The following is a 56,599-nucleotide window of genomic DNA, read 5'->3' as shown; positions in this document are numbered from 1 at the left end:
CTGGGCCGGCCGCATGCCGAGTGGGGCGAGGAGGTGGTGGCCTTCGTGGTGCCGCGCTCCGGGCAAAAGCTTGGCCCCGAAGCGCTCGATCGCCACTGTCTGGAACGGATCGCGCGATTCAAGCGGCCCAAAGCCTACCGGTTCACCGACGAACTGCCCAAGAACAATTACGGCAAGGTGCTTAAGACCGCGCTGCGCGAACGCCTCGCCGCCGAGCGGGAGAACAATCATGCAATCTAGCGAACTCGCCGGACGCCGTGTCCTGGTGACGGGCTCGGTGCAAGGTATCGGCCTTGCCGTCGCGCGGGCTTTCGCCGCCGAAGGTGCGCGCATCGGCCTTCACGGCCTGGCGGATGCGGCGCAGGTCGATCATGCAACCGGGCTGCTCGATCAGGGTGGCGCGGCGGAAGTCCGCTTCTTCGATGCCAATCTGCGCGATCCGGACGCTATAGATAGGATGATGGACGAAGCCGAGGCCTGGGGCGGGATCGACGTCCTCGTCAACAATGCGGGCATCCAGAAGACGGCGAGCCTGGCGGAGCTCGACCGGACCACCTGGGACGCGATCCTCGCGGTCAATCTTTCCGCTGCCTTCCATACCATGCGCCGCGCGCTGCCGAAGATGGGCGAGCGCGCATATGGGCGGGTCATCAACATCGCCTCGGTGCACGGCCTGGTCGGCTCGCAGAACAAGGGCCCCTATTGCGCGGCCAAGCACGGCCTCGTTGGATTGTCCAAGGTCGCCGCGCTCGAATATGCGCGTGTGGGCTCGGCAGCGACCGGCGGCGTCACGGTCAACTGCATCTGCCCGGGATGGACCGATACGCCGATCCTCGGCCCCCAGATCACCGAGCGCGCCCGTCAGCTCGGCAGCGACGAGCCGACGGCGATTGCCAGCCTGCTCGCGGAGAAGCAGCCGAGCGCCCGCATGGCCGACCCCGGCGAGATCGGCGCCCTCGCGCTCTGGCTCTGCGCGCGCCAGGCGCATAATGTCACCGGCTCCGCGATACCGGTCGACGGAGGGTGGACGACGCAATGAGCATGAGTTCGTCTGGTCGAACGGCGGACGATCGCTTCATCGCCCAGCTAGTATCGATCGTCGGACGCGCTCATGTCTTGACCGATCCGCGCAGTACGGCACGCTTCCGCACAGGTTTTCGCTGCGGCGGCGGGCCAGCCCTGGCGGTGGTCCAGCCGCACTCGCTGGTCGCCCTGTGGCGCGTTCTGCAGGCCTGCGTGGCTGCCGGCAAGATCGTGATCATGCAGGCCGCGAACACGGGCCTTACCGGCGGCTCTACGCCCGATGGCGACGATTACGACCGCGATGTTGTCATCGTCAGCCCGATGGCGGTCGATGCTATCCACGTGATCGACGAGGGGCGGCAGGTGATCTGCCTGCCGGGCGCCACCCTCTACGCTCTTGAGGCGAAGCTGCGGCCCTATGGCCGGGAGCCGCATTCAGTGATCGGTTCGTCCTGCATCGGCGCATCGGTCATGGGCGGCATCTGCAACAATTCCGGCGGCGCGCTCGTCCAGCGCGGCCCGGCCTATACTGAACTAGCACTCTACGCACAGGTGGGAGCGGACGGTAGGCTGCGCCTGGTCAACCATCTCGGCATAAAGCTCGATGGCGACCCCGAGGCCGTGCTGGACCGGATCGAGCGCGGTGCGTTCGCCAAGGCAGACGTTGTGCATGATCTTTCTCGCTGCGCATCCGACCAGGACTATGAGCGCCGGGTGCGGGACATCGAGTCACCGGTACCAGCCCGCTTCAACGCCGACCCTGACCGTCTGTTCGAGGCATCAGGCTGCGCGGGCAAACTTGCGTTGTTCGCGGTCCGGCTCGACACTTTTCCACGCGATGAGCGGACGGCGGTCTTCTACATCGGGACCAACCGGCCCGCCGAATTGACGCAGCTGCGGCGTCATATCCTCAGCAACTTCGATCACTTGCCGATCGCCGGCGAATATCTCCACCGCGACTGCTTCAATATCGCCGCAGCCTATGGCAAGGATACCTATCTTGCGATCCGCTGGCTAGGGACCGATCGCCTGCCGGCGCTCTATCGCCTCAAGGCCAGGACCGATGCGGTCGCTGAGAAGCTCGGCTTCACAGCTGGCTTTACCGATCGATGGCTGCAGCGGCTAACCGGATTGCTACCCGAACACCTGCCGAAGCGGATGAAGATGTTTCGTGCGCGGTACGAGCATCATCTGATCCTAAGGATGGCGGACACCGGCATCGACCAAGCTGCATGCCTACTGCAAAACCTATTTCCGTCAGACGCAGGCGACTTCTTCCAGTGCAGCGAACAGGAAGCCTCTGCGGCGTTCCTCCATCGCTTTGCCGCTGCGGGCGCGGCGGTTCGCTATCGCCAGATGCATCCGGCCGAAGTCGAGGACATCGTCGCACTCGACATCGCGTTGCCGCGCAATACCGAAGACTGGTTCGAGATCCTGCCGGACGAGGTCGCCGAGCCAATCATCCACAAGCTCTACTACGGCCACTTTTTCTGCCACGTATTCCATCAGGACTATATCGTGCGCAAAGGCACCGATCCGGTCGCACTGGAACACCGGATGTGGGCGCTGCTCGATGCACAAGGCGCCGAATATCCCGCTGAGCACAATGTGGGACACCTGTATCGCGCCAAGCCGGCGCTCGCCGATTTCTATCGCAGCCTGGACCCAACCAACAGCTTCAATCCGGGAATCGGGCACACTTCAAGACTGTTAGACTGGAACTGAAGGTATTTTGTGCAGAATTGTCTGTGTCTCGCAGCTGGGATCGGGAAGCCGAGTTTGAGTAGCGGTTCTTTGATCCCTCTGGTCACGTCCCATCCATCCAGCTTTCCTGTCCACCTAGCGGCCGCCGTTGTCTCGTACAGCCGGTCAATCTCCGCTGCTGCGCAACAGGACCCCGGACTTGGCATTGACTAGTGTACACAATAATTGATAGATACAGTCATTGTTTGATCCATAGGGGAGACATGGTGGATGTTGGTGAAGAAGCGCCTGGGACGGCGCAGCTTCTTGGGGAGCATTATCGCCAGCATGGCGGCGGGAACGGCTGGCCTCGCCCATGGACAGGCAAGCCAGCACAGCAGCGGCCCCTCTTTGCCAAGATGGAAGAACAAGCCGCCTGGATCGACTTGGGGAGAGTTTGGAGCTGACGATCAGCTGGGCCGCATCAACTTGCTGACGCCGGCCAAGGTGCGCCAGGGCGCCGCTGAGATCAGGGCCGGCCGCTCCTTTTGCTTGAGCTTGCCACTCGACTATCCAGGCGAGAATGTGGCCAATCCCGACCGATTGCCGCCGCGACTATTCGCCGTTGTCGGCAAGGACGGCCAGCCGATCTTCAACCGCGTCTATCGCGACGCGGCCGGCCAGCCTACGGGCGTCGTCAGCGACGATGCCGCGCTCCTCTACACGCAGTATTCGACCCAATGGGACGGGTTCCCGCATTTCGGGGCGGTCTACGACGCTGACGGTACCGGGGAGAAAGTCACCTACTATAATGGCTGGAATGCAAGTTCGATGGTGCCACCAGCCAATCGGTCCGGGACCGAACCTTGGGCTCGCTATGAAGGCAGTCACGCTGATGCACTTGGGATCGAGACCATGGCAGCGACTGGGGTTCAGGGTCGCGGCGTTCTCGTCGACCTACACGCACACTTCGGCCGAACGCCGCATCCGGTGACCTGCGCCGACTTGCTTGGCATCATGGAAAAGGATCGCGTCCAGGTGGAGCGAGGCGACATCCTGTGCCTCTATACCGGCTTCGACCGCGTGCTGCTTGAAATGGGCAAACACCCGGATCGCGATCGCATGTTCAACAGCTGTGCGGCTCTCGACGGCACTGATCCGCAGCTGCTACAATGGCTCACTGATAGCGGCGTTGCTGCTCTCGCGTCCGACAATCGCGCGATCGAGATGTTGCCGATTAAACCGCCGCGCAAGTCTCAGGTCTTCGCTCCGCTTCACGAGCATTGCCTATTCAAGATCGGGGTTCATCTTGGCGAAATGTGGTATCTGGCGGAACTCGCGGATTGGCTTCGCGGCCATCATCGCAACCGCTTCTTTCTGACCGCGCCGCCGCTTCGATTGACAGGAGCCGTCGGGTCGCCGGTTACACCGGTTGCGACTGTCTAACGTCGAGGCCGCTTCGATCTTGCTCGCACGCTCCTATCTGTATTGTCCCGGCAACCGAGCGGACCTGCTCGCGAAGCTCGGTCGGACGGGCGCCGACGCCATCATCCTTGATCTCGAGGATGCGGTTCCACTCGCCGCCAAACAGGACGCTCGCCGGGTTGTCAGAGATTTTCTGCGGAACGGCGCAGGTGGCCTGGCGCTCCCGATCTTCGTGCGGATCAATCCCGGGGACCTCGGTCTCGAGGATATCGCTGCCATCGGCAGCACTGGGCTAACCGGCGTCGTTGCGGCGAAAGCAGAAGACGCAGCTGACCTCGCGAAGCTCGATCGGGCACTTGCTGCTGAGATGTCGAATGCCGCTGAAGGCTGGGAGCTTATGATCTATCCGCTAATCGAGTCGGCCAAAGGCCTCTATAGCCTCGACGGATTGGCCGCCGTGTCACCGCGCGTCCGCCGCTTCTTCTTCGGTGCGGTCGATTATGTGCGCGATCTCGGTGGCCGCCCCACAGCCGACCGGCTAGAAACGTTGTTCGCGCGTTCTCGGCTCGTCGCCAAGTCTCGCCAGCTCAAGCTAGATGCGCCAGTTGCCCATGTCTACCTGCCGTTGAGCGATACGAATGGCTTGGCCGTCGCCTGCGCTGAAGATCGCGCGCTCGGATTTTTCGGGCGTTCCTGCATCCATCCGAGCCAAGTCAACGCCGTCAATTCTGCTTTCACACCCAGCGCCGCGGAGCTCCAGCAGGCAAAGGCGATTGTAGCCGCCCATCGAAAAGCCCGCGAGCACGGCAGCGGCGCGCTCATTCTCGAAGATGGCACATTTGTGGATGAGGCGACTGCCCGGCAGGCAAGCCACCTTTTGAGCCTGTTCGGCACTTAAGCTTATACTTGATTTAGTCTATCAACGTTTGATATCATTAAGCATGTATCATGGGCGGGGAGAGCATCTCGCAGCCGTGGCAGGTGGAGGTTCAGCGCCAGCAACCGGAGATCGGTTGATTGCGGACCACTTCTGGACGGCAGCGTCGCACTTCCTGCTAGACATGTGGGAGAGAGCGTTTGAGCGGGTTTCGTTTCGAGGCAGCATTGACGGCGACCGTACCCCTAAACCCCTTCTGGGGGTCTGTTCCGATCACCGCCCAATTACAGCACGCTTTTGCTGGCGGATTTACGACTGCGCGCGCCGACAAAGAGGAGAGCGCTGATCCTCCCGGGCACGGAGGAGATTGCCTAAGAAGATATAGTCACTGGATCTCGCGTTGCGCACGCGGGTTTCCAGGCCCCACTACCGCTGACAGTCGTTGGCAAGGGGGTCCTCAACGAACGAACCCCGTTGGCGCTGATCGACGCGATCGTCCTGTTTTCTGTCTCGCACAGTACAATATCGGGCCCTCTGCCAGGAGCACTGGCGCCGGCGCCTTCCTCAACATGCAGGCAATGATCGCGCCAGCCACATCGCGATACGAGTCCGGCGGCCGCTTGCGCCGGGCGCTCCTCTCACAGCAGTCTGGAGTGCAGGCGTGAGCGATCAACCATTGCATGGATTGAGGGTGCTTGATGCCGCGACACTGTTCGCAGGGCCGGTCGCAGCCATGCTGCTTGGCGATTTCGGCGCCGAGGTCATTAAGATCGAGCATCCCAAAGGCGATGCTGCCCGGACCCATGGCGGCTCAAAGGACGGAGTCTCGCTATGGTGGAAGATGTTCGGCCGCAACAAGCGAACGGTGAGCCTCAACCTCAGCCGTGCAGAAGGACAGGACATCTTCCGGCGGTTGGCCCGGACCGCCGACATCGTGATCGAGAATTTCAGGCCCGGCACGTTTGAGCGCTGGGGACTGAGCTATGAAGAGCTTTCGCGCGACAATCCGGGACTGATCCTCGTACGCGTGACCGGATTCGGCCAGTTCGGTCCCTATGCGGCGCGTCCCGGCTTTGGCACACTCGCCGAAGCCATGAGCGGCTTTGCGGCCATCACCGGCTCCCCGGATGGTCCGCCCACGCTGCCTCCGTTCGGGCTGGCGGACGGCGTCACCGGCATCTCGGCGGCCTTCGCGGCGATGACGGCAGTCCATGCCCGGCAGCGCACCGGGCTCGGCCAAGAGATCGACATCGCCCTGATCGAACCGCTGATGATGGTGCTTGGCCCCCAGGCGATCATGTACGATCAGTTGGGCGTCGTTCAGCAACGCACCGGCAACCGCTCGAGCGTCAACGCGCCGCGCAACGCCTATCGAACCTCAGACGGCAGATGGCTAGCCATCTCGACCTCGTCGCATTCGATCGCGGTGCGGCTCATGCGGCTGGTCGGCGCCGGGCACGTCGTCGATGAGCCGTGGTTCGCCTCGGCGCATGGCCGGGTCGCCCATGTCGAATTGCTCGATGGGCTCGTCGCCAAGTGGGTGGCCGCGCGCCCGGCCGCCGAGGTGATTGCGGCCATGGAAGCAGCCGAAGCTGCGGTGGCTCCAGTCTATTCGATCGCCGACATCTTCGAGGATTCCCAGTACAAGGCACTCGACACGATCACGGAGGTCGAGGATCCTGAGCTCGGCCGCATCCGCATGCAGAACGTCCTTTTCCGGCTTTCACGCCAGCAAGGCCGTATCCGCTACGCCGGCCGCAGTCTCGGCGCGGACAACGAAGCCATTTTCGGCAAGGAACTGGGCATGCCCGACGACGAACTCGAGACGTTGCGTGCGCAAGGCGTCATCTAGCGGCGCTGTCCGGCAGCGGGCCGGCATAGAACACCTCGGGGCGCGGCAGGTTCTGGTCGTAGGCCTCAATAGCATGCGCGATCCAGCCGATCATCCGGCCCAGCCGGGCGAGCACGCGATCCTCGGTGCGCATATGAAGCATGCGGCACACGAACACCGTGACGAAGGCGAAGTCGGGATGGCGATTGAGAATCTCGCGCGCGACATCGCAGGCATAGCGAAGGCGCCGCACCTGGCGGTCGTGCCCTACGCGCTCTTCCAGAGCGCCGAGCAGTTCGGTCGCGCGGGGATCTTCGCGCGGCCCATAAACACCTGTCCCGAAGCCTGGAATCGCCTGGCCTTCGCGGATGCGGGCCATGAGCGCGTCTGCGGGTTCGCCATCACCGAGGAGTTCGTCGAGCAGGCGCGAGCTCGCGTTGAGCTGGCCGAAGGGCAGGCGGCGCCCGCCCGAGGCCGCGAGACCCGCAATGACGATGCGATAGGGGGTGACGCCGGTGCTCGCCAGGCTGCGCACCGCCCAGGTACTCGCGTTCATGCCATGATCGGCGTCGAGGATGAGAAGCCGCCGCAGGATGTCGGCCATTGCCTCGTCGGCGTTGAGATGGCGCCCCAGAAAGACGTGCAGCGGCTCGTTCGTAGGCATATCGGCGCCGACGAGTTCGGCCGCGAACCACCGCAGCGCCTGCGCGCCCGTGGCGAGGAACCCTTCGCGGGAGAGGTCGAAGGCACGCCGATCCTCATTTTCGAGCGCGGTGAGGAGAATCGAGCAGCGATCGACCGCGGGCAAGTGCGCGATGGAGTGTCGCAAGGCGCGATAACGGTCCGACGCAAGCGCCGGACACGCACCGAATACCGACTGCTCATCCACTTGCCACAGGTGCGCGGCGACGGTTTCGATGCTGGAGCCGCGCGACAGTTCGATCGCGCTCTCACCGCGGTAATAGAGCCCGGCTTCAGTCACAAGCGTGATCGCTGTCGGTACCGTAGTCGCCGCGGCAGGCTCCTGCCCCGGCCGGAGAGCTTCGACGTCGGGTTTCCAATAGCGGCGCTTGCGGCTGCCGGGCATCAGTTCGGACCGCACGGGCCTGCGACTAACATAGGAATAGAGAGTCTGGACCGTGACGCCCAGCATCTGGGCCGCTTCCTCGGCGGTCACGTACAATCCGCCCAGCTCGGGAGGCTGCTCAGGGACACTCGGCTTAGTCAAAGCGCGTTTCTCGGCTTGATCGACATCGGGCCTGTCATGCTTGATTCCATCCGTCCAGTCTAGATCGCTCGCACATACTCGCACATAAGGGGGTTTGCATATGAACTCTTACTTCTTCGCAGATTCAGAGGCGCAGGTGCCCTGCCTCCAACAAAATCTCTTTGATGCAAGAGCCCGACTTGACTGTACTGATCGATATTGTCTCGCGCCGTTTCGTTGATCGGGGTTTGACTGAAAGGATGGAAGTATGAAACGGCAGCTCACATTGGCAGGAGTGATCGCACTCAGCATCGTTGCCGCCGCTCCGCCAGCCGGCGGCCAGGATGCCGAAAGGACGCCGGCCGCCCGGACGATCTCCAAGCAGGCTTGCGCAGCCCTCGAGGATCACGATTTCACCAAAGTGCAGGACGCGCCGACACAGGTGATGCGCGCGGTCGTTTTGCCTGCGCAAGGAATTCGTCCCGCGGCGTGCCATGTGCAAGGTTATGTGGCACCGCAAGTCGGCTTCGAATTCCTGCTTCCAGTGCACAGCTGGAACGGCAAGTTTATCCAGGTCGGCTGCGGCGGCAATTGCGGAACGACACGGTTCAACGGCCAGCTGCTGGACGGCCTGTGCGATGAAATGCTTCGCCGCGGGTATGCGTGCATCGGATCCGACCGTGGCCACCACACCAGCCGGGACGGAATGGGAAATGCGTTCGGCGATAGCCTATGGGCCTACGACAATCTCCAGGCTGAAGTCGATTTCGGCTTTCGTGCAACCCACGTCGTCACTCTTGCGGGCAAGGCGATTGCCGCCCAGCTGTACGGAGAGGCACCGCGCTACTCGTATATGCTCGGCTGTTCCGGCGGCGGTCGCCAGGGGCTGATGGAAGCGCAGCGCTTTCCGTGGGATTTCGACGGGATCGTCGCGCTTGAGCCCAGCGTCAACGGCATGATGGCCAAGCTCACAACCGAATGGATCGCGCGCGTGACGACCGACGCCCAAGGACAACCCTTGTTCTCCGCCGCGGATGTCGACCTCCTGCACAATGCCGTGTTGGCAGCGTGCGACGGCAATGACGGGCTCAAGGATGGCGTCATCAATGATCCGCCGAGCTGCCGTTTTCGCGTCTCGTCGCTCGCGTGCACGCCTGACCGCACATCGGCCTGCTTCACGCCTAATCAGGTAAAGGCCGCTGAGCTCGTCTATGCCGGCCCGCAGACATCCAGCGGGAAGCGCATTTTCTACGGACCCAATCTCGGCGCCGAGAAGGGCCCCCTTAGCTTCGCTGTGACGCCCAAGCTCGCCAACGCTTCGGCGAAGGCCTTCGGATATATGGCATTCATGCCAGATCCTGGGCCGGGCTGGACGCAGGGCAGCTTCGACTTCGACCGCGACTACAAGCGCATGGGCATGATGGAGGCGCTGCTCAGCGCCGACAATCCCGACTTGCGCCGTTTCAAGCGGGCGGGTGGCAAGCTGATCATTGCCCATGGGTGGGACGACAGCGGTACCCCACTCGCGCGCGGCACGATCGACTATTACGAAGCGGTGGCGCGTGCCATGGGGGGACAGGCCAAGACCCAAGACTTCGCTAGGTTGTTCATGATTCCGGGGCGCGGCCATTGTACCGGCGGGCCGGGCGCGAACGCCGTCGATTTCCTCGCCCATCTCGAAGCTTGGGTGGAGCGTGGCGAAGCGCCCGACATGATGATCGCCGGCCATGTTGAGGGCGACAGCCAGGGCGATTTCATCACGCTGCCTCACGACCGCTCGCGTGTCAAGTTCACGCGGCCGCTATATCCCTATCCACTGCAAGCGCGCTACAAGGGACGCGGCGACCCGAACGACTATCGCAGCTTCGTCTCCTATCCTGCGCCGTTGAAGGTCCTACCGTGATGCGTCATCAACAGACAGCGGCTAATCGCCTCGCGAGCCACCCGACCAGTGAAGGGAGGCGCCCTTGGGCATCGCGGTCTGGGCGCTGATCGCCTATGTTGTCACCATCATCGCGTGGAACGGGGTATTCAAACGTAACATCGGCGAAGCGCTGATCGTCGGTTTCCTGCTGATCTGCGTCTTCGGAGGGCGCGATTGCGTCCAGCTGTTTGCGAGCGGACTGGCCGACGCCTTTTCGGAAGACGTCGTGTTCGCAGCCGTCGCGTTCGTGTTCATGGGCTTCTTGCTTACCAAGCTCGGACTGATCGAAGACCAGGTGGCGCTACTCAATCGAGCGTTTGGTCGTTTCCGGGGTGGCGCCGGCTATGTTTCGACCGTCGCTTCCGCACTGCTTGGCAGCGCTGCCGGATCGGGCGCGGGGATCGCGTCGTCAGTCGGATCAGTCACCATTCCCTGGATGATCCGCACGAATTGGCAGCCCGATCTCGCCGCATCCCTCGTCGCCGGCAATGCTGGCCTCGGCATCTCCATTCCGCCGAGCTCGTCGATGTTCCTGCTGTTGGGTTCGGCCGCAGTTGCGCCGGTCCTTTCGGCAAATCAGTTGTTCTCGGCCGCGCTCGTTGGCGGGCTATGGACCGTGCTCTACCGCCTCATGGTCGTGTTCTGTTGGGTAAGGCTCTATGGAATCGGGGCAGTGAACGGCGATCAGCCCGAGGCCGGCGCGGGCCCTCGTCCGCGTTGGAGTTCGCTGTTGGTTTATCTAGGCCTCATCGTCCCCATTTTTCTTACTACCGATTGGGGAGAAGGTTTTCTCAGTCGCCGCGTGGGCGAAGCCGCCGACACCGTGAGCATCATCGTCTGGATTCCCGTGGTCATGATGTTCGCTGCGGTGCTGGTGGGCTGGCGCAGACTGCCGCGTTCGATTGTGGCTTGGGATGCTGTGCTGACTGAAAGCGCGCCGCGATACGCACTGATCGGCACCGCAATCGTCTTCGCCTTTGCGGCGGCGGCGGCGCTGGGTTCGCTGGGCCTAGTCGAGCAACTTCGTGTTCTCATGGACGGGATCAACGCGCCGTTACCCATTCTGGCAACTGGGATCGGCCTTCTCATCGTCCTCATAGCCGCACCGCTCACCGGAACCGCGACGATTGCGGCAGTCGGCGGCGTGGCCTTCAGTGCGCTGACCGCGGCGGGCGTTCCGCCTGCCGTGGCGGCCACCGCAATCCTGGTCTTCGCATCGACCGAGGGCGCCTCACCGCCTGGCGCCGCCCCGATCTATATCGCTACCAGCATCGCGGGCATCGATCCCGCGCGGACTTTCGTGCGTCTGGTCGTCTGGTTCGTCCTGCCAATCGTCGCAATTGGCGTCGCCATCGCCAGCGGGCTGTTGCCGATTTTTGTGAGCTTTTAGGAGAGTTCGTGTGGCACTCCCGGAAACGTCGATGCGATCATCGCTTACGCGTCTAGGTCTTACGGTCTTTAAGTGGCTGCTCGCATTGTCCTTGCTCCTTGGCTGTTGCCTTGTGCTCCTGCAGGCAATCGGCATCGCCTGGGGCAGTCCCACACTCACTCGCACTGCCTATGAATGGCTACATGCTGCAATCATCATCGCCGCAGGGGGTGCTGGCCTCGCAGCCTTCTGTCTCTCCTATCTTCTGGGCTGGAAAAGCGGCGAGGACTGAATTCTCGGCCATTCGCGGTCGAACTCCTCTGAGGCTTCAGAGCAAAAAGTGCCTGAACATGCGTCGACCAAGTCCTGAGACGCCGATTTCACTCAACGTACCTTTCGAGCAAACGCATTGCACGCGTGATCGCCTTTAGCAGTCGGTTCGAAAATCATGTCCATTCACTGCTAAATCCAGGCGATAGTAGGCCGGCGCACCGAAGGCCTGCGACTATCGCGCTGATTTCCTTGGCATTCCCCTGAAACGCAGTTCGAATATCGTCCACGAAGGGGAGGGAGTGGCGTTTCGAGCCCTCGCTCTAATCAGTATGCGCTGAATCGCCAGCGTGAGGCGTCCGAGCCTGTCGGTGCTTCAGGAGGCGGACAAATCCGACCATGTTCTCGATGATCTCGCGCGCATCCTCGTCGGTCAGGCGCTCGCGGTAATATGGCTGCCAAACATCAATTATCTCATTCAGAAGGCCCCGCGAATAGCGGGTTCTTGGTTCGCTCTGCTCAACCTTTCCCGTGTTCTCCAACGGTATCGGATCGGACCAATGACGCTCGGGTTTACTCTTCCTGCGGCGCACGGCCTTTCTCCACCAACTGCTCCCACGCTTAATGCCCTTAGCGTTCTGACGCGTCTCAACGCCCAGCGATCTTTGCCGCTGCATCCGTCCAGCGCAGAAGATTGCGATATCCGTCATGCAGCTTCCAGTCGTAGCTGGCCGTACCTTCGCTGAGCGGCATGACACGGCCATGCGACGGCTTCGGCAGCCATCTCGGCCAACTCGTCATCCGTTGCTGGATCTTGGAATAGTGATACCAACCACCAGCGACATGCTCGTAGATCCGCATGTCCCACCCAAGCGCGAGATAGGCGAGCGGGTTGGCTCCCTGCCGTGAAATTCCGTTTCGCGGGCACGGGCATTTGTCGATGTGGACGGCGAGAAGTCCGTTGCCGCGGAAGAAACTGCGCGCGATCTCATAGCGCACCCACTCGCGTTCCCAGGTCTCGGAGCCGACGAGCACGCACGTCACCGACGTCCCCTGCAGCCGCGCGTCGATCACGCGGCGTAGGTTCGCGGGGTTCGTCCGCTTGACTCTCTCCCAGAGGCTCCGGTCCTGCGGCGTCAGCTGGCGGCCGCGGTCGACTGCACGGATCTTGCCGGCGTTCCGGACATGGTTGACCCGGAAGACGTCATCGTAGTGGAAAGAATAGAAGACGCGCCGAACGGCGGGAGTGGGTGCAAGCGGACGCGGGGCCGGCGGCTGGCTCCCCAGCTTTTGAAGGTCAGCAAACATCCGGTCGAGCGACGTCGGCTGCGGCCTGACATGCGTATCGTGCGCCATCGCCAGCCCGAACAGGCTATTGAGCGAGGGCACCGGTGGGTTCACCGGCGGGAGTGGATTGCTTTGGCGCAGCTGCGGGCTGAGCAGTGCTTCTGCCAGCGACTGGAGATGGTTTTGCGGTTGCCACGGCGGTTCGCCCAGAATTCGCGCGATCTCCGCCAGAAAGTTTCGGTTCGGGTCCATGGCTGGCAATATACAGGAGAAGCAACATCCCGACCAGCAACGCCAAGTAGAATCCCCCGACAGATAGGCTGAAGACTGCACGCGAGAGTCGCCGTGCGTCGAGCGATTGAGCCTTGAGGCTCATGTCTTCGGCCATCGCCACGGGCGCGGCGCTCGCGGTTTCGTACAGGAATCTGAACCGCTTTTCCTGCGCGAGGTAATAAGCATCGAGCAGGGCGAACAAGGCAGGGACCGCGACGCCCGCCCATATCAGCTCCGGGACGGGCTTTTGGAAGGCGACCGCAACCAGCGCTGCCATCACCGTTATGCAGAAGTTTTTCGCATTGGCGCTGAAGCCCGACAGGCGCGAAATGACACCCTGGATCATGGATAGGTGCGCGACGCGCATCTGAACGAGCGAGTCCTCGGATAAGGGCGGCGGCGAGCTCACGGAACCTCCTCGTCTCAGATATAGTGCCGAAACGGCAGGGGTGGCGGATCCAGTTCGGGTGGAATCGCCGTGAGGACGCGGCCGACGCGATCGGCGAAGCGCAGGGTCACGGGCATACCGTCCGCATAGAGGCACGCGTTGAAATTGACCTTGGTGAGCGCGAGGACGTCCGTCATGACCGTGCGCAGATTCGCCGTGCCGCGGCAGATGTCGATCAGCAGCGGATTGGGAACCTCGCGGCCCTGATAGGTCTGCAGGCGCGGCACGAAGCCGAGCGTCCACAACAGCCCGCTGGTTTCCGAGAACGGCAGCGCCAGGCCACGCAACGCGGTATATTTGTCACCGCGATAGAGCTTGCGAAGATTGTTCCGCTTGATCCTTACGCCGACCAGCTTGGTCGTTTCGGGTATCGCCTTTTCGAACCCTTTCCATTCTGCGTCGTTGAAGCGCGCGCGGCCATGGATGAAGACTTCGCGTGGATCGTCCTTGTGCTGAGCGCGGTACGCGTCGATCGCCTTGTGCATCAGCGTCTCGGCCTGTGCCTCGTCGAGATGGTATTCGCGCGATTCTTCGGAATACCAGTTCCCCACCGCTCCCTTGAAGACGAGGCCGTCGCCATCGGTCAGGAACATCTGCGCGCCGCAGCAAGCCTGACTTCCCGAGTGCTCATCCAGCCGCTTGTAGACCATGCCGAGATAGCAGACACCGGAACGGATGCCATCTAGCCGCCATGGCTGACCGCCGGCTTTGTAGAAGGCGCCAGTCGCGAGATTCCAGGCCACATCGACGGGGTCCTGAAGACTGCGCAGCGGTGCGCCGTTCGACTTGGTGAAGGCATGCGGTGCGAGCGTGGTTTCGCGCACGACCTGGACAACGGCGCGCGGCCCCAGCAGCCGGCCCTTCAGCTGATCGCGAAAATCGCGCGCATAGCGGTGCATCTCGGCGCCCCGATTCAGGGCATCGAGAAAGGGAAAGAAGGGAGCCGTCGCGAGCGACTTCGCCTGCTTATGCGAGAGCGCCTCCTCCTTGTGCGTCCTTTCGGCCAGCGGCACCTGCGACTTGGGCCGTCCGCGCTCGTAGACCGCTTCGGGGATGATCACGAACCACAAGGAGACGGGGAAGTCCTCCTCGTTCACATATTTGGCAATCCGGCTCTCATAGAGACTGACGGTGTTGTAAATGCGCTGGTGCCCGTCGGCGTGCCGCAGCGTCTCCTCGATCTCCTTGGGATCGATCTCGATGCTCGCGATCGGCTCTTCGGCCCAGCTGCAGCGAAAGGTCGCAGCGAAGCCCGGAAAGAGCGACTGCTTGGGATCGTCCTTCTTGCTGACCGGAACTGGGCCCTGGATCGATCCGACCCATTGCCTGAAATAGCGCAGCCCATCCGGCGTCCCGATAGCGCCGATGCGCAGCTCCTTCGGCTGGCGCTGATCATGGACGGGACCGAAGGCGGTCAGCCCGTCCTTGGGATGCTCCATCGACTGGCCATAACCGAAGATGCAGCGCGGCTCGGGAATGTACCAGATGTCGCTCATTCGTCACCTTCGGCATCGAAATCGTCCCAGGGATCGATCACGTCGTCCTCGTCGACATCGGGATCGTCCTCGGGCACTTCCTCCTCCTCGGCAGCCGCGGGCGCCGCCGCACCCGCCCTTACCTTGCGCGGCGGAGGTTCGAAGGTGACCGGACTGGAATAGCGCTCCGGGCGTGTGTCGATAACGCAGACCTGGTCGCGCGAGACGGGCAATTCGATGCGCTCCGTGCCGTCCGACAGGAACGAAAAATAGGCCAGGTGGAGCGTACGCCACTGCTCGTTGAACCATTGTTTGCAGAAGCTGCGGCGAATCTTGTGCGCCTTGTCGGGATCACCGAGCAGTTCGCGGCCATTCACGGTGAAAGCGACATGGGCCTCGACATGAACTTCGTCGACGTCGCCCAACGCAAACTGCAGCCGTGGCGCATAATGCCAGTGCATGCCTACCACACGCTCATCCCCGACCTTCTTGGTCTTGACGCCGTAGAGATACCGCTTGCGTGACTTGCCGTCGAAATCGACGAAGCGCACGAACTGGCCCTCGACCATGCCCAAGGGGAGAAACCAGCCGACCCGTCCCGAGGCGAGTTCGAGACGATTTAGTCCTCGCGCTTCGCAGAAATTGTCCCAAGCTTGGCGCAACATGTTGACGACGTGGTTCGAAGCGTCGCGGCGGGAGACATAGGGGCCCCCCTTCTCGACATCGCTGGCAAGAAATTCCTCGATCCCGACGTCCGCGCGCAGGGTCAGCGCGATTTCAGAACCGAGCATCTCGCGAATTTCCTCCTCGCCGGCGAAGGTGACAAGCAGGGCGCCGTTGATGACGCTCGGAACCGAGAGCCGTGCAGGGACGTGCTTCAGAGCGTCGGCTGGGACGCCGACGTTATAAAAGCGGACCCGGTCCGGCAGCGCGGTGATGCCGAGCCCATTGGTCATGAGCTCCGTCTCACGCTCGACGATGCGGTGGCGGCCCTCGAACCAGTTGGCAACCCAGGCACCGACCGCGCTCGGCGAAGCGGCCTTGGGAAAATCGTCGCGGGCGAGCAGCTTGAGCAATCGCGCCAGTCCCTCCGCCCAGGAGGGATGGAACTGGATCGCATTCTGACGACCGAGCTGGATCGGCATGTCGCTCCGTTTGAGCGGCGATACCGCCAGTGGCACGACATAGTGGGCATGGTCGATGCCGAGCCGTTCGGCCGTAGCCACCGCGCGTTCGATCTCATCGAGCACGCCGTTCTTGCTGCGCGTCACGCCCGAGACGACGACGACTGTCTTGCCGATGACGGTATCGAAGGCTTCTTCGATATCCGTCCAGAAACGCTCGCCGCCGATCAGTTGGGTCGCTTCCGACCAGACCCGGTAGCCGGCGTTGGCAAGCTGCATGCCGAGCCACGCGGCGAACTCGGTGTCTTCGGGCATCGCATGGCTGAGGAAGATCACGTCCCTCGCCAGCGATTCGGCCTTATCGTTCACGCACGAGTCCCCTGCCACTCATTAAGACGCTGCCAGCGAGGCGGCGCCCGGATTGCCCCATGATCACCCCTGAATAGTGCGCCAAGTGGCTCCTAGGTAGAACGAAAAGTGAATTTCTCCCCAACCTCCGTGCCTGGCTGTCGGGCTGGCGCTTACGCCTCCCCCTCTGACACCCAACGTCGAACGCCGGACAGCCTGCTCAGGGAAGCGCGCTAAGCGGCGGGAGCGGCAGCAGCGGATCCCAGACGGCATTGTGCCGGCGCAGCAGCTGATCGGCGATATTGGGCATGTCGGCAAAATGCTGCGTCTCGAGCCGGTCGAGATGGACCGCGGCGATCCGGTCGAACAGCGCGTAGCAGATCTGGTCGTTGTTGTGGCGGCTGCGATAGGCGATGCCGTCGAGGCCTTTGTCGTAAAAGGCGAGCGACTCCTATCGCGAAAATCTCGGGGAACGCTGGTCGACGGGGCGGACGAACGCGGACGAGCCTTCTCCGCGCGTCAAATCCGCCTAAGTGGATGGCTGATACCGCGGGCGTCCCGCCATCAAGCTGGAATTGAACGTGCAAACTCTCGGGCAAAGGGCCTATCGGCTCAAGCTTGCGAAATTGATTTCGAAGTCATCGCTTCTCGACATTGTCGGAATGACATGGTGCGCTTGGGCCATCCAGAACGGGCATACTGACGCCGCGCGACGCTATATGCGCTTCGCGCCGGACCATATGAATGGGGATGCCGGCTCGCCTTACGTCCTCTACCCGTGGCAGTTGGAGACCCTCGTAAACGAGGCCTTGGTCCTTCCGCACATTCCGGATCGGCGCGGACGCATTTTGGTGACAGAGAACTTCTCGACGATCCATGCGCTGACGAAGCTGATCCAGCGAATAGAAGAAGCGGATGATCGCCGCTTCCTCGAGAACAACCATGTTCTCTACGAGGTTCACCGCCTGTCGCAGCGGCAATTCGAGTGGCAGCGCGGCTTTACCAACCAACCGAGGTTCTACCGCGCCGTCCAGCTTTTTGGGCAAGGACAGGTAGGTGCCTATTTCGCCGAGCAGGTCGGCTGCTCGGTACCCGAGTTCATCGAGGCGGCCTTTTATATCTTTTGCGGAAGCTGCAATTCCGCCTCAGGGACATGGTCGAACTATGGCGATGTCGGTGGCGTTAGCGCGGCATTGATCGAGACCGTGCTCGATCGGATCTCGCTTGGTCCGGCGAATGCCCGAGCGATGGCGAAGGAGTTGCGTGGTTACGACGAGCATATCGGCTACAAGCCCAGTGTCCTGCGCCGCCATCCAATCCTCCGCTTTGGAATGCCGGATGTGGACGCGATCGCGCCGCTTCCGCCGTTGATCCTTCAGCGGGCGACATCGGGCCTGTTCTTTGACATCGTCGGCGGCGAAGGCGCGATCTGGGATGAGGTGGGCAGCAGATTCGAGCAGTATTGCTCGCGCTATCTCGCGGCGATGCTCGACGATTACGATGTCGGATCCGAATACCGCTACGGGACCAAGAAGCGGCGCTTCGACACCCCCGACATTCTCGTTTCAAAGGGCGAGACCGTGCGCCTCGTGGTGGAATGCAAGGCGAAGCGGATGCCGATAACGGCGCGTTTCTCCGGCGATCCGGTCAGCAGCGCCGCTTCGGCGTATGAAGAGATCGCCAAAGGCGTCTTCCAGGTTTGGCGCTACTTCTCCCATGCCCGGCGAGGGCTCCTTCCCCGGCCGGCGGCCGAGGATTGCCTGGGCATGGTGCTCACCGCCGACCCCTGGCTCATCATGGCTCAGAAGCTGCACCCGGAGGTAATGGCGATAGCCAACCGCATCGCCGACGAAAAGGATCCGGACATCATCGCGACAGACCGACCGCGCGTGCCGGTCGTGCTGATCGACGAGCTCGAATATCTCCTTCAAAATGCGACGGCCGAGACCCTCCTTGCTCGCCTCGCCATGCTTTCGAACGACACCTCGGGTTGGGAATGGTCCCTCGTTCACGGGCTCGATGACAAGGTCTCGCGTCCCTACCCCTTCTCGGGAGAACTGCGCGAGCTGCTTCCCAAAATCTATGGGACGCCATTTCGTCGTTAGGCATTCTCGTGGATCAAGAGTCCAATTGAGGTGATGCGCACGTTCGCAAGGAGCGCAAGCGCCCGTATAAATTTGTGTCGTTACGGGGTGTGGAGCAGCGTCCCATCGCGAGTCACCAACCTGAGACCGTGATACCGCGGGTGCGCAGGTAAATTTGCGACTTCTGCCGCTTCGGCCCCCGAATCGATGCAGCCCGCTTGGCCAGGCATGCCGCGCTTCTCGATCATATCGGCCCAGTCCTGAAGCATCCGCTTGCGCGCGCTGAGATAGAGCGCGCTGTTGTAAGCGCCGCGCACCTCGTCCTCATCCTCATGGGCGAGCGCCATTTCGATCCAGTCCGGCTTGTAGCTTTCGGCTTCGTTCGCCCAGGTCGAGCCGAGTCCACGAAACCCATGCACCGTCTGGCGATGAAGATACCCCATCCGGTAGCAGGCATAGATCATCGTGTTCTCGGAAATGGGCTTTCCGGGCTTGGCGCCGGGGAAGAGGAACACGTCGTTCGTCGCCTTCAGGCGCCGCTGGACGATCGCCGCGGCTTGGCGAGACAGGGGGACAAGATGCTCGCGCTCCATCTTCATGCGCTCCGGCGACAGCCGCCACAGCGGGTTCGGTCCGTAGAGATCTTCGAACTCGTCCCTGGCCGCAAAGCGGGTTTCGCTGGTCCGCACCCAGGTCAGCAACGTGAACAGCAGCGCGTCGCGGGTGATCTCACGCCGGCGAGGCGTGTCGTCGCCATCGTAGGCGAAGATCGCCTGCACCAGCTTTGGAAATTCCGTGAGAGGCACGCGCGCCATATGTTTGACGGGCGGCTTGGGTTTGAGCGCGTCATTCAGCCCCAGCGTCGGATCGACACTCGCCCAGCCGCTCGCGATCGCGAAGCGAAAGACCTGACTGACGCCCTGCTTGAGGCGTCGGGCGATATCGAGCGCCCCACGCGCTTCGACCCCTCGAATCATGTCCAAAATCTCGGGCGCATCGATTTCGACAATCGGACGCGTCCCGATGACGGGGAAGACGTCGCGCTCCAGCCGGTTGATCACGCGCTTGGCATGGGCAGGGTCGAGCCCCTCGACGCGATTTGCATGCCAGGCCCGGGCAATCTCTTCGAACTGCTTGAGGGCGATCCTCTGCTTTTTCGCCTGCTTCTTGACCTCGGCAGGGTCTTTGCCTTGATCGAGCAGCAGCTTGGCCGCGTTCCGCTTCTCGCGCGCGATTGCCAGAGTGACGACAGGGTATTTGCCGAAACTCAGCAGCTTCTCCTTCCCGTCGAAGCGGTATTTCAGGCGCCAGAGTTTCGATCCGCTCGGCTGGACGAGCAGGTGCAGGCCTTCTCCATCGGACAGCTTATAGGGGCGCTTCCGCTTGGTGGCGTATTTGACCTCGAGTTCCTTCAAAGCCATTTGGGGGTATCGCCTGTTTTGGGGACAGCGGAAAAATACCCCCAAAATACCCCCAATCCAAATCGACGTGGGTGGTCGCAGCGGGTCGCAACGGGACGTTGGCGATTGCGGCGAGACGCGAGAAATATTTGATTTATTTGGAAAAATGTCCGCCGGTGGCCGCAATGGGTCGTCGGCGGAAAATGAGGGATGGTAGCGGAGGAGGGACTCGAACCCCCGACACGCGGATTATGATTCCGCTGCTCTAACCGGCTGAGCTACTCCGCCATACCATATGGCCTGTTCCGGCCGCCCCGGTTTGCCCGGGGCAGGCCGCGTCCTTTAGGGGGGAGGTTGGGATCGGTCAACACCTGAAATGCGGAATTATCCGCGAAAAGGAATCGTCCTGATTTCACGCCACAAGCCGTCCTCCCAGGCGTAGAGACCGAAGCCGCGAAAACGGAAGGTGACAGGCTGCAATTGCGGGGCCAGTTCGGCCTGCAGCCCCCTCGCCGCCTCGCCCGTCACCTTGTTCTGGATCGTGATGTGAAGGCGTAGCGGCCTTGCGTCCTGGTTGGTCAGCAGGCCGTGCATCCGCTCGGCAATCACGCCGTGCATTTCGACGACCTCGCGCGATTCGACCGCAAGCGCGGTGCCATGCCCCAATTTCATCAGGCCGGTCATGCGCGCTGGCGGTGGCGGGCTTGCGGCAAGGTCCTTCAGGACCTGCACCAGTTCCTCCTCCACGGAAGCCGGAAGGGCATGAAACAGGGTAACATGGGCGCGCAGGCGGTTGCGTTCGGGAGGATAATGTGCGCGGCGCAGGCCGTCGGCCCAGAACAGGACGTCTGGCGGAAGTTCGGCCGTGACCAGCAATGGCGCCCCGGGCTTGCGCGCGGGGCTCAGGGTCTGTCCGGGCAAGTTTACACCGATGTCTGGCCTCCTTGGATTGCGCGCCTTCAGTGGCGTGCCCGGCAGCCTAGCGCATCAGGCTTCAGAGTTCACCGCGTTGACGACGGATCGCAAACCACTTCTTCACGTTGTCGTTATGCTCGGCGAGCGTCCCGGCAAAGGCATGGCCGCCGGTGCCGTCCGCGACCATGTAGAGGGCATCGGTCCGGGCAGGGTGCAGGACCGCCTCGATCGAGGCGCGGCCGGGATTGGTTATCGGATGCCTGGGCAGGCCGACCATCGTGTATGTATTGTAGTCGTTGACCGCCTGGATCTCGGATTGGAGGATGCGGCGGCCCAGCGGCTTGCCCCTGGTGATCGGGTAGATGATCGTCGGGTCCGCCTGCAACAGCATGCCTTCCTTGAGGCGGTTCGAATAGAGCCCAGCCACCATGCGCCGCTCGGAAGCCTTGCCGGTTTCCTTCTCGACGATCGAAGCGAGGATCAGGGCTTCCTCGGGCGTCTTCACGACGAGGTCCTTGCCACGCTGCGCCCACAGTTCGTCCATCGTACGGGCCATAGCCGCCTGCATCCGGCGCAGCACGTCCTCGCGGCTGTCACCCGACTGGTAGGCATAGCTGTCGGGCAAGACCGAGCCTTCTTCGGGCACCGAGACTTCGCCGGTCAGTTCCGGCGTCGCCATCAAACGCTCCTGCACCATGATCGAGGGCATGCCCTCGGGAATGGTCACGTAGCGGCGGATCACGTCATCGCTTGTGATGATGTCCAGCACCCGCGAGGGGCTTGCGTGGGCGGGAATGGCGAACTCGCCCGCCTTGATCGCACCGCCGCCGCCGAAGATGCGCGCGCGCAGCGCAAAGCCAGAGGCAGAGCGGATGACGCCCTGCTCTTCCAGCCGCTCGGCAACGGCCGTGAGGCTGGCGCCCGCCGGCACGATGAAGTTGCGATCCTTCTCGAGCGGGCCGGAACCGAACCAGCCGCCCAGAAAGCTCCAGAGGGCCAGGAGGACGGCCGCGGCAATCACCGCGGCCAGAACCCATCCGCGCCGGGACATCATCGGCCCGTCCGCTCCATCGGCTATCGCCTCAGTCGATCTTGCGCATCACCAGGCTGGCGTTGGTGCCGCCGAACCCGAAGCTGTTGTTGAGCACGGCGCGCACTTCGCGCTTCTTCGCGGTGTGCGGCACGAGATCGACGCCCTGGCAGCTCTCGCTCGGGTTATCGAGGTTGAGCGTGGGCGGCACGATCTGGTCGCGCAGCGCGAGGATGCAGAAGATCGATTCGACCGCGCCCGCGCCGCCGAGCAAGTGGCCGATCGCCGACTTGGTCGAGCTCATCGAAACATCCGCTATGGCGTCGCCAAAGAGGCGGCGCACCGCGCCCAGCTCGAGCTCGTCGCCAAGTGGCGTCGAAGTGCCGTGGGCGTTGATGTAATCGATGTCCTTGGGCTCGACACCGGCCTTGCGCAGCGCCATCGCCATCGAGCGGTACGCGCCCGAGCCTTCGGGGTGCGGCGCAGTGACGTGGTAGGCGTCGCCCGACAGACCGTAGCCGATCACTTCGCAGTAGATCTTGGCGCCACGAGCCTTCGCGTGCTCGTACTCCTCGAGCACGACGACACCGGCGCCCTCACCCATGACGAAGCCGTCGCGGGCCTGGTCGTAGGGGCGGCTGGCCTTGGTCGGATCGTCATTGAAATTGGTCGACAGCGCACGGGCCTGCGCGAAGCCGGCAATGCCGATCGGGCAGATGGTGCTTTCGGCGCCGCCTGCCAGCATGATGTTGGCATCGCCATCCTTGATCATGCGCGCAGCATCGCCGATCGAGTGGGCGCCGGTCGAACAGGCGGTAACGACCGCGTGGTTCGGACCCATCAGGCCGTACTTGATCGAGACCTGGCCCGAGATCAGGTTGATCAGGCGTCCGTGGACGAAGTGCGGCGAGACACGGCTCGGGCCCTTCTCGGCCAGCACGAGCGATTCGCTTTCGATGCCAGGCAGACCGCCGATACCCGAACCGATCGAGCAGCCGGCCATGAGGCGGGTTTCCTCGTCCATGTCAGTAAGACCGGCGTCTTCGATCGCCTGGCCCGCAGCATCGATACCGAAGACGATGAACGGATCCACCTGACGCTGGACCTTGTGGTCGACGCGCTTGTTGGCGTCGAAGCCATAGTCGTGATCGGCCGGCTTCACTTCGCAGGCGATACGGCATTTCTGGTCCGAGGCATCGAACTTGGTGATCGGCCCCGCGCCGCTCTTGCCGGCGAGGATATTGGCCCAGGTGGTCTCAACATCGGCACCCAGCGGGGTGACAAGACCAAGTCCGGTAACGACGACGCGACGCATTCATGCTCTCCAAAAATGCAGTTGGCCGGTAATGCATCTGGCCAGGGTAATTCAGTTGGCCGAAACGGCAACAGGCCCGCCCCTTAGAGGTCGAGCCTGTCGATATCAATCCGGGTTCCGGTATCCCGCCCCCTGACACGCGTCAGGGAAGCGGCGAAACCGAAGGACTGGCTCAGCCCTTGTTCTCTTCGATGTACTTGATCGCATCGGAAACGGTGCTGATCTTCTCAGCAGCATCGTCCGGGATCTCGACGCCGAATTCTTCTTCGAAGGCCATGACCAGCTCGACAATGTCGAGGCTGTCTGCGCCCAGATCGTCGATGAAGCTTGCTTCTTCGGTCACCTTGTCGGCTTCGACGCCGAGGTGCTCAACGACGATCTTCTTAACCCGATCGGCGGTATCGCTCATTTGAATAGACCCCTTCTCAATCCGGAGGATAAAATCTCGAAAGTCGCCCTAATGAGAACGAGTCGAGCTGGCAAGCCTCCCGCTGAACTTAGGAGGATGTCGGCACGGTGACATACCCCCTGTTATCCACTGTCCAGGCGGGATTCCAGGCAATTTCCCAGGCATGGCCATCGGGATCGGCAACGTAGCCGCGGTAACCGCCGTGGGTTGGACTGTCCGCGGCCCGCAACAGCGAGGCCCCGGCAGCAACCAGCCGGGCGATCGTGGCATCGACCGCCTCGGCGCTTTCCACGTTGTGCGCCAGTGCAAAGCTGCCGGAACCGCCCGCCTCGCGCTGCATGTCCTGAGCCAGATCGTCGCGCCCCCAGATGCCGAACACGAAGCCGTTCATCTGGAAGAAGGCCACGTCGTCCATCTCGAAGGCCGGCTGCCAGCCGAACCCTTCGCGATAAAAAGCCTTGGACCGCCCCATGTCGGCGACGCCCAGCGTGACAAGTGCAATCTGCTGCTTCATCGTGCAAGCTCCGGGCTGTGCCGGAACGACCACCGTTCCGGTTGCAAGGCCATGGGGCTCGCCGACCGGCTGCCTGGTCGCGCACGGCCCGGACCTTCTGCCCGGGCGGATGCGCGGGCCGACTCAACCGGAGCCGGCCTACCCATTTCAGGCTGGAGCCAGTCTATCAGCCCGCGTCGGGAGCGACAACGTGGCCCGGCGTGGAGGCAGCGGGCTTAACCGGATCGACCACGCGCAAGTGCAGTTCGCGAAGCTGCTTGAGTTCGGCCGGCGACGGCGCGCCCATCAGCAGGTCTTCGGCGCGCTGGTTCATCGGGAACAGCGTGATTTCGCGCAAGTTCTGCGCACCGCACAGGAGCATGACGATGCGGTCGACGCCCGCGGCCATGCCGCCGTGCGGCGGGGCGCCGTACTGGAAGGCGCGGTAGAGACCGCCGAAACGATCTTCGACGTCCTGCTTCGACAGGCCGACCTTCTCGAAGGCCGCGACCATCAACTCGGGGCTCTGGTTACGGATCGAGCCGGAAGCGATCTCGTAGCCGTTGCACACGAGGTCGTACTGGAACGCCTTGATCGTGAGCGGGTCCTGCGAGGTGAGCGCGTCCATGCCGCCCTGCGGCATCGAGAACGGGTTGTGCGCAAAGTCGACCTTCTTGTTGTCTTCGTCCCATTCGAAGAACGGAAAGTCGACGATCCAGCACAGCTCGAAACGGTCCCTGTCGATCAGGTCAAGCTGCTCGGCGACGCGGGTACGGGCGAGACCGGCGAGCTTGGCCGCCTGCTCTTCCTTGCCCGCAGCGAAGAACACGCCGTCGTTGGGGCCAAGGCCCAGCGCCTCGATCAGCGCCGCGGTCTTCTCCTCGCCATGGTTCTTGGCGATCGGGCCGCCGGGGACGCCGTCCTTGATGTTGATGTAGCCAAGGCCAGAGAAGCCCTCGCCGCGCGCCCAGTTGTTCATCTCGTCGAAGAACTTGCGGCTGCCCGCACCGGCGCCCGGCGCCGGGATCGCGCGGATCTTGCCGCCGTTCTCGACGATGCCGGCGAAGATGCCGAAGCCCGAGCCCCGGAAGTGATCGGTCACGTCCTTGATGATGATCGGGTTGCGCAGGTCCGGCTTGTCCGAACCGTAGTCCAGCATCGACTGGGCATAGGGAATGCGGCGGAATTCGCCCGAGGGGGTGACCGGTTTGCCCTTGGCGAACTCGGCGAAGACGCCCTGGATCACCGGCTCCATCGTTTCCCAGATTTCCTCCTGGGTAACGAAGCTCATCTCGAGGTCGAGCTGGTAGAATTCGCCCGGCAGACGGTCGGCGCGCGGGTCTTCGTCGCGGAAGCACGGCGCGATCTGGAAGTAGCGGTCGAAACCGGCGACCATCAGCAGCTGCTTGTACTGCTGCGGGGCCTGCGGCAGCGCGTAGAACTTGCCCGAATGGATGCGGCTGGGCACGAGGAAGTCGCGTGCACCCTCGGGCGAAGACGCGGTCAGGATCGGCGTCGAGTACTCGGTGAAGCCGATGCCTTCCATGCGGCGGCGCATGTCCGAGATGATCCTGGTGCGCGTCACGATGTTGGCGTGAAGCGTCTCGCGGCGCAGGTCGAGGAAGCGGTACTTGAGGCGGATGTCCTCCGGATACTCCTGCTCACCGGCAACCGGCATCGGCAGCTCCTCGGCCCTCGACAGCACCGTGGCAGCGCGCGCATAGACCTCGATCGCGCCGGTCGGCAGGTTCGGGTTCACGGTCGCCTCGGTGCGCGCCTTCACGCTGCCCTCGATGGTCACGACACTTTCGAGGCGCAGCGAATCGAGAATTTCGAGCGCGGGGCTGTCCGCGTCGGTCACCACCTGGGTGATGCCGTAGTGGTCGCGCAGGTCCACGAAGAGAACGCCGCCGTGGTCGCGCTTGCGATGCACCCAGCCGGACAGGCGGACGGTCTGGCCGACATCGGCCGCAGTCAGGGCGCCGCAAGTGTGGGAGCGATAGGGATGGGTCATGGCGTTGTCGCGCTTCTTCTCAAGAAAACTGGTTGCAAGCGCAGCCCCCTAGAGGACTGCCGCCACGATTTCCAGATGGCGTTTGCCGTGAGCCGATTTCCGGCCCCGCTTGAGGGCCTGCACACGGTCGGGCGTTACCCGAAATTAATCCCGTAACCCGAAATAAACGATTGCACTTCTATCTGCGATCCTACGGGTCATCAGGAGACAATAACATGCTGGCCGAAATCACGATCGACGGAATGGTCGATGAGGAATTCCGCCACGCCATCGAGGTCCTACTGCGCGAAGGCCAGGCCGAACAGGCGGAAACCTGGCTGCGAAGCCGAATCGCCATGGTCAGCTGCCCCGGACTTCCCCTGCCCGAACGATTCCCGCAGCTTACCTCAGCTGACCTGTCGATCACCGGATGGGAAGACATTGCCGGACGGCTGGCGCATCTGGACACGCTCGGCGCACCGATCACCGCCATTGGCATCGACCTCAGCGACCCGGACCACATCGGCCTGTCGCCCGAACCTTCCGGCCTGATGCCGCTGCACGTCGAGACCCACTACTACACCGATGACGCCTGGCCCTTCTCGCGCTGCGACCGCGCTTCGCTGACGGGCGGCTACGTTGGCTCCGGAAGCCGCTGGACGGATCGATTCGTCGAAGTGGACGACACGATCGGCATTGCCGGTATCGACGATCTCTATGGCGCCGTCTTTGCGCTGGAGCATCGCTGCCGCCCCGGCGGCGATGCCAGCGAGCAAGAGCGCCGCGCCTATATGCTCGGCGCCAGCTTCATCGCCGTCCTGGCCCATATCGCGATCCGCGACACCGCCATGCGCGAAGGCCTGCCGCGTCCGATGGCGGTTCTGGTCGGCAGCAACGAATCCTATCCTTTCGTCTCCGCCCCGGCAGTGGCCGCGCCCAGCGCCTTCGTGTGCGCACCCACACCGCAGACGGTACCGATCCCGGGCCCGGTCGCCGAGACACCCGCCCCCGACTACGGCAGCTTCGCACCGGCGGCCCATCAGCCGTCGCCCGGCTTCGAAGAAGCCTTCGAGGACCCTCGCCCGTTGGAGGAAACGGCGGCTCTTCTGGAACTGCGCGAACTGGCAGATCCGGGCGCCGATCCGGGCGTGGAACCCGAAGCCTGGGAACTTCCGGAAGTGCCGTCGCACACCACCGGCACGCAGTTACGCAGGCGAATCGTCACTCCCGAAAGTATCGCCGAACTCGAAGCCTTGGAAAAACCGGGCCTCTTCCAGAGAATATTTCGTCGCAAATAGTGGGGGAGGCTTCCCCCAAACCTTGTGAGAGAGCGTTGATCCTGCGTCCTGTTAGGCGTAACGCCGCTGTTCAATGATCATTCATCCGCTCATAACCCAGACCGAAGATCTCGCAGCCCTGTGCGAACGCCTGGCAAAATCCGATTTCGTCAGCGTCGACACAGAATTCATGCGCGAGAACACCTATTGGCCCGAACTCTGCCTCGTGCAGATCGCCAATACGGAGGAAGCCGCTGCGATAGACCCGATGGCCGAGGGCCTCGACCTGTCGCCGCTGCTCGACCTGCTGACCGACAACGAGGAAGTCCTGAAAGTCTTCCACGCGGGCGGGCAGGACGTCGAGATCATCTTCAACGCGACCGGTCGCACCCCGCACCCGATCTTCGACACGCAAATCGCAATGATGGCGATCAGCCAGTCGGAGCAGATCGGCTATTCCAACCTCGTCGAATCCTGGCTCGGCCTGACGATCGACAAGGGCGCGCGCTTCACCGACTGGTCGCGCCGTCCGCTCACCGAGCGGCAGATCGAATATGCCATCGGCGACGTCACCCATCTTTCCAAGATCTTCCCGAAGATCCTCAAGCGCCTGATCAAGACCGGGCGCGGGTCCTGGCTCAACCAGGAGATGGAAAAGCTCGCCGATCCGGAGAACTACCGCAACGATCCGACCCAGGCGTGGAAACGGATCAAGGCGTCTGGACGCAATCCGGCCATGCTCGGTCGCCTCAAGGCGATCGCCGAATGGCGCGAACATGAAGCGCAGGGCAAGAACATCCCGCGCGGTCGCATCGCCCGCGACGAGACGCTGGCCGACCTTGCCAACCACCCGCCCAAGCAGCAGTCGGACCTCGCCAAGGTGCGCGGCCTGTCGCAAGGCTGGAAGGACAACGAGATCGGCAAGCGCCTGATGGCGACGATCGCCAAGGCCCAGCCGCTTCCCGACGACGAGCTGCCGCCGCGCGCACCGCGCGGTGCCCCGCTCGGCAAGGAAGGCGCGCTCGTTGCCGACCTGCTCAAGCTGCTGGTGAAGATCCGCGCGCGCGAGATCGACGTTGCCGCCCGCCTGCTCACCCGCAGCGACGAGCTGGAACTGCTCGCAGCCGGCGTGCGCAAGAACCTGCCGATCCTGCAGGGCTGGCGCTACGAGGTCTTCGGCAAGGACGCTCTCGACCTGGTCGAAGGCAAGCTGGCCTTCGCGGTGGAGAACGGCCGCCTCAAGATGACCCACGTCGATGACGAAAGGCCGCAGGAAGCGGCCGAGGAAACCGGCGAGATGGCTACGGCAGAGGAAGAAGGCGGCCAGGCCACCGGATGACCGTCTACCAGCCCACGCTCAAGCAGCTGCAGTACCTCGTGGCCCTGCACGAGCACGGGCATTTCGGACGCGCCGCAGAAGCCTGCTTCGTCTCGCAGTCGACGCTTTCGGCGGGTCTGCGCGATCTCGAGGCGCTGCTGGACGTGACGCTGGTCGAGCGCACCAAGCGCGCGGTACGCTTCACCCCGCTTGGCAATGCCGTCGTCGCCAAGGCGCACCGCATCCTGCGCGAGACCGAGGAACTTTCCGAACTGGTCCAGTCGAGCGGCAAGCCGCTCTCGGGCGAAGTCCGCATGAGCGTGATCCCGACCATCGCACCGTTCCTGCTTCCCCGGATGCTGCCGCGCCTGCGCCGCGAAAGGCCCAACCTCAAGCTGTTCCTGCGCGAGGAGCCCAGCGCCGCGGCGATCGAATCGCTGCATCACGGCCGGGCCGACTGCGTCCTGCTCGCCCTCCCCTACACGACCGGGGAAGTGGAGAAGGAGACGATCGAGCTCGACGCTTTCTACGTCGCCTTCCCGCACGATGACCCGCGCAATCCGCCCGAGGAAGTCGCGCCCGACGTCATCGACGAGAACCGCTTGCTGTTGCTTGAGGACGGGCATTGTCTCAAGGACCATGCGCTGGCTGCCTGCAACCGCCCGGAGCTGCGCGCCAGCGCGACGATGATCGGCACCAGCCTGCACACGCTCGTCCAGATGGTCGACAATGGCCTCGGGCTGACGATGCTGCCCGAAATGGCGCTCGACGCCGGCATCCTCAACGGCACAAACGTCGTTGCACGCCCCCTCGTCTCGCCCAACGCCAACCGCGAGATCGCGCTGGTGTGGCGCAAGAACTCCCCGCGTTCGGACGAATTCCGGATGCTGGCGGACGAATTGCGGGCGGGATAATCCCGAGGCGATCCTCTGGGAATGCCGGTATCGCGACGATGGCCCGACCGGGCCACCGCGTCAGTCCATGTGCTTGAGGCCCACGCGCATGTAGTCCCAGCCAGTGATGATCGTCAGCGCCGCCGCCGCCCAGAGCGTCGTCAGGCCGACGGTATGCGGCAGGTTGATCTCGATTCCCGCGAAGGGCACGTTCCACCAGGGCATTGCCCCGCCGAGGATCAGCGCGCCCAGCGAGATCATCTGGAAAGCCGTTTTCCACTTGGCAAGCTTGCTGACCGGAACCGAGACCTGCAGCGGCCCGAGAAATTCGCGCAGGCCCGAAACGGCGATCTCGCGCACGAGAATGATCAGGCCTGCGATGACGTGCATGTCGCCCACATAGGGGCCGCGCAGGATGCCCTGCGCCGTCAGCACGAGGATGACCGCAGCCACCATGATCTTGTCGGCGATCGGGTCGAGGAAGATGCCCAGCTTCGAGACCGTCCCGCTCGACCGGGCGAGATAGCCGTCGAAATAATCGGTTATGCCCATGAGGCAGTAGAGCCCGAAGGCCAGGCCGTATCCGAACTCCCAATTCGGCCACCACAAGAGAAATGCCAGAAGCGGCACGGTCAGGATGCGTGACAGCGTGAGGAGATTCGGCAATGTGAGCATTCAGGCAATGCCCATAGCCGGTAACGCAGGGAGGAATAAAGTGCCGATCAGGGGTTGTGCCCCTCGCCCACCGCTTTAAGTGTCCGCGCACCAGAATTAGAGGCCGGTTGCAGATTAACAGATGACAACGACGTCAAAACTCATTCGGGCCCGACGTTTCCTGCCGCTGTTCGTCACACAGCTTCTCGGCGCGTTCAACGACAACCTGTTCAAGAACGCGATGGTCCTCTACGTCGTCTACAGCGTCTACAACTCCGAGGCCGATGAAGCCCGGTTCAGCGCGCTGGCATCGGCGATCTTCATCATTCCCTTCTTCGCGCTCTCGGCACTGTCCGGCCAATTGGCCGACATGCGCGACAAGGCAAAGATCATCCGCATCATCAAGTTCTGCGAAATCGTGATCATGCTGGTGGGCGGCGCCGGACTGGCACTCGCGTGGCAGGGCATCGGCCTGCACACCATCGCGATCCCGCTGATGCTGCTCGCGCTATTCGCGATGGGCGTCCATTCGACCTTCTTCGGCCCGATCAAGTACGCCATCCTGCCGCAGCACCTGCGCGATGGCGAGGTGCTTGCGGGCACCGGCCTCGTCGAGGCAGGGACCTATATAGCGGTGCTGGCCGGTACCATTGTTGCGGGGTGGATCAGCGTCGATGCCGCGGCGATCAGCGTCTTCGTCGTCGCCTGCATCGGCTATGTCGCCGGACGGCAGGTCCCGCCCGCACCGCCGATGTGCAAGCCCGAACCGCTCGACTTCCATATCTGGCGTTCCTCGATCCAGCTTGTGCGCACGACGATGCAGGACAAGCGGGTGTTCCTGGCCATCTGCGCCATCAGCTTCTTCTGGGCGATCGGCACGGTCCTGTTCATCCAGTTCCCGCCGCTCGCCAAGAACATTCTGGCCGCCAGCAAGGAAGTCGCCAGCCTGTTCCTGGTGATGTTCTCGGTCGGCGTTGCCATCGGCTCGATTGCGATCAACGCCCTGCTCAAGGGCACCGTCTCGGCCCGCTTCTCTCCGCTCTCGGTGATCGGCATGGGCCTGTTCCTCTTCGCGTTCGAAACCGTCTGCAGCGCCTGGCCCCCCCACGGTGCGCCGGGCGAACTGATGAACGTGGCCACCTTCCTCTCGCAACCGCTGGCGGTGCCGCTGTTGCTGACGCTTCTGGGCATTGCCGTATGCGGCGGCATGTTCGTGGTGCCGCTCTATGCCTTCCTGACCACTTTCGTGGACAAGTCGCAGACCGCGCGCACGGTCGCCGCCAACAATATCGTCAATTCCGGCGCGATGGTGATGGGCTCTTTGCTGACCGGCCTGCTGACCCTGCTCGGGCTTGCGATCGTCCAGCAATTGCTTGTCGTGGCGGCCTGCTGCGTCGCTTCCGCCTGGCTCGGCTACCTGCTGTTTCGCGCAGAAAAGGCCGCAGAAGCGGCCTGACATTCACCCCCGGTGGAACCGCCCCGTCAGGCGATGAAGACGAGCATTGCGACCAGCGATGCGCAATAGGCCTGCAGGAAACTCTGCCAGTCCCCGCCTGTCATTTTCCAGCGCAACTTGGCCAAGGCGTTGTCCTGCTGCACCTCCTGACCCAGCGGCGCCAGCCGCACGTGGGCCGGAAGCGAACGCCGGAAGGGATGCCGGGCGGCTTCATCGGACAGGACAAGGGCGCGTCGCTTCATGGCTTTCATGAGGCGGAAATTAAGACTTTGTTTACTTTTGCCGCAAGCCGCTTGTCGCACCCCTCCCAAAACGGGACGGCTCGCGCGGGGAGGTATAACGGCGCTGCAACCCATGACCCGGGAACGCAAAAGGGCCGCCTTGCGGCAGCCCTTCAACCGGTTTCCTTGCGGAACCTGCATGCGGCCTAGACCTTGTCGCCCAGCGCGCCCTTCACCTTCCCCTTGAGGTTCTGCAGTTCGCCCTTTTTCTCCTGGGCCCTGCCTTCCGCTTCGAGGGAGGGATTGTCAGTCGCGTCGCCTGCAGCCTGCTTGGCGTTTCCGGCGATTTCGTTGCCAAGGCCCTTGGCCTTGTCCTTCAGTTCACCCATTTCATTATCTCCTTGTTTCAGAGTAATAAATTTCCTTCCGAGACACGGATGAAACGGGCTGAATGGCGATCCGGTTGCCGTGGTCGCGCCCGGCCGTTCTGCAGGCGCGACCAATCAATTCACCGCAAGCTCACCCACCGGACTTGGCGATGAGGTAATCCCATTCCTCAGGCGTGATGACCGCAACCGAAAGCCGCGAAAGCTTGACCAGTTCGATCTCGGCCAGTTCGGGATCGGCCTTGATCTCCTTGAGCGTGACAGGATTCTTCAGCTTGCGCACCGGCTTGACCTTCACGGCCGCCCACTTGCCTTCCGGGTCGGTGGGATCGGCAATCCCCGCCTTGCTGATCGTGACGATGCCGACGATCTCCTTGCCGATGTTCGAATGGTAGAAGAAAGCCTCGTCGCCCACTTCCATCGTGCGCAGGTTGTTCGCCGCGCGGTGGTTGCGCACGCCGTCCCAGGTGCCTTCGCCCTCTTCGACGAGGTCGTCCCAGCTGTATGCGTCGGGTTCTGACTTCATCAGCCAGTAGCGCTTGGCCATCTTTCGCCTTTCCGTTTCGACTAAAGCCCAGAAACAAATTAGGTAGGCCGCATAACGATTCACTACGGAATGCACCACCATGGACCTTGCCGAAATCCCCGTCCTCAGCCTCGACGCCGACCGCGAGGCCCTGCCCGCGCTCATCGGCGAGAGCTTTCGGACCTTCGGTTTCGCCATGGTCCGCGATCACGGCATCGACCGGGACCTGATCGACCGCGCCTGGGAACTGACCCGGGAGTTCTTCGCGCTGCCGGTCGAAACCAAGATGCACTACTTCAAGGCCGGCCAGGGCGGGGCGCGCGGCTACACGCCGTTCCGTACCGAAGTCGCCAAGGGCGCGACGGAGAAGGACCTCAAGGAGTTCTGGCACATCGGGCGCGACCTGCCTGACGGTTCACCGCTCGCAGCAACCATGCCGCCCAACGTCTGGCCCGCAGAAATCGAGGACTTCCAGAAGACCTTCACCCGGCTCTACGCGGCTTTCGACAGGGTCGGCGCCGATCTGCTCTCGGCGATCGCCATCGACCTCGGTCTCGATGCGCGCTGGTTCGACCCTGCCATCGAGGACGGCAACTCGGTCCTGCGCCTGCTGCACTACCCCCCGGTCGGCGGCGATGCCGGCGGCGCAATCCGGGCCGGGGCGCACGAGGACATCAACCTCATCACCCTGTTGCTGGGAGCGCAGGAGGCCGGTCTCGAACTGCTTGGAAAGAACGGCCAGTGGCTCTCGGTGGCGCCGCCCGAAGGGGCGATGGTCGTCAATATCGGCGACATGCTGCAACGGCTGACGAACCATGTCCTGCCTTCGACCACGCACCGCGTCCGCAATCCTGCCGGAGATCGCAGCACGCACAGCCGCTTCTCGATGCCGTTCTTCCTGCACCTGCGCAGCGATTTCCGCTTCGTTACCCTTCCCCAGTGCATCAACGCGGAGAACCTGGATCGCTATCCGCAAGCGATCACCGCTGACGACTATCTGCAGGAGCGTCTGCGCGAAATCGGACTTATCGCATGATAACAGGCGGTTGAGAGGCCTTGATCGGGTACGGTGACAAGGCCCCTCCACGACAATAACGGCAGGCTTTACGGAAATTTCAGCTTAACCCGGTAAATACCCCAGCACATTCCAGTTCCGGGGGGATTTTCGGTGACAGCAACCAAGGTGGCAGACATTCAGGACGTCTGCGCCGATCACGCAGAGGACCGTCAGATCGACGTCGTCGCACTCGGCATTGTCACCGCCGCGATCCTGCTGTTCGTCGCGACCGGCAGCGAAGTCGGTCCCGCCGTCGTGCGCTCGATCCTCGAGCGCGGCCCCGGGCCGGACAACTTCATCCTCAACGCCTTCCTGCTCAACATCGCCATCATCATCTTCGGCTGGAGCCGCTATCGCCAGCTCTGCGACGAGATCAAGCTGCGCAAGCGCGCCGAGCGGCAGGCCCGCCTGCTGGCCGAGACCGATCCGCTGACCGGCTACCTCAACCGCCGCAGTTTCAACACCGGCGTCGCCAAGCTGCTGGCGGACAACCAGGTCGACGATCGCGCGGTCGTTCTGATGATGATCGACCTCGACAACTTCAAGCAGATCAACGACTACAATGGCCACAAGACCGGCGACCTCCTGCTGCAGGAATGCGCGCGCCGGATTTCGGCGAGCCTGCCCCAGCAGGCGATCATCGGCCGAATCGGCGGCGACGAATTCGCCGTCGCCCTCGCTTTCGACACGGGTCGCGACGAGTTCCTCGACCAGACCGCGGAATCCCTTGTCGACCGGATGAGCCGCCCGATCGCCATCGAGGCCCTGCGGCTCGAAGTGACCGCCTCGGTCGGCCTCGCCCGATCCGACCTGCTGGGCATCGACGACCAGTTGCCCGATGCACGCACGCTGCTCGAGCGCGCCGACATCGCGATGTACCACGCCAAGCGCCGCGGCCGGAACAGCTACTACTGGTTCGAAGCGCAGATGGCGGACGAGATGCGCTTTCGCAGCGAGATCGAGCACGGCATCCGGCAGGGCATCCCGCGCCAGGAATTCGTGCCCTTCTACGAACAGCAGATCGACCTGCAGACCGGCAAGCTGATCGGCTTCGAGATGCTCGCACGGTGGGATTCGCCCAAGTTCGGCATCGTCGCGCCGGACCTGTTCATTCCCATCGCCGAAGAGATCGGTGCCATTGCCGACCTGTCGGAAAGCGTGATCTCGCAGGCGCTCGAGGACGCCAAGACCTGGGACGATCATCTCACCCTCTCGGTCAACATCTCGCCCTTGCAACTGCGCGATCCCTGGTTCGCCCAGAAGCTGATCAAGCTGCTGATCGAGGCGAAATTCCCGCCGCACCGGCTGGAAATCGAGATTACCGAATCGTGCCTGCACCAGAACATCGCCCAGGTCCGCTCGCTGATCACCAGCCTCAAAAATCAGGGCATCAAGGTCAGCCTCGACGATTTCGGCACCGGCTACAGCTCGCTCGCGCAGCTTCGCAGCCTGCCGTTCGACCGCATCAAGATCGACCGCAGCTTCGTCTCCAGCCTTGTCGACAACAAGGACAGCGCCGCAATCGTCAATGCCATCGCCCAGCTCGGCAAGGGTCTGGACATGCCGATCACTGCCGAAGGCATCGAGAACGGCGCGGTGCTTGAACGGCTGATGGAATTCGGCAGCATTACCGGCCAGGGCTACTACTACGGCAGGCCGCAACCGGCCCGCGAAGTCAGCGAATGGCTGGGCGGCATCGAACTGATCGCCAACCGCCAGTTCCTCGAAAGCGAACTGCCGCAGCTACGCCGCAGCGCTGCGCCGGATCTGCCCACCGCGCAGGCGGACACGCAGGACACGCCTGCCGATCCCGCAATCAAGCCGGCAAAGCGCGCCTGACCAGCGCTTTTCCGACGCATCACCACTGGACCTGAAGCCCGCCAACGCATAGATCGCGCGCCATGCGGATCGAATTCACCAAGATGCATGGGCTGGGCAACGACTTCATCGTGCTGGACGCGCGCGAACGCGCCCTGCCGCCGATCGACTCGGCCGCCGCAACTGCACTTGCCGACCGCCATACCGGCATCGGCTGCGACCAGCTGATCCTGCTCGAACCCTCTACCGAGGGCGATTTCCGCATGCGCATCTTCAATGCCGACGGCAGCGAGGTGGAAGCCTGCGGCAATGCCACCCGCGCGGTCGGCCTGCTCCACGGCCGGCCGGCCCGGATCGAGACGCTGGGCGGCCTGCTCCACGCCTCGCCGAGCGATAACGGTATCTCCGTCGAAATGGGCAAGCCCCGCTTCGACTGGGACCGCATCCCGCTCGCCTATGCGATGGACACCCATTCCATGCCGGTCGGCTGGGACGAACTGACCGATCCCATCGCCGTCAACGTCGGCAATCCGCACGTGATCTTCTTCGTCGCCGATCCCTATGCGGTCGACATGGACCGGCTCGGCCCGCTGATCGAGACCGACCCGCTGTTCCCCGAAAGGATCAACGTCAATGTCGCCGCGGTGACCGCGCGCGACGCGATGACCTTGCGCGTCTGGGAACGCGGCGCCGGTCTTACCCGCGCCTGCGGCACCGGCGCCTGCGCGACGGCTATCGGGGCGATGAAGCGCGGCCTCGTCGACCGCCGCGTGACCGTGACCCTTCCCGGCGGCCCACTCGTCATCGAATGGCGCGAGGACAGCGAGATCGTCATGACCGGTCCAGCGACGGAGAGCTTCCGCGGCTCGTTCGATCCGGCCGATTACGGGATGCCTGCGGGCGGGACCGGGGCTTGACGGTCGAAGTCCATTCACTCGGCTGCCGCCTGAACATCGCGGAAAGCGAATCCCTGCGCGGCCTGCTCGGCAAGGCGGACGACCTTGTCGTGATCAATTCCTGCGCCGTGACGGCCGAAGCCGTGCGCCAGACCCGCCAGGCGATCCGCCGTGCCCGCCGCGCCCGGCCTGACGCGCGCCTGATCGTCACCGGCTGCGCTGCCGAAGTCGAGCGCGAGATGCTGGGGCAGATGCCCGAGGTGGACGGCCTCGTCGCCAATACCGCCAAACTCGATCCGCGCGCCTGGAACGTGCCTGCCGCACCGCCGCTTCGCGCAAAGCGCGGCTACACGCGCGGCTTCGTGCAGGTACAGAACGGCTGCGATCATTCCTGCACCTTCTGCGTGATCCCGCAGGGGCGCGGCCCGAGCCGTTCGCGCAGCGTGGCCGAAGTGCTCGAAGACATTTCCGTGCATGTCGATGCCGGAGTCGGCGAGATCGTCCTTACCGGCGTCGACCTCACCTCATGGGGCAGCGACCTGCCGGACGTTCCGCGGCTGGGCGCGCTGTGCGAGGCGATCCTCGCCCGCTTCACCACCCTGCCCCGCCTGCGTCTGTCCTCGATCGACGGGGCAGAAGTGGACCCCGCGCTGTTCGAACTGCTCGCGCACGATCCGCGCATGATGCCGCATGTGCATCTATCGCTGCAGCATGGCGACGACCTGATCCTCAAGCGGATGAAGCGCCGCCACAGCCGCGCCGATGCCATCGCGCTTGTCGAGGGGCTGCGGGCGCATCGCAGCGATCTGGCCGTGGGCGCGGACATCATCGCCGGATTTCCCACCGAGGACGAAGCCGCGCACGCCAACAGCCTTTCTATCGTCGAAAGCCTGCAGATCGTGCACGGGCACGTCTTCCCCTACTCGCAGCGACCGGACACCCCGGCCGCACGCATGCCGCAAGTCAGCCCGCCGCTGATCAAGGCCCGCGCCGCCGAACTGCGCGACGGCATCGCCCGCCAGCGCGACGCATGGCTGAGAGGCCTTGTCGGCAAGGCACTATGGGTGCTTGCCGAGAAAGGCGGGACCGGCCATGCCGAAAACTTCGCGACCGTGCGCCTGCCCGAGGGCACGCAGCCCGGCGCACTGCTACGCATCAAGCCTCGAATGGCAGTCGAAGGAATACTGGAAGTATGAGTGACGAAGGCGCGCCCAACGACGCCTGGTCCGAACGCCTCTTCGGAGGTTTTCGCAAGACCTCCGAACGGCTGACCGGCAACCTCGCCGGTATCGTCGGCAAGACCCGCCTCGACGATGGACAGCTCGACGATATCGAGGACGCCCTGATCATGTCGGACCTCGGCCCCCGCGCCGCGGCCCGCATTCGCGAGCGACTGGCCCAGGAACGCTTCGAGCGCGATGCCGACGAAGGCGCGATCATGGAAGTCGTCGCGCGCGAGATCGCGGATATCCTGCGCCCAGTTGCCAAGCCGCTCGATGTCGTCGCCTTCCCGCGCCCGCAGGTAATCCTCGTGATCGGCGTCAACGGATCGGGCAAGACGACGACGATCGCCAAGCTGGCGCACCTGTTCCAGGAACAGGACTATTCGGTCATGCTGGCAGCGGGCGACACCTTCCGTGCTGCGGCTATCGGCCAGCTCGGCGTCTGGGCCGACCGGCTGGGCGTTCCCATCGTCAAGGGCCCCGAGGGCGGCGATCCCGCTTCCGTGGTGTTCGACGCGGTCAAGGCCGCGACCGACCAGGGCATCGACGCGCTGATCGTCGACACCGCCGGACGCCTGCAGAACAAGCGCGAGCTGATGGACGAGCTGGCCAAGATCCGTCGCGTGCTCGGCCGCCTCAATCCCGAAGCGCCGCACGACGTGGTCCTTGTGCTCGATGCCACCAACGGCCAGAACGCGCTGTCGCAGATCGAGATCTTCAAGGAAGTCGCCGGTGTCTCCGGGCTGATCATGACCAAGCTGGACGGCACCGCGCGAGGCGGCGTCCTCGTCGCGGCGGCAGAGCAATACGGCCTTCCCATCCATGCCATCGGCGTCGGTGAAAAGATCGACGACCTGCGCCCCTTCAACCCGGACCTCGTGGCCCGCGTTATTGCCGGAATCGCCTGATGACCCAAGCATCCCCCGCCAAGGCCGAGGAAAAGCCGCGCAATTCCTGGCTGAACCTCGTGGTGGACTATGGCCCGCTGCTGATCTTCTTCCTCGCCTACCGGCACTATTCGCCTGCCGACAGCGAGGACAGCATCGCCACGGTGGCGGCCGTCATCAAGGGCACGCTGGCCTTCATGGCGGCGACCGTAGTCGCCCTCGTCGTCTCCAAGTGGCGGCTGGGCCATATCTCGCCCATGCTCTGGCTGACGACCGTGCTGATCATCGGTTTCGGCGCGCTGACCGTGTTCTTCCACGATCCCTTGTGGATCATGATCAAGCCGACGGCAGTGTACCTGATGTTCTCCGGCGTCCTGTTCTTCGGACTGTGGCGCGGCAAGCCGATGCTGAAGTACCTGCTGCAGTCGGCGTTCGAGGGCCTGGACGAAACGGGCTGGATGAAGCTCTCGCGCAACTGGGCGTGGTTCTTCCTGTTCCTGGCGGTGCTCAACACCGCGCTGGTCTATGCCAAGCACATCGGGATCATCACCTTCGATACCTGGCTTCAGGCCAAGCTCTGGGGCTTCACCGTGATCTCCTTCCTCTTCACCTTCTCGCAGCTGCCCATGGTGCTCAAGCACGGCATGGGTGAGAACGCGAAGGAAGAGCTGATCGAGAACCCCCCGCACGACTGACCGCGCGGGCGCCCCCACCCCCTTTAAAATCATGTGACAAGTCGTGCCGGAAACGCGATAGTGCGTTGTCGGCCAATGGTTAGCGCCAAAAAGCGGGGGGCCGACGACAGAACATAAAGGGGGATGCAATGGCGAAACTTTTCGGAAACCTGAATCTCGTCCTGGGCGTGGGCATTGCGCTCGCAGTCCTGATCATGCTGGCCTTCGCGCCATATTCACCGGTCAATCTCAATTCGGTGTTCCGCTGGCTCCATGTCTTCTTCGGAATCCTGTGGATCGGCCTGCTCTACTACCTGAACTTCGTGCAGGTGCCATTGATGCCGTCGATCCCGGCGGAGCAAAAGGGTGCCGTCACCGGGCACATCGCACCCAAGGTGCTGTTCTACTTCCGCTACGCGGCACTGTTCACGGTCATCACCGGCCTCGTCGTCGCGTGGGTTAGCGGCTACCTCGTCCAGGCGCTCAGCTTTGCGGGCGTTGGAGCCGTCGCGCTGATCGGCGTGGGCATGTGGATGGCCCTCGTCATGGCCTTCAACGTCTGGTTCATCATCTGGCCTGCCCAGAAGAAGATCCTGGGCATCGTCGAGGCCAGCGCCGAAGAGAAGGCTGCCGCAGCGCCGCGCGCCCTAGTCGCCAGTCGCCTCAACACGCTGCTGTCGATCCCGATGATCTACTGCATGGTCAGCGCCAACCTGGGCTGATCGGCTGGCAGAAACGAAAAGGGCGGACCTGCCGTAACTGCAGGTCCGCCCTTTTTGCTGTCCTTTTGGACGAGGACGAGCTTCGCGATCAGATCTCGAGCTGGCTGCCCAGTTCGACGACGCGGTTGGTCGGCAGCCGGAAGAATTCCATGGCACTCGCCGCATTGCGCATCATCCAGGCGAAAAGCTTTTCGCGCCAGATGGCCATGCCCGGCTTGGCCGCCGGCAGCAGCGTCTGGCGCGAAAGGAAGAAGCTGGTCTTCATCATCTCGAACGGCGCGCCGCAGATCTGCGTATTGGCGAGCGCTGCGGGGATGTCCGTCTCTTCCATGAAGCCGTAGCGCAGCGTCAGGCGATAGAAGCCCTGCCCGAGGTCAGAGACCTCGTAGCGCTCGCTCGCCTCGACATAGGGCACTTCGGCCACTTCGACGGTGAGGACCACGACACGCTCATGCAGCACCTTGTTGTGCTTGATGTTGTGCAGCAGTGCCGAAGGCACGCCGACATTGCTCGACGCCATGAAGATCGCCGTGCCCGGAACGCGCGCGGCACTGCCGTGGGCGCTCTTGGCGAAGACGTTGAGCGGCAGCGCGGCCTCGGTCATGCGCAGGCGCATGAGGCGGCGGCCCTTGTTCCACGTCGTCAGCAACGTGAAGGCAATGCCGCCGATCAGCAGCGGGAACCAGCCGCCGTCCGCGATCTTGGTCGCGTTCGCGGCGAAGTAGGCGCCGTCGACAATGAAGAAGGTAACGATGACCGGAATCGCCAGCCACAGCTTCCAGCGCCACAGGACGATCAGCAGCACAGTCATCAAGCAGGTGTCGATCAGCATCGCACCGGTAACCGCGATACCGTAGGCCGAAGCGAGGTTCGACGAGTTCTGGAACACGAGGACCAGCACGATCACGCCGGTCATCAGCGCCCAGTTCACGAAGGGAATGTAGATCTGCCCGACCTCGTGCTCGCTGGTGTGGCGGGTCGAGAGGCGCGGGATGAAGCCCAGCTGCATGGCCTGGTGCGTGATCGAGAACGCACCCGAGATCACCGCCTGGCTGGCGATGAAGGTCGCGCAAGTCGCCAGGATCACGAGCGGCAGGCGCAGGTATTCCGGCGCGAGGTTGAAGAACGGGTTCTCCATCGCCTCTGCCGCCGACGCATCGTCCAGCCCGAGAATCATCGCCGCCTGGCCGAAGTAGTTGATCAGCAGGCAGGGCATGACGAAGCCGAACCACGACATGCGCATCGGGCCGCGGCCGAAGTGGCCCATGTCCGAATAGAGCGCTTCCGCGCCGGTCACGGCCAGCACGACCGAACCCAGCGCGAGGAAGCCGAGCATCTTGTCGGTCAGGAAGAACTGGATCGCGTACCACGGGTTCAGCGCGACAAGCACGCCGGGCATCTGCACGAGGTGATAGATGCCCAGGATCGCGAGTACCGAGAAATAGATCACCATGACCGGCGCGAAGAGCGCACCGACCTTGGCAGTCCCGCTTTTCTGCAGCACGAACAGGCCGATCAGCAGGACCAGCGCAATCGGCAGAACCAGCGGTGCCAGGCGCGATTCGACGACTGTCAGACCTTCGACCGCCGACAGCACCGAAACTGCCGGGGTGATCATCGAGTCGCCGTAGAACAGAGCGGTCGCAAAGACGCCCAGCAACACGACGAGGCCACCGTACCGCGATTTCTTGATGTGACCCGAGATCAGCGCGACGAGGGCAAGGCTGCCGCCCTGCCCCTTGTTGTCCGCTCGCATCAGGATGCCCACGTACTGGATCGAGACGACCAGCGTCATCGACCAGAAGATAAGGCTTACGACACCCAGAATGTGCAACTCGTCGATGGCCAGCGGGTGCGGACCGACGAAAGTTTCACGAAAGGCGTAGATCGGGCTGGTACCGATGTCTCCAAAAACGACGCCTATCGCCCCGAAGGCGAGCTTGGCGATGCTGTTGGAACCATGACCGTGGCCCCCGGGGACTGGAGACGCCGAAGGCATCGCCGGATTAGTTACCGACGGGGCTTCAGCACCACGACCCGATTGTTCATCACTCATTCCTGCGCCCCGTCATGGACTGGACAAGCCATCTCGCAGCTGCGGCAAGGGGTGGCCGTTAGCAGCATGCAGAGACCCAAGCAACGATACTTAAATCAGCCTCAGCGGATTGACTGATCCGAACTGGGACCCTGTCCACCCGATTGACCGGCAAGGAATGCATCCAACTTGGTCAACTGATCGGCCAGCGGTGCGCGCCAGGGCGCATCTTCGGGCGCACGTTCGAGCAGGTCGGACCAGAGCTGGCGGGCCTCGGCGTAACGACCCGACTGGGCGAATGCGAGGCCCAGGAAGAACGGCGGGCCCGGTGCGTCCGGGTCCGACAGGGCCGCCTTGCGGAAGGCATAGAGCGCAGCCGGCGTGAGAAGACCGTCAGCATGCGAGACGAGTGCGTTGCCCATCGCCAGCCATGCCTCGGTGTTCTTGGGATCGGCGTCGACCGCGCCGCGCAGGACCTCAGCAGCATCGCCATAACGGCCGTTTCGCGCCAGTCCGTCGGCAATCACCACCCAGCGGTCGCTCGGCGGCAGGTTGCTGTCGCTAACCTTTCCCCGCGCATCGACCATGGCCGCAGCATTATTGGAGACCTGCTCTGAAGGCGCCTTGGGCGCTGCGGGCAAGCCCGGACTTGCCTGCGAGGCATAGCCGGCGATGCCCAGCACGAGAGCGGCAGCGATGGCTTCCCAGCCGCCACGCGGCGCCTTGAGCACGAAGGCGGTGGCGATGAAGGCGACCAGCGCCAGAACGACGACGAGGACCCAGGTCACTGTTCCCCTCCCCTGCGAAAGCGCCGGCGCAGCAACAGCACGGCCAGCAGGATGAGAAAGGCGGGCACGGCGAAAAGCGGCCAGGTGAGGCTGGTCAGTTGCGGGGCATAGCTGACGTAATCGCCATAGCGTTCGATCAGCCAGCTGCGAATCGCCTCGGGATCTTCGCCTGCAGCAATCCGCTCCCGCACGAGCGAGCGCATCGAACCGGCAATCGGTGCATCCGAATCGGCAATCGACTGTCCCTGGCACTGCAGGCAGCGCAGCGTTTCCATCAGCGACTGCGCCTTCTCCTCCTTGGCCGGGTCTTCCAGCTGGCGATAGGCGTAGGGCGCGGTGGACTGCTCTTCCTGCGCCATGGCAGGAACGACGGACAGCAGGCCAAGAGCGGCCACGATCACGACAATCAGGCGGCTGACAGGCAGGCGGCTGACAGGCAGGCTGCTCACTGCGCGGCCTCCTTCAGCTTGTCGAGAATCATGGGAATATGTTCGGGGCGGATCTCACCGATGTGCTGGTAGCGAATCACACCCTTGCCATCGATCACGTAAGTCTCCGGCACGCCGGATGAACCGAGCGCGAGCTGGACCTTGCCGTCGTCGTCGGCACCGATTCGCTGGAACGGATCGCCATGTTCGGCGAGAAAGCCCTGGAGCGCCTCGGTCGTGTCGCGCACGGAGATGCCTTCGATCGGAACGCCGGCCTTGGCCAGTGCCGCGAGTTGCGGTGCTTCGACACGGCACGGCAGGCACCAGCTGGCGAAGATGTTCACGAGATGGGGCGAGCCATTGGCAAATTGCCGGCTGTCGAGCCCGGGCCGACCGGGCAGTGCCGGTGGCAGCTGGAACTCGGGCATGGGCTTGCCGACCAGCGTGCTGGCCACATTACGGTCTGCCGGGCGGTAGAGCCCGATCATGACGAGCGCGACGAAGGCCACGAACAGCGCCAGGGGCAGCCAGATCGCCCACCTGGGGGCCTTGGGAGGCGTCTGCTCGCTCATCGGCCCTGACTCTCGCGCCTGTCGGCGATCTTGTCACGTGCGATATGCCGACGCAGGTCGCTCTTCACCCGGCCGATCAGCGCCAGAACCCCGCCCAGCGCGATCAGCAGGCCGCCCAGCCAGATCAGGGTCACGAAAGGCTTCCACCACAGGCGAAGCTGCCAGCGGCCGTCCTCTGCCTCGCCGCCGAGTACCGAATACAGCTGTCCGTTCCAGCGCGTCAGCAGCGAGGATTCGCTGGTCTGCTGCGGGGGCGCCCAGAAGCTGCGGGACTGCGGCCGGGTGGTGACCGGATCCGAACCCTTGTAACGCACCTTCAGTTCTGCCTCGAGCGCAGTCCAGTTGGGTCCGGCCACCGGTTCGACCTTTTCGAGGCGAACCAGCCAGGGACCGACCTGCGTCGTCTCGCCGGGCCGGACTGCGACCAGCTTCTCGACCGAGAATGCGCTCTCGCTGCTCATGCCGAACAGCGCTACGGCAATGCCGAAATGCGCGATGACCATGCCCCAGACGGGCAGCGGCGTGCGGCGCAAGTTGCGTTCGCGCAGCGGCATCAGGCTCGCCCAGGCCAGCCCGACCGCGAGCACCAGGCCGATGAACGGCAGGAAAGCGACACCGCCGATGACCAGCAGCGCGATCACTCCGGCAGCCCCCAGCATGGCCGGGATCACCAGACGTTTGCCGACGCGGCCAAATGCATCGCGGCGCCAGCGCAGCAACGGCCCGACAGCCAGGACGATCAGCATTGGCACCGTAAACAGGGCGCCCATCGGGTTGAAGTAAGGCGGTCCCACCGAGACCTTGGCACCCATCGCCTCGGCCACCAGCGGATAGAGCGTGCCGAACAGGACGATGCCCAGAATCGCCGAGAGCATGACGTTGTTGAACACCAGTGCACCTTCGCGGCTGACCAGCGCGAATCGTTCGCCCTCGGTCACGGTCGCGGCGCGCAGCGCGAAGAGCGTCAGGGCCCCGCCGATGTTGATTGCCAGAAGCGCAAGGATGAACGACCCGCGCTCGGGATCTACGGCAAAGGCATGGACGCTGGTGAGAATGCCCGAACGCACAAGGAAGGTGCCGATCATCGACATCGAAAAAGCCACGACGCCCAGCATGATCGTCCAGGCGCGCAGCGCATTGCGCGCGGCCAGGACACTGGCCGAGTGCAGCAGCGCGGTTGCGGCCAGCCAGGGCATGAGCGAGGCGTTCTCGACCGGGTCCCAGAACCACCAGCCGCCCCAGCCCAACTCGTAATAGGCCCAGTAGGAACCCGCGGTTATGCCCACCGTCAGGAAGATCCAGGCACCCATCACCCAGGGACGCATGGCGCGGGCGAAAGCTGGCCCGACCTCACGCGTGACGAGCGCGCCAATGGCAAAGCTGAAGGCCACCGAAAGGCCCACGTAGCCAAGGTAAAGCGTGGGCGGGTGGAACGCGAGGCCGAGGTCCTGCAGCAGCGGATTGAGGCCGTTGCCCTCCGCCGGAACCGGAGAAAGACGCTCGAACGGATTGGAAGCGATCAGCAGGAAGGCATAGAAGCCCAGGCTGACGAATGCCTGTCCAGCCAGAGTTGCCAGCATCGTCGGCTCGGGCAGCCGCCGTTCGATCAACGCAACGAAGCCGCCCGCCATGCCCATGACCGTGACCCACAGGAGCATCGAGCCCTCGTGGTTGCCCCAGGCACCGGCGATCTTGAAGACCAGCGGCTTCATCGAGTGCGAGTTCATCGCCACCAGCTTCACCGACAGGTCGGTGACAGCAAAGACGTAGATCAGGCACAGGAACGATACGAGCGCGAGCAGCCCCTGGACGACCGCGACCGGTCGCACGATACCGCCCAGCGCTGCGCCGCGCCGGGTCAGTCCAAACGCGCCTGCGACGAGTTGCAGCGCAGCAAGCGCAGCCGCCAGCCAGAGAGCGGCGAGTCCGAATTCCGCGATCATTGCGTTTCCGCCACGACCCTGTCGGCCTGCGCTGCAGTCATTTCCTGCATTTCGCGCGGGACGTAGTTCTCGTCGTGCTTGGCAAGCAGGTTGTCGGCAACGAATGTGCCGTCCTTGCCCATCCGGCCTTCGGCGACGACGCCCGACCCTTCGACGAAAAGCGAGGGCACGATGCCCTGGAATGTCACCGGCACACGCGCCTTTCCATCTTCGACGATGAAGGCGATGGTCACGCCGTCGGCCTCGGTCTTGAGAGAACCCTTCTCGACCATGCCGCCCAGTCGCACGGCGCGGTCAGGCGCTGGCGGATCGGCGACGATTTCGTTGGGAACATAGAAATAGCTCGCCTGGTTGCGCAGGGCCCAGGCCGCAAGCAGTCCGGCGCCGATCAACACGACCAGCGCGACGAGGAGCAGAACCAGTCTCTGGTGCTTTGCCTTAACGGCCATCAGCGTTGCCCCCGCGCCTTGTCACGGCGTGCCTCGGCCCGCTTCATCGAGATCAGCGACCACGCAATCATCGCAAGCGTCGCCCCAACGCCGATGGCGTAGGACGCGATCACGAAAGTCCAGGCATCCATAGCCTCGCGCATCAGATAATTGCCTCGCTCATCCCGTAAATGCCGTTTGTCTTTATCAGAATGCCGCTTCGCTCATCGCCTTACGGCGCAAGCGGGCCTCTGCCTGCTGGTCGGCGAGTATGGCCCGCATCCGGGCCAGCACGACGCCGGCGAAAATCAGTGTGAAGCCAAGGGTAGCGGCCAGAAGCGGCCACAGGAAGGCCCCGTCCATCGCCGACTTGCCCATGGTGATGCTCGGCGGCTGATGCTGGCTGTTCCACCAGATCACCGAATAGTGAATGATCGGGATGTTCACGGCGCCCACCAGTCCGAATATCGCCGGTGCCCGGGTATGGCCGCCGGCGCTCGCCTCGCTTGCCTGCGACAGCGCCATCCAGCCGAAGTAGAGGAACAGGAGCACGAGCATGCTGGTCAACCTGCCGTCCCAGACCCACCAGGTTCCCCAGGCCGGACGCCCCCAGAGCGATCCGGTAATCAGGCAGACCGCGGTGAAGACCGCACCGGGCACGGCGCAGCCGCGCGCGGCGATCCCGGCGAGCGGGTGGCGCCAGACCAGTTCGGTAAAGCTGGCCGCGGCAATGCCCATCCAACCGGCCATGCCAAGCCAGGCGGCGGGAACGTGAAGGAAGACAATGCGCACAGTCTCGCCCTGCAGACGCTCGGGCGGGGCGCGGAACAGCCCCCAGTAAAGCGCGAGCGTTGCGGCGACGACGCCGATGCCCATGCATAGCGGCATCAGCCAACGGGCGATGCGCAGGAAACGGGCGGGATTGGCAAAGCCGTGCATGACAGGCGCGTTCTATCGCCAGACGCGCGCGGGGCAAGTGGACTTACGGTCCACACTGCAGATTTTCACCCGCATAGTGCCAAATCGCTCAGGAAATGGAAGAAAATGGGGCGATCGATGGGGTTCGAACCCACGACCTCCGGTACCACAAACCGGCGCTCTAACCAACTGAGCTACGATCGCCACACCGGGACAAGGACAATGCTGCCTGTCTCCGGAAAGCCGCCCGGAACGCTGCAACCAGCGATCAGTGCGGGAGCGCGCCTTTGCACAAGGAGAGCGATCTTGCAAAGCAAAAATTCGGATCGATGCAAGACTCCTGCAATTTTCCCACGACAATCGTGTCGCTAGTGTCCGCCCCATGACGGCTCCAGGCGAATCATCCGGTGCTGCCCTCCTACGTTCGGGCATGCAGCGCTTCCCATCCTCGCGGCTCGAACTCTTCGTGAAGCGCGATTTCCTCAGCGACGCGCAGTGCCAATCCCTGATCGCACTGATCGAGGCAGAGCACAGGCCCTCAACCGTTGCCAATTACAACGGCGACGACGTGTTCCGTACCAGTTCCACCTGCGACCTCGCACCCGAAGTTCCCGCCGTTGCCGCCCTCGCGCAAAAGCTCTGCGACATCTCGGGCATCGACCCGGCCCATGCCGAACCGCTACAGGGCCAACGCTACGAGGTCGGACAGGAATTCAAGGCGCACACCGACTACTTCGAGCCCAACAACAGCGATTTCGAAAAGTACTGCAGCGTTTCCGGCCAGCGCACCTGGACCTTCATGATCTACCTGAACGACGTGGACGCCGGAGGCGCCACGCGCTTCAAGGTGATCAACAAGCTGATCCAGCCCGAACGCGGCAAGCTTGTCGCCTGGAACAACCGCCGCCCGGACGGCAGCCTCAATCCGGCCACCCTGCACCACGCAATGAAAGTGCGACAGGGCCGCAAGTACGTCGTCACCCAGTGGTTCCGGGAACGCGCCTGGGGGTAACCCGGGATGTAGGCGGCCGAGGGAGGAGCCTCCTCCCCCGACCGAACATCGCTTACTTCGGCGCGCTGATCACCGCGCAGGCGATGCGCCCGCCGGCTGCGCCCGAAGGCTGGCTCTTGTAGTCGTCGGCACCGGCATGGATCACCAATGCCGAACCGTCCGCATCCTCCAGCGACTTCGGCCCCGGAGCGAGCGTCACGCCGGTATTGAGGATCTGCGTTTCGAGAACGCCATCCGCGCCCACGTGCTGGTTGGGCATGTCACCCCCATGCGGCCCGCCCTCGACCATCAGGCCATGCATGGCAGCCCCTGCAGCGAAGTGCCCACCGGAGGTCGCGAATTTCTCCGCGGGCTGGCAGATGCCCTTCTCGTGGAAGTGGAAACCATGCTCGCCTTCGGGCAGCCCCTTGATGTCGGTGGTGACAAGAACCCCTGTCGGGGTGTCCTGCAGGGTCACCATCCCGAGCGCTTCACCGTCGAGCCCGATCACGGTCGCATGGACGGGCGGCACGGCCGAGTCCCCCTGATCGGCAGCCATGGCGGCATGAGCCGAAAGCGCCGCGGCGCAGACGGCTAGGGTTCGGATGGTACGGATCATCGGTATTCTCCCTCTGGGGCCGGAAATTCTTGTCCTGACAGGACGCCGCGGACGGCGCAGTTCCACAATTCGAAACCGACCGGTCCGGTTCCTGCCAATGACATCGCACAGCTACGCTACGCGACCTTCCTTAGGCTAGGCTTATCAGCCTGAAAGGCAATTGCGGACAATATCTTGGCACCCCCCGCAAGACGGATCGCCTCAAGACCATCCCCCCAAGCAACGAGTCTCGAAGGAGATGACAATGCCCGGTCAACGCCCCGCCCCGCCAAGCCCTTCCCTTCAGGAAGACCGGAACCCTCCATCCTTCGACCCGTCCGAGCGGAGACGCGAGGAACGGCGCTCCACCAGTTTCGAAGCTACGATGGAATTCTCCAATGGCGGCCAGACATCGGTCATACTGGCCGACGTCTCGCTACATGGATGCTGTGTACGAACCGATACAGAATGGCTGCGCCAGGGCGCCTTCGTTTCGATCGGCATGGGCGCAGAACCAAAAATGCCGGCGATCGTGCGCTGGATTCGCGGCAGTTCGGCAGGCATGGAATTCCTGCGGCAGGTGCCGGTGGACCATGCCGACTGGCATGACCTCATGAGCAGCGGCCTTAACTGATCACACCCGGCGGAATTCGGCGGACCATCAAGTCACGACCGAAACAAAAAAGGCGGCCCTTGCGGACCGCCCCTTTCGCGTGTTCGCTATGGAACCCCGGCTCACTTCTTCTTGAGCGAGAGTCCGCCGAAACGCTTGTTGAACTGCGCGACGCGGCCGCCTTCGTTGACGCGCTGCGTGCCACCGGTCCAGGCCGGGTGCGAAGTCGGGTCAACTTCCAGGACCAGCGTGTCACCTTCCGAACCCCAGGTCGAGCGGGTCTGGAACTGGGTGCCGTCGGTCATCTGGACGGTGATCATGTGGTAGTCGGGGTGCGTATCGGCCTTCATTTCGAATCTCTTTCGCATATGGCCGGTTCCGACCGGCCTGCCTTGGAAAGCGGCGCGCTTACAGCGAAGCGGGCCGAAATGCAAGTGGGAGTGGGGCTTCCCGGCCCTGCGCCCTTCCCGCTGGCGGGAGAGGCAGACGGAAGGCCCCATCCCGAAAAATCAGCTGTCGGCAATCATCGCCGTGAAGTTCACTTCGCAGGTCACCTTGTCGCCGATCGACGCCTTGCCCCAGAACTTGCACACGCGCGAACGCTTCTGGACGAAGCCCGCACGCAGGTCGAGCAGGTTCCCCGGGGTTACCGGATTGCGGAACTTCGCGTCCTCGATCGCCATGAAGTAAACCAGCTTGCCGGTCCCGGCGAGGCCGAGGGATTCAATGGCAAGGATACCCGCCGCCTGCGCCAGCGCCTCGATCTGGAGGACGCCGGGCATGATCGGACGGCCCGGGAAATGCCCCTGGAAGAAATCCTCGTTGAAGCTGACGGCCTTGACCGCATGGATCTCCTCCTCGGTGAAGGAGACCACGCGATCGACCAGCAACATCGGGTAGCGGTGCGGAAGCGCCGCCAGGATCTTCGCGGTATCGTAGACCTGTTCGGTCGTCTCGCTCATGTCCTGCCCCCGATCAGCTCTTAGCGGCCGGTCGGCTGTGCAGCCGTGCTCGGCGCGGCCTGACCCTGTGCGGCAGCCTGCTGTGCGCGCGCTTCGCGGATCTGGCGCGGTTCCCAGCCCGAGGGCGGAACCAGCTGTGCCGACGGGATCGCGGTGTTCAGCTCGTTCAGGATGTCCTGGTTCAGGTTGTAGGCGCTACCGTTGACCGCAAGGATCGCGTCCGGCGAGAGCAGGATCGAGATCTTCTTCTTGGCCATCGCCGACTTCACCGCAGCGTCGAGCTTGTCCTCGATCTGCTCGTTCACATAGGCCTGCGACAGGCCGACGGGGGCCAGGATACGCTGGATTTCCTGCTTGCCGTTTTCCTGGAGCTGCTGGATCTGCGCAGCCTGCTGCTGCAGCGCGGTCTGGTTCGGGTTCGCAGCCTGACGGTCTGCATTGAACTTGTCGATCATCGGCTTGAGCTGGGCATTGAGCGCCTCGCTGCGCTGCTTGGCTTGGTCGTACTGCGCCTTGTAGGTCGTTTCACGCTGCTGCTCGGCGGTCTTGTAGGCGTTCGAGTTGGCGAGGACCGCGTCGAAGTTCGCGATACCGAGGCCCTGCACGATGGTGCCGCCGTTCTTGTCCTGCGCAAGAGCGGGCTGAGCTGCAACGGTAACCAGCGCCAGGCTCGAAGCCAGCGCGGCGGACTTGAGAAGAGTCTTCATCAGAATTGTGTTCCCACGTTGAAGGTGAATGCCTTGGTGTCGTCGCCCTTCTCCTTGAGAAGGACCTTCGAGAAATCGATCCGGAACGGACCAAAGGGCGAATTCCAGTTCACGCCAATACCCACGGCAACACGCGGCTTCCAGGTATTGCCGAGGTACTCTTCGGTGAAGTAGCTCGTGCTGCCGGCAGGATCGCCATTGGGCGTGGTCGTGGTGCCGGTGATATTGTTATTGGCGTCACGAATATAATAAAGCTGATTGCCGTCGGAATCGCGCTGTCCGATAAAACAGCCCGCCCCACATTCATCGATCAGGTTGGGCGCCTTGACCCCCCAGACCGCGCCTGCATCGACAAAGATGGACGGACGCAGCCCCAGTTCGCGGGCACCGGAACCGAGCGGAATCTCGAGCTCCCCACGCCCCTTGTAATAGTACTTGCCGCCCAGCGCGTCATCGGACTTGTTGGACATGGTCGTGGTCTCCGCGCCGACCACGCCGCTGTAGTACTGACGGATCACGCGCGGGCCGACCCCGCGGATACCGAAACCGCGCATCTGCGGCTCACCGAGGTAGAAACGGTCGGTCAGACGTACGCTGTCACCGCCATAGCCCTTGATCACGCCACCTTCGCCCTGCACCGAGAAGACGAAGCCGGCGCCAAGTGGCCAGTACTTGGCCGCGTTGGCGCGCAGGCGGGCATACTTCACGTCGCCGCCGAGCCCGGCGATATCGAGGTTGATCGAGGCGGTCTCGCCCCTGGTCGGACGAACGCGGTTATCGAGCGTGTCGTAGATCAGCGACATGCCGACGATCGAGCTCAGGCGCTTGCCGATGGCTTCGCAAAGATAGCGCCCCGCACGCAGCGGATCGCAGGCGTAGTCGCCGCTCGCATTGATCGAGTAGAACTGGCTCTTGCTGACCGAGATGTCATCGTAGTTGAGCGTGTAGCGCCCGACCGCGGTCAGATACTCCGTGAGCGGCACACCAGCGCGAACCTGAAAACCAGTCGTCGATTGCGCATAGTTGGTCCGCCGGCTCGAGTTGTAGTAATTGAAGCTGTTGTAGTCGCGGCGATAGATGTCGACGCCCAGCGACACGTTCTTGTCGAACAGGTACGGCTCGACGAAGCTGGCCTCGACGCTCTTCGAATAACGCGAATAGCTGCCCGAGAGGCCGACCGTCTGGCCGCGACCGCGGAAGTTGCGCTGACGGATCGATGCCTGGAAGATGAAGCTCTCCAGGCTCGAGAAGCCGGCCGAAAGCTGCAGTTCGCCGGTCGGCTTTTCCTCGACATTGGCTTCAAGGATAATGCGGTCGTCGGCGCTTCCGGGCTTCTGTTCGACCTCGAACTTCTCCTGGAAGTATCCGAGCGACTTGATGCGGTTGGTCGAACGCTTGACCTGCAGCGAGTTGAACGCGTCGCCTTCTGCGAGGCGGAACTCGCGACGCACGACCTTGTCCTGGGTCAGCGTGTTGCCGTTGATGTCGATGCGCTCGACATACACGCGCGGCGCTTCCTGGATGACGAAGGTCAGACCCATGGTGAGGTCGTCCTTGTTGCGGTCGTACTGCGGCCGCACGTCGGCGAAGGCATAGCCATAGGCACCGGCGGTGTCGTTCAGGCTCTCGATCGTGTCTTCGACGAGCTTGGCGTTGTACCAGTCGCCCTGCTTCATCGGCAGGTTCTTGGTCAGGCGCTCGCCATCGAAGTCGCGCAACTGGCTTTCGACCTTCACATCGCCGAACTTGTAGCGCTGGCCTTCCTCCACCACGTACGTGATGATGAAGTCCTTCTTGTCCGGCGTCAGTTCGGCAACCGCGGAAACGACGCGGAAGTCGGCATAGCCTTCTGTAAGGTAGAACTGGCGCAGCTTCTGCTGGTCAAACGCCATGCGGTCGGGATCGTAGCTGGTGCCCGAGCTGAAGATGCGGGTGAAGCGCGCCTGCTTGGTCACCATCTCGCCGCGCAGCTTGCCATCGGAGAAGTGCTCGTTGCCGATGATGTTGATCTGTCGGACCTTGGACTTGTCGCCTTCGGTGATTTCGAAGACGATGTCGACGCGGTTCTGGTCGAGCATGACCATCTTCGGCTCGACCGTCGCGGCGTAGCGGCCCTGGCGCTTGTACAGTTCGATGATACGGGCAACGTCGGCACGGATCTTCGAACGGGTGAAGATCTGGCGCGGCGCGACCTTGATCTCGGGAAGGATCTTGTCGTCCTTGATGCGCTTGTTGCCTTCAAGGATGATGCGGTTGACGACCGGGTTTTCCTTCACCTGGATGGTGACGTTGCCGTTGTCGTTCGAAATCTGGACGTCCGCGAAAAGCTCGGTCTCGTAGAGGTCCTTGAGTGCGGCGTCGGCGGATGCCTTCGAATAGGGCTGGCCAATGCGCAGCTTGATGTACGAAAGGACCGTCTGCGGCTCCAGTCGCTCGGCGCCGGTCACCTGGATCGACTGGATCGTCTGCACCGGCGCGGTCTGGCTCGACTGGGTCGGGGCCGCATCGCCGCCCGCGTCCTGTGCAAAGGCAGGCGCAGGCAATCCGGCAAGGATCGTGGTGCCGAGAAGCACAACTGCGATCTGCGAAGCACGGTGGGCGTCAGTGCCTCGAACCATTTCCAATCCCATCATTCTACGCAAAATCCTGTAATCGATATCGCGAGACTATCTGCCGTCGGCGACAAGAAATGAACCCGACCGCTAACCTGTACGGCAGGCAGTCGCAGCCATCTGCCCGATGGATGGCCTGCGATCAAGCAGCCAAACCCGGCAAGATTGTGATCGCGAGTGAATTCCTCCTGGCTATCCCCCGAAAATCGGGAGCGAAGCCACATCATTGACCGTTACGAAGACCATCAGGGCCAGCACCAGTGCCACGCCCGTCCGGATCGCCCACTCCTGACTGCGCACACTGAGCGGCTTACGGCGGACCGTCTCGGCCGCGTAGAAAGCCAGGTGCCCGCCGTCGAGACCAGGGATTGGCAGGAGGTTGATGAATGTCAAGTTAATCGAGATCAGCGCCGCGAAACTGATGAAATCCTCCCAGCCCAGGGAGAATTGCTCGCCCGAATATTTGGCGATCTTGATCGGTCCGCCAAGCTCCTTCACCGAGCGTTCGCCGGTGAAGATCTGGCCGATGCCGGTCACCATCATCTTCATGATGCCAAGGGAATTCTCGAAGCCGAGTTGCACCGCCTCGAGCGCGCCGACCGGCTCGATCTCGCCGAACCCGGCCTTGATCCCGAGCTGGCCGACCGAGACCTTGTTCCCCTTCTCGTCGACGGCTTCGCCCTTGCCCAGCGTGACCGGGAAGACACGGGTCTGCCCGTCACGATCGACAACCACCGAAATCGTCTCACCGGCGCGCGGCTGCACCAGCTCGGGGATCTGGGTGAAGCTGCGGATCTCGTGGTCATCGATCGCGGTAATGCGGTCGCCAATCTTCAGGCCGCCAGCCTCGGCTGCGGAGTCGCCGAAGAACCCGCCCACCGTGGGGACCGCGAAGTCTATGCCCAGATCGCCGATGCGCGACTGGTTGCCGAAACTGTCACTGACGGTACGGTCCGCCAGCTTGACCGGCAGCGCAATGTCGCGCCCGTCGCGGCGGATGCCCAGCGTGACGGTCCGCCCCGGAAACGGGACGATATGTTCGGGCAGGTCGGAGATCGTAGCGACTTTCTCGCCATCGACGGCAACGATCTTGTCGCCGACCTCCACGCCAGCCGCCTCGGCCTGCGAATCCTGCGTGAACATGGCCACTTCGGCCGGGGAAACGATCTTGCCGTGGGCAAAATTGAAAGCGGCGATGATCGCGACGGCGAAGAGCAGGTTCGTCAACGGCCCGGCCAGCACGATCAGCGCGCGCTGCCACAAGGGCTTCACATGGAAGGTCTGGGCCCGCTCCTGCGGGGTCAGTCCATCTTCGGCGGCAGAAGGAGCGCTGGCAGCGTTCATGTCGCCGGCGAACTGGACGTAACCGCCCAGCGGCAGCGCCGAAACCTTCCAGCGGGTTCCGCGCTTGTCGGTCCAGCCGGCGATCTCCTTGCCGAAGCCGATGGAGAACGCGTCGGCCTTCACACCGAACAGCCGGCCGACGAGGTAGTGTCCCAGCTCATGGATCAGCACAAGCGGACCAAGCACGAGCAGAAACGCGAAAATCGTCGTCAGCAGGTTGGGTGAACCGGTCAAGTCAGGCAGCCTCCATCAATATCCGCGCCCTTGCCCGCGCTTCCCCGTCTACAGCCAGCACTTCGGCAAGGCTGGTGGGTGCCGGGGGCGCGAAGGATCCGAGTACGTCTTCCACGTGTGCGGCAATGCGGGTGAACGCAATCTGACCGTCCAGGAACGCGGCGACCGCCACTTCGTTGGCGGCGTTGAGAACAGCGGGAATGCCGCCCCCCGCCTGCGCCGCCTCACGCGCCAGCCGCGTCGCCGGAAAGCGCTGTTCGTCCGGCTTGCGGAACGTCAGTTCGCCGATTTCGGCAAGGTCGAGCGGCGCACAGGGCGTATCCATGCGCTCGGGCCAGGCCAGAGCCGATGCGATCGGCACCCGCATGTCCGAGGGACCGAGCTGGGCCAGCGTCGAACCGTCGCGATACTCGACCATGGAATGCACGATCGATTGCGGATGGACGATGATGCGCAGACGGTCGAGCCCGACCGGAAAGAGGTAGTGCGCCTCGATCAGTTCGAGGCCCTTGTTGAACATCGTGGCGGAATCGACGCTGATCTTGGCGCCCATGTCCCAGTTGGGATGCTTGATCGCCTCGGCCGGAGTGGCGCGGCTCAGACGCTCCCACGACCAGTCGCGGAACGGGCCGCCACTGGCGGTCAGGGTGATCCAGCGCACATGCTCGACCGCATTGCCCTGCAGGCACTGGAAGATGGCGTTGTGCTCTGAATCGATCGGCAGAAGCGTCGCGCCATGGCGGGCAACCGCCGCAGTCATGATTTCGCCCGCCGAAACGAGCGCTTCCTTGTTGGCAAGCGCGATCACGCCGCCCCGCTCGATCGCCGCCATGGTCGGGGCCAGACCTGCGCAGCCGACGATGGCGGCCACGGTAAAGTCCGCGCCGCGGGCCGCCGCTTCTTCCAGCGCCGGAGCGCCACCGGCCGCCTCGATCCCGCTGCCGGAGAGCGCTTCGCGAAGTTCCGGCACCTTGGCCTCGTCGGCAACGACTGCAACGCTGGCGGAAAACTCGCGCGCCAGCTTCGCCAGTTCCACGGCATTGCCGTTGGCAGTCAGGGTCTCAACGCGCCACGCATCCCGATTGCGCCGGATCAGGTCCAGCGTCGAGGCGCCAATCGAACCGGTGGCGCCGAGAACGGAAATGCTGCGCATCATCACGAGCCCGGTTGAAACAGGATCATCAGGCCTAGCACGAAAAGCACTGCCAGCAAGCC

56 protein-coding genes and 2 tRNA genes (2 of these 58 cut by a window edge) are annotated in these 56,599 nt (G+C 63.4%); 24 read left to right on the top strand and 34 right to left on the bottom strand.

Annotation, left to right across the window (positions count from 1 at the left end; genetic code table 11):
* The 6 genes from B5483_RS19085 to B5483_RS19060 all read left to right on the top strand — a co-directional run.
* Nucleotides 1-240, top strand: the end of a protein-coding gene (locus B5483_RS19085) for a class I adenylate-forming enzyme family protein (protein WP_079731552.1). Its footprint begins 1,311 nt before the window's first position; only the last 240 of its 1,551 coding nucleotides appear in the window; its start codon lies off the left edge, out of view; it ends in the stop codon at nt 238-240.
* Nucleotides 230-1,039 carry a 3-hydroxybutyrate dehydrogenase gene (locus B5483_RS19080; protein ID WP_079731551.1) on the top strand — a complete coding sequence of 270 codons (810 nt, stop codon included), beginning with the start codon at nt 230-232 and terminating at the stop codon, nt 1,037-1,039. The genes B5483_RS19085 and B5483_RS19080 overlap by 11 nt, the downstream gene beginning before the upstream one ends.
* Complete coding sequence (gene dld / locus B5483_RS19075; RefSeq protein ID WP_425435058.1) at nt 1,036-2,748, top strand: D-lactate dehydrogenase; 1,713 nt, start codon at nt 1,036-1,038, stop codon at nt 2,746-2,748. Before B5483_RS19080 ends, dld begins: the two co-directional genes overlap by 4 nt.
* A 543-nt stretch (nt 2,749-3,291) precedes the next feature.
* Entirely contained in the window at nt 3,292-4,152 is an 861-nt protein-coding gene (locus B5483_RS19070; RefSeq protein ID WP_217698221.1) for a cyclase family protein, read from the top strand.
* Nucleotides 4,153-4,171: 19 nt separating this feature from the next.
* A complete protein-coding gene (locus B5483_RS19065) occupies nt 4,172-5,029 on the top strand; it encodes an HpcH/HpaI aldolase/citrate lyase family protein (RefSeq protein WP_176168116.1) in 858 nt (285 codons plus the stop codon).
* A 640-nt stretch (nt 5,030-5,669) separates the two neighbouring features.
* Nucleotides 5,670-6,860, top strand: a complete 1,191-nt coding sequence (locus tag B5483_RS19060; RefSeq protein WP_079731548.1) for a CaiB/BaiF CoA transferase family protein — start codon at nt 5,670-5,672, stop codon at nt 6,858-6,860.
* On the opposite strand, the gene B5483_RS19055 is transcribed toward B5483_RS19060, so the two are convergent.
* A complete protein-coding gene (locus B5483_RS19055; protein WP_139384069.1) occupies nt 6,853-8,067 on the bottom strand; it encodes a citrate synthase in 1,215 nt (404 codons plus the stop codon). The genes B5483_RS19060 and B5483_RS19055 overlap by 8 nt on opposite strands.
* A gap of 247 nt (nt 8,068-8,314) precedes the next feature.
* Between B5483_RS19055 and B5483_RS19050 the strand changes: the two genes are divergently transcribed.
* The 3 genes from B5483_RS19050 to B5483_RS23270 all read left to right on the top strand — a co-directional run bounded on the left by B5483_RS19050 (nt 8,315) and on the right by B5483_RS23270 (nt 11,631).
* Complete coding sequence (locus B5483_RS19050; RefSeq protein WP_079731546.1) at nt 8,315-9,949, top strand: tannase/feruloyl esterase family alpha/beta hydrolase; 1,635 nt, start codon at nt 8,315-8,317, stop codon at nt 9,947-9,949.
* Between the two features lie 64 nt (nt 9,950-10,013).
* Nucleotides 10,014-11,360 carry a TRAP transporter large permease subunit gene (locus B5483_RS19045; protein ID WP_217698220.1) on the top strand — a complete coding sequence of 449 codons (1,347 nt, stop codon included), beginning with the start codon at nt 10,014-10,016 and terminating at the stop codon, nt 11,358-11,360.
* Nucleotides 11,361-11,472: 112 nt separating this feature from the next.
* Complete coding sequence (locus B5483_RS23270) at nt 11,473-11,631, top strand: hypothetical protein (protein ID WP_176168115.1); 159 nt, start codon at nt 11,473-11,475, stop codon at nt 11,629-11,631.
* A 626-nt stretch (nt 11,632-12,257) separates the two neighbouring features.
* Here the strand turns inward: B5483_RS23270 and B5483_RS19035 are convergent.
* From B5483_RS19035 to B5483_RS19025, 4 genes are read right to left on the bottom strand one after another with little or no spacing between them, the layout of a single operon-like run.
* Nucleotides 12,258-12,998: a TIR domain-containing protein gene (locus tag B5483_RS19035; protein WP_176168114.1), complete on the bottom strand. Its 741-nt coding sequence runs from the start codon at nt 12,996-12,998 to the stop codon at nt 12,258-12,260.
* Nucleotides 12,982-13,578, bottom strand: a complete 597-nt coding sequence (locus B5483_RS23265) for a hypothetical protein (RefSeq protein ID WP_176168113.1) — start codon at nt 13,576-13,578, stop codon at nt 12,982-12,984. The genes B5483_RS19035 and B5483_RS23265 overlap by 17 nt, the downstream gene beginning before the upstream one ends.
* 14 nt (nt 13,579-13,592) lie before the next feature.
* Nucleotides 13,593-15,113, bottom strand: coding sequence for an argonaute/piwi family protein (locus B5483_RS19030; RefSeq protein ID WP_079731543.1), 1,521 nt, complete (start codon nt 15,111-15,113; stop codon nt 13,593-13,595).
* Nucleotides 15,110-16,585 carry a toll/interleukin-1 receptor domain-containing protein gene (locus B5483_RS19025; protein WP_079731542.1) on the bottom strand — a complete coding sequence of 492 codons (1,476 nt, stop codon included), beginning with the start codon at nt 16,583-16,585 and terminating at the stop codon, nt 15,110-15,112. Before B5483_RS19025 ends, B5483_RS19030 begins: the two co-directional genes overlap by 4 nt.
* 253 nt (nt 16,586-16,838) lie before the next feature.
* Here B5483_RS19025 and B5483_RS23560 point away from each other — a divergent pair, with 253 nt between their 5' ends.
* Nucleotides 16,839-17,267: a hypothetical protein gene (locus B5483_RS23560; protein WP_245829395.1), complete on the top strand. Its 429-nt coding sequence runs from the start codon at nt 16,839-16,841 to the stop codon at nt 17,265-17,267.
* A 16-nt stretch (nt 17,268-17,283) separates the two neighbouring features.
* Nucleotides 17,284-18,669 carry a hypothetical protein gene (locus B5483_RS19015; protein WP_139384068.1) on the top strand — a complete coding sequence of 462 codons (1,386 nt, stop codon included), beginning with the start codon at nt 17,284-17,286 and terminating at the stop codon, nt 18,667-18,669.
* 80 nt (nt 18,670-18,749) lie between these two features.
* On the opposite strand, the gene B5483_RS19010 is transcribed toward B5483_RS19015, so the two are convergent.
* From B5483_RS19010 to aspS, 8 genes are all read right to left on the bottom strand, one after another.
* Entirely contained in the window at nt 18,750-20,234 is a 1,485-nt protein-coding gene (locus B5483_RS19010; protein WP_245829393.1) for a tyrosine-type recombinase/integrase, read from the bottom strand.
* A gap of 25 nt (nt 20,235-20,259) precedes the next feature.
* Nucleotides 20,260-20,336: transfer RNA gene (locus B5483_RS19005), tRNA-Met, on the bottom strand.
* Between the two features lie 96 nt (nt 20,337-20,432).
* Complete coding sequence (locus B5483_RS19000; protein ID WP_245829391.1) at nt 20,433-20,969, bottom strand: 2'-5' RNA ligase family protein; 537 nt, start codon at nt 20,967-20,969, stop codon at nt 20,433-20,435.
* A gap of 73 nt (nt 20,970-21,042) precedes the next feature.
* Nucleotides 21,043-22,017: an endolytic transglycosylase MltG gene (mltG, locus tag B5483_RS18995; RefSeq protein ID WP_054946990.1), complete on the bottom strand. Its 975-nt coding sequence runs from the start codon at nt 22,015-22,017 to the stop codon at nt 21,043-21,045.
* Between the two features lie 28 nt (nt 22,018-22,045).
* The gene (gene fabF, locus B5483_RS18990; RefSeq protein WP_054946989.1) at nt 22,046-23,308 is read right to left on the bottom strand and encodes a beta-ketoacyl-ACP synthase II; all 1,263 of its coding nucleotides are present in this window, start codon (nt 23,306-23,308) and stop codon (nt 22,046-22,048) included.
* Between the two features lie 172 nt (nt 23,309-23,480).
* Nucleotides 23,481-23,717, bottom strand: a complete 237-nt coding sequence (locus tag B5483_RS18985) for an acyl carrier protein (protein WP_007013838.1) — start codon at nt 23,715-23,717, stop codon at nt 23,481-23,483.
* A gap of 88 nt (nt 23,718-23,805) precedes the next feature.
* Nucleotides 23,806-24,231, bottom strand: coding sequence for a VOC family protein (locus B5483_RS18980; protein ID WP_079731539.1), 426 nt, complete (start codon nt 24,229-24,231; stop codon nt 23,806-23,808).
* A gap of 166 nt (nt 24,232-24,397) precedes the next feature.
* Nucleotides 24,398-26,224, bottom strand: a complete 1,827-nt coding sequence (gene aspS, locus B5483_RS18975) for an aspartate--tRNA ligase (protein WP_079731538.1) — start codon at nt 26,222-26,224, stop codon at nt 24,398-24,400.
* Between the two features lie 215 nt (nt 26,225-26,439).
* Here aspS and B5483_RS18970 point away from each other — a divergent pair, with 215 nt between their 5' ends.
* The 3 genes from B5483_RS18970 (at nt 26,440) to B5483_RS18960 (ending at nt 29,712) form a co-directional block, all read left to right on the top strand.
* Nucleotides 26,440-27,501, top strand: a complete 1,062-nt coding sequence (locus tag B5483_RS18970) for a hypothetical protein (protein ID WP_079731537.1) — start codon at nt 26,440-26,442, stop codon at nt 27,499-27,501.
* A gap of 73 nt (nt 27,502-27,574) precedes the next feature.
* A complete protein-coding gene (rnd, locus tag B5483_RS18965) occupies nt 27,575-28,819 on the top strand; it encodes a ribonuclease D (RefSeq protein ID WP_079731536.1) in 1,245 nt (414 codons plus the stop codon).
* On the top strand, nt 28,816-29,712 hold the full coding sequence (locus B5483_RS18960; protein ID WP_054946984.1) for a hydrogen peroxide-inducible genes activator: 897 nt from the start codon (nt 28,816-28,818) through the stop codon (nt 29,710-29,712). Before rnd ends, B5483_RS18960 begins: the two co-directional genes overlap by 4 nt.
* Nucleotides 29,713-29,772: 60 nt before the next feature.
* Here B5483_RS18960 and pgsA read toward each other — a convergent pair whose 3' ends face one another.
* Nucleotides 29,773-30,366, bottom strand: coding sequence for a CDP-diacylglycerol--glycerol-3-phosphate 3-phosphatidyltransferase (gene pgsA / locus B5483_RS18955; protein WP_054946983.1), 594 nt, complete (start codon nt 30,364-30,366; stop codon nt 29,773-29,775).
* A 121-nt stretch (nt 30,367-30,487) separates the two neighbouring features.
* Here pgsA and B5483_RS18950 point away from each other — a divergent pair, with 121 nt between their 5' ends.
* A complete protein-coding gene (locus tag B5483_RS18950; RefSeq protein ID WP_079731535.1) occupies nt 30,488-31,801 on the top strand; it encodes an MFS transporter in 1,314 nt (437 codons plus the stop codon).
* A gap of 26 nt (nt 31,802-31,827) precedes the next feature.
* On the opposite strand, the gene B5483_RS18945 is transcribed toward B5483_RS18950, so the two are convergent.
* The 3 genes from B5483_RS18945 to B5483_RS18935 all read right to left on the bottom strand — a co-directional run bounded on the left by B5483_RS18945 (nt 31,828) and on the right by B5483_RS18935 (nt 32,955).
* Nucleotides 31,828-32,052 (bottom strand): hypothetical protein, encoded by a 225-nt coding sequence (locus tag B5483_RS18945; protein ID WP_054946981.1) that lies wholly within the window; start codon nt 32,050-32,052, stop codon nt 31,828-31,830.
* Nucleotides 32,053-32,228: 176 nt separating this feature from the next.
* Nucleotides 32,229-32,411 (bottom strand): CsbD family protein, encoded by a 183-nt coding sequence (locus tag B5483_RS18940; RefSeq protein ID WP_054946980.1) that lies wholly within the window; start codon nt 32,409-32,411, stop codon nt 32,229-32,231.
* Nucleotides 32,412-32,541: 130 nt separating this feature from the next.
* Nucleotides 32,542-32,955 carry an EVE domain-containing protein gene (locus B5483_RS18935; RefSeq protein ID WP_079731534.1) on the bottom strand — a complete coding sequence of 138 codons (414 nt, stop codon included), beginning with the start codon at nt 32,953-32,955 and terminating at the stop codon, nt 32,542-32,544.
* A 79-nt stretch (nt 32,956-33,034) separates the two neighbouring features.
* Here B5483_RS18935 and B5483_RS18930 point away from each other — a divergent pair, with 79 nt between their 5' ends.
* The 7 genes from B5483_RS18930 to B5483_RS18900 all read left to right on the top strand — a co-directional run bounded on the left by B5483_RS18930 (nt 33,035) and on the right by B5483_RS18900 (nt 40,211).
* Entirely contained in the window at nt 33,035-33,970 is a 936-nt protein-coding gene (locus B5483_RS18930; protein WP_079731533.1) for an isopenicillin N synthase family dioxygenase, read from the top strand.
* A 147-nt stretch (nt 33,971-34,117) separates the two neighbouring features.
* Nucleotides 34,118-35,830 carry a putative bifunctional diguanylate cyclase/phosphodiesterase gene (locus B5483_RS18925; RefSeq protein ID WP_079731576.1) on the top strand — a complete coding sequence of 571 codons (1,713 nt, stop codon included), beginning with the start codon at nt 34,118-34,120 and terminating at the stop codon, nt 35,828-35,830.
* Between the two features lie 62 nt (nt 35,831-35,892).
* The gene (dapF, locus tag B5483_RS18920) at nt 35,893-36,726 is read left to right on the top strand and encodes a diaminopimelate epimerase (RefSeq protein WP_079731532.1); all 834 of its coding nucleotides are present in this window, start codon (nt 35,893-35,895) and stop codon (nt 36,724-36,726) included.
* Nucleotides 36,723-37,901, top strand: a complete 1,179-nt coding sequence (locus tag B5483_RS18915) for a MiaB/RimO family radical SAM methylthiotransferase (protein WP_079731531.1) — start codon at nt 36,723-36,725, stop codon at nt 37,899-37,901. The genes dapF and B5483_RS18915 overlap by 4 nt, the downstream gene beginning before the upstream one ends.
* Nucleotides 37,898-38,836, top strand: coding sequence for a signal recognition particle-docking protein FtsY (gene ftsY / locus B5483_RS18910; protein ID WP_054946976.1), 939 nt, complete (start codon nt 37,898-37,900; stop codon nt 38,834-38,836). The genes B5483_RS18915 and ftsY overlap by 4 nt, the downstream gene beginning before the upstream one ends.
* Nucleotides 38,836-39,510, top strand: a complete 675-nt coding sequence (locus B5483_RS18905) for an inner membrane-spanning protein YciB (RefSeq protein WP_079731530.1) — start codon at nt 38,836-38,838, stop codon at nt 39,508-39,510. Before ftsY ends, B5483_RS18905 begins: the two co-directional genes overlap by 1 nt.
* A gap of 128 nt (nt 39,511-39,638) precedes the next feature.
* Nucleotides 39,639-40,211: a urate hydroxylase PuuD gene (locus B5483_RS18900; RefSeq protein WP_079731529.1), complete on the top strand. Its 573-nt coding sequence runs from the start codon at nt 39,639-39,641 to the stop codon at nt 40,209-40,211.
* 88 nt (nt 40,212-40,299) lie between these two features.
* On the opposite strand, the gene B5483_RS18895 is transcribed toward B5483_RS18900, so the two are convergent.
* The 9 genes from B5483_RS18895 to B5483_RS18860 all read right to left on the bottom strand — a co-directional run bounded on the left by B5483_RS18895 (nt 40,300) and on the right by B5483_RS18860 (nt 47,527).
* Nucleotides 40,300-42,267, bottom strand: coding sequence for a potassium transporter Kup (locus B5483_RS18895; protein ID WP_054944398.1), 1,968 nt, complete (start codon nt 42,265-42,267; stop codon nt 40,300-40,302).
* A 101-nt stretch (nt 42,268-42,368) separates the two neighbouring features.
* On the bottom strand, nt 42,369-43,034 hold the full coding sequence (locus tag B5483_RS18890) for a tetratricopeptide repeat protein (protein ID WP_054944399.1): 666 nt from the start codon (nt 43,032-43,034) through the stop codon (nt 42,369-42,371).
* The gene (locus tag B5483_RS18885) at nt 43,031-43,483 is read right to left on the bottom strand and encodes a cytochrome c-type biogenesis protein (RefSeq protein WP_079731528.1); all 453 of its coding nucleotides are present in this window, start codon (nt 43,481-43,483) and stop codon (nt 43,031-43,033) included. Before B5483_RS18885 ends, B5483_RS18890 begins: the two co-directional genes overlap by 4 nt.
* The gene (locus B5483_RS18880; protein ID WP_079731527.1) at nt 43,480-44,034 is read right to left on the bottom strand and encodes a DsbE family thiol:disulfide interchange protein; all 555 of its coding nucleotides are present in this window, start codon (nt 44,032-44,034) and stop codon (nt 43,480-43,482) included. The genes B5483_RS18885 and B5483_RS18880 overlap by 4 nt, the downstream gene beginning before the upstream one ends.
* Nucleotides 44,031-45,977, bottom strand: a complete 1,947-nt coding sequence (locus B5483_RS18875) for a heme lyase CcmF/NrfE family subunit (RefSeq protein ID WP_079731526.1) — start codon at nt 45,975-45,977, stop codon at nt 44,031-44,033. The genes B5483_RS18880 and B5483_RS18875 overlap by 4 nt, the downstream gene beginning before the upstream one ends.
* Entirely contained in the window at nt 45,974-46,426 is a 453-nt protein-coding gene (gene ccmE / locus B5483_RS18870; RefSeq protein ID WP_054948521.1) for a cytochrome c maturation protein CcmE, read from the bottom strand. Before ccmE ends, B5483_RS18875 begins: the two co-directional genes overlap by 4 nt.
* Nucleotides 46,426-46,569: a hypothetical protein gene (locus B5483_RS23260; RefSeq protein WP_176168112.1), complete on the bottom strand. Its 144-nt coding sequence runs from the start codon at nt 46,567-46,569 to the stop codon at nt 46,426-46,428. Before B5483_RS23260 ends, ccmE begins: the two co-directional genes overlap by 1 nt.
* Nucleotides 46,570-46,612: 43 nt before the next feature.
* Nucleotides 46,613-47,344, bottom strand: a complete 732-nt coding sequence (gene ccmC, locus B5483_RS18865; protein WP_054948522.1) for a heme ABC transporter permease CcmC — start codon at nt 47,342-47,344, stop codon at nt 46,613-46,615.
* Nucleotides 47,345-47,450: 106 nt separating this feature from the next.
* Nucleotides 47,451-47,527: transfer RNA gene (locus B5483_RS18860), tRNA-His, on the bottom strand.
* A gap of 178 nt (nt 47,528-47,705) precedes the next feature.
* Between B5483_RS18860 and B5483_RS18855 the strand changes: the two genes are divergently transcribed.
* Nucleotides 47,706-48,335 carry a prolyl hydroxylase family protein gene (locus tag B5483_RS18855; protein ID WP_054948523.1) on the top strand — a complete coding sequence of 210 codons (630 nt, stop codon included), beginning with the start codon at nt 47,706-47,708 and terminating at the stop codon, nt 48,333-48,335.
* Nucleotides 48,336-48,387: 52 nt separating this feature from the next.
* Here the strand turns inward: B5483_RS18855 and B5483_RS18850 are convergent, their stop codons facing one another.
* The gene (locus B5483_RS18850) at nt 48,388-48,933 is read right to left on the bottom strand and encodes a superoxide dismutase family protein (protein WP_054948524.1); all 546 of its coding nucleotides are present in this window, start codon (nt 48,931-48,933) and stop codon (nt 48,388-48,390) included.
* Between the two features lie 244 nt (nt 48,934-49,177).
* Here B5483_RS18850 and B5483_RS18845 point away from each other — a divergent pair, with 244 nt between their 5' ends.
* On the top strand, nt 49,178-49,546 hold the full coding sequence (locus B5483_RS18845; protein WP_176168111.1) for a PilZ domain-containing protein: 369 nt from the start codon (nt 49,178-49,180) through the stop codon (nt 49,544-49,546).
* 101 nt (nt 49,547-49,647) lie between these two features.
* Here the strand turns inward: B5483_RS18845 and rpmE are convergent, their stop codons facing one another.
* The 7 genes from rpmE to B5483_RS18810 all read right to left on the bottom strand — a co-directional run.
* Nucleotides 49,648-49,875, bottom strand: coding sequence for a 50S ribosomal protein L31 (gene rpmE, locus B5483_RS18840; protein ID WP_054948534.1), 228 nt, complete (start codon nt 49,873-49,875; stop codon nt 49,648-49,650).
* A 159-nt stretch (nt 49,876-50,034) separates the two neighbouring features.
* Complete coding sequence (gene fabZ, locus B5483_RS18835) at nt 50,035-50,487, bottom strand: 3-hydroxyacyl-ACP dehydratase FabZ (RefSeq protein ID WP_007013810.1); 453 nt, start codon at nt 50,485-50,487, stop codon at nt 50,035-50,037.
* Between the two features lie 20 nt (nt 50,488-50,507).
* Nucleotides 50,508-51,194: an OmpH family outer membrane protein gene (locus B5483_RS18830; protein WP_054948527.1), complete on the bottom strand. Its 687-nt coding sequence runs from the start codon at nt 51,192-51,194 to the stop codon at nt 50,508-50,510.
* Nucleotides 51,194-53,827 (bottom strand): outer membrane protein assembly factor BamA, encoded by a 2,634-nt coding sequence (gene bamA / locus B5483_RS18825; RefSeq protein ID WP_425435057.1) that lies wholly within the window; start codon nt 53,825-53,827, stop codon nt 51,194-51,196. The genes B5483_RS18830 and bamA overlap by 1 nt, the downstream gene beginning before the upstream one ends.
* A 171-nt stretch (nt 53,828-53,998) precedes the next feature.
* Nucleotides 53,999-55,384 (bottom strand): RIP metalloprotease RseP, encoded by a 1,386-nt coding sequence (gene rseP / locus B5483_RS18820; RefSeq protein WP_079731523.1) that lies wholly within the window; start codon nt 55,382-55,384, stop codon nt 53,999-54,001.
* A 1-nt stretch (nt 55,385) separates the two neighbouring features.
* The gene (locus B5483_RS18815; RefSeq protein WP_054948536.1) at nt 55,386-56,537 is read right to left on the bottom strand and encodes a 1-deoxy-D-xylulose-5-phosphate reductoisomerase; all 1,152 of its coding nucleotides are present in this window, start codon (nt 56,535-56,537) and stop codon (nt 55,386-55,388) included.
* A 2-nt stretch (nt 56,538-56,539) separates the two neighbouring features.
* Nucleotides 56,540-56,599 carry the 3' end of a phosphatidate cytidylyltransferase gene (locus B5483_RS18810; RefSeq protein WP_054948529.1) on the bottom strand. 708 nt of this gene lie beyond the right edge of the window, so 60 of the gene's 768 nt are visible here — the last part of the coding sequence; its start codon lies beyond the right edge, outside the window; it ends in the stop codon at nt 56,540-56,542.

This window comes from Novosphingobium mathurense, assembly GCF_900168325.1.
In the GTDB taxonomy this organism is placed as follows: domain Bacteria; phylum Pseudomonadota; class Alphaproteobacteria; order Sphingomonadales; family Sphingomonadaceae; genus Novosphingobium; species Novosphingobium mathurense.
The sequence above is the reverse complement of the archived record's forward strand: the minus strand, read 5'-3'. Positions and strand labels throughout refer to the sequence as shown.

What these genes read in the sequence shown, in the direction of transcription:
- B5483_RS18985 (WP_007013838.1), bottom strand. Translation starts at nt 23,717, where the DNA reads ATGAGCGATACCGCCGATCGGGTTAAGAAGATCGTCGTTGAGCACCTC.
- B5483_RS19080 (WP_079731551.1), top strand. Translation starts at nt 230, where the DNA reads ATGCAATCTAGCGAACTCGCCGGACGCCGTGTCCTGGTGACGGGCTCG.
- dld (WP_425435058.1), top strand. Translation starts at nt 1,036, where the DNA reads ATGAGCATGAGTTCGTCTGGTCGAACGGCGGACGATCGCTTCATCGCC.
- dapF (WP_079731532.1), top strand. Translation starts at nt 35,893, where the DNA reads ATGCGGATCGAATTCACCAAGATGCATGGGCTGGGCAACGACTTCATC.
- bamA (WP_425435057.1), bottom strand. Translation starts at nt 53,827, where the DNA reads ATGATGGGATTGGAAATGGTTCGAGGCACTGACGCCCACCGTGCTTCG.
- ccmE (WP_054948521.1), bottom strand. Translation starts at nt 46,426, where the DNA reads ATGGCCGTTAAGGCAAAGCACCAGAGACTGGTTCTGCTCCTCGTCGCG.
- rnd (WP_079731536.1), top strand. Translation starts at nt 27,575, where the DNA reads ATGATCATTCATCCGCTCATAACCCAGACCGAAGATCTCGCAGCCCTG.
- B5483_RS19050 (WP_079731546.1), top strand. Translation starts at nt 8,315, where the DNA reads ATGAAACGGCAGCTCACATTGGCAGGAGTGATCGCACTCAGCATCGTT.
- pgsA (WP_054946983.1), bottom strand. Translation starts at nt 30,366, where the DNA reads ATGCTCACATTGCCGAATCTCCTCACGCTGTCACGCATCCTGACCGTG.
- B5483_RS18815 (WP_054948536.1), bottom strand. Translation starts at nt 56,537, where the DNA reads ATGCGCAGCATTTCCGTTCTCGGCGCCACCGGTTCGATTGGCGCCTCG.
- B5483_RS18960 (WP_054946984.1), top strand. Translation starts at nt 28,816, where the DNA reads ATGACCGTCTACCAGCCCACGCTCAAGCAGCTGCAGTACCTCGTGGCC.
- mltG (WP_054946990.1), bottom strand. Translation starts at nt 22,017, where the DNA reads ATGATGTCCCGGCGCGGATGGGTTCTGGCCGCGGTGATTGCCGCGGCC.
- B5483_RS23260 (WP_176168112.1), bottom strand. Translation starts at nt 46,569, where the DNA reads ATGCGCGAGGCTATGGATGCCTGGACTTTCGTGATCGCGTCCTACGCC.
- B5483_RS18880 (WP_079731527.1), bottom strand. Translation starts at nt 44,034, where the DNA reads ATGAGCGAGCAGACGCCTCCCAAGGCCCCCAGGTGGGCGATCTGGCTG.
- B5483_RS18855 (WP_054948523.1), top strand. Translation starts at nt 47,706, where the DNA reads ATGACGGCTCCAGGCGAATCATCCGGTGCTGCCCTCCTACGTTCGGGC.
- B5483_RS18970 (WP_079731537.1), top strand. Translation starts at nt 26,440, where the DNA reads ATGCTGGCCGAAATCACGATCGACGGAATGGTCGATGAGGAATTCCGC.
- B5483_RS18830 (WP_054948527.1), bottom strand. Translation starts at nt 51,194, where the DNA reads ATGAAGACTCTTCTCAAGTCCGCCGCGCTGGCTTCGAGCCTGGCGCTG.
- B5483_RS18940 (WP_054946980.1), bottom strand. Translation starts at nt 32,411, where the DNA reads ATGGGTGAACTGAAGGACAAGGCCAAGGGCCTTGGCAACGAAATCGCC.
- ftsY (WP_054946976.1), top strand. Translation starts at nt 37,898, where the DNA reads ATGAGTGACGAAGGCGCGCCCAACGACGCCTGGTCCGAACGCCTCTTC.
- B5483_RS18930 (WP_079731533.1), top strand. Translation starts at nt 33,035, where the DNA reads ATGGACCTTGCCGAAATCCCCGTCCTCAGCCTCGACGCCGACCGCGAG.
- B5483_RS18905 (WP_079731530.1), top strand. Translation starts at nt 38,836, where the DNA reads ATGACCCAAGCATCCCCCGCCAAGGCCGAGGAAAAGCCGCGCAATTCC.
- B5483_RS19015 (WP_139384068.1), top strand. Translation starts at nt 17,284, where the DNA reads ATGCGCTTCGCGCCGGACCATATGAATGGGGATGCCGGCTCGCCTTAC.
- ccmC (WP_054948522.1), bottom strand. Translation starts at nt 47,344, where the DNA reads ATGCACGGCTTTGCCAATCCCGCCCGTTTCCTGCGCATCGCCCGTTGG.
- B5483_RS18845 (WP_176168111.1), top strand. Translation starts at nt 49,178, where the DNA reads ATGCCCGGTCAACGCCCCGCCCCGCCAAGCCCTTCCCTTCAGGAAGAC.
- B5483_RS19030 (WP_079731543.1), bottom strand. Translation starts at nt 15,113, where the DNA reads ATGAGCGACATCTGGTACATTCCCGAGCCGCGCTGCATCTTCGGTTAT.
- B5483_RS18945 (WP_054946981.1), bottom strand. Translation starts at nt 32,052, where the DNA reads ATGAAAGCCATGAAGCGACGCGCCCTTGTCCTGTCCGATGAAGCCGCC.
- B5483_RS18935 (WP_079731534.1), bottom strand. Translation starts at nt 32,955, where the DNA reads ATGGCCAAGCGCTACTGGCTGATGAAGTCAGAACCCGACGCATACAGC.
- rpmE (WP_054948534.1), bottom strand. Translation starts at nt 49,875, where the DNA reads ATGAAGGCCGATACGCACCCCGACTACCACATGATCACCGTCCAGATG.
- B5483_RS18875 (WP_079731526.1), bottom strand. Translation starts at nt 45,977, where the DNA reads ATGATCGCGGAATTCGGACTCGCCGCTCTCTGGCTGGCGGCTGCGCTT.
- B5483_RS18895 (WP_054944398.1), bottom strand. Translation starts at nt 42,267, where the DNA reads ATGAGTGATGAACAATCGGGTCGTGGTGCTGAAGCCCCGTCGGTAACT.
- B5483_RS18950 (WP_079731535.1), top strand. Translation starts at nt 30,488, where the DNA reads ATGACAACGACGTCAAAACTCATTCGGGCCCGACGTTTCCTGCCGCTG.
- aspS (WP_079731538.1), bottom strand. Translation starts at nt 26,224, where the DNA reads ATGACCCATCCCTATCGCTCCCACACTTGCGGCGCCCTGACTGCGGCC.
- B5483_RS18980 (WP_079731539.1), bottom strand. Translation starts at nt 24,231, where the DNA reads ATGAAGCAGCAGATTGCACTTGTCACGCTGGGCGTCGCCGACATGGGG.
- fabF (WP_054946989.1), bottom strand. Translation starts at nt 23,308, where the DNA reads ATGCGTCGCGTCGTCGTTACCGGACTTGGTCTTGTCACCCCGCTGGGT.
- fabZ (WP_007013810.1), bottom strand. Translation starts at nt 50,487, where the DNA reads ATGAGCGAGACGACCGAACAGGTCTACGATACCGCGAAGATCCTGGCG.
- B5483_RS18900 (WP_079731529.1), top strand. Translation starts at nt 39,639, where the DNA reads ATGGCGAAACTTTTCGGAAACCTGAATCTCGTCCTGGGCGTGGGCATT.
- B5483_RS18850 (WP_054948524.1), bottom strand. Translation starts at nt 48,933, where the DNA reads ATGATCCGTACCATCCGAACCCTAGCCGTCTGCGCCGCGGCGCTTTCG.